Raw genomic sequence first — 56767 nt, 5'->3', positions numbered from 1 at the left:
GTCCACCGGCCGCTTGTCTTCCAGCGATCCGAACCTGCAGAACATTCCGGTGCGTACCGCAGAAGGCCGGCGCATCCGCCAGGCTTTCGTGGCGCCAAAAGGTTACAAACTGCTGGCGGCGGACTACTCGCAGATCGAACTGCGGATCATGGCGCACCTGTCCAAAGACGAAGGCCTGATGAACGCCTTCCGCAACAACCTCGACGTGCACACCGCTACCGCTGCCGAAGTGTTCAAGGTCGAACTCAACGAAGTGACCTCCGACCAGCGCCGTGGTGCCAAGGCGATCAACTTCGGTTTGATCTATGGCATGGGCGCGCAGAAGCTCGGCAAGGACATTGGCGTCGACACCAAGACCGCCAAGGCCTACATCGACACCTACTTTGCGCGCTATCCCGGCGTTCGCGAATACATGGATCGCACCCGCGCCCAGGCGGCGGATCAGGGGTATGTCGAGACGTTCTTCGGTCGTCGGCTGTACCTGCCGGAGATCAACTCGAACAAGCCGCAGGAGCGTGCAGCCGCCGAACGCACGGCGATCAACGCGCCGATGCAGGGCACGGCCGCCGACATCATCAAGAAAGCCATGGTCGCGGTGGATAACTGGCTGGCGACGTCCGGACTGGACGCGAAGGTCATCCTGCAAGTGCACGACGAACTGGTGCTGGAGGTGCGTGAGGATCTGGTCGAGCAGGTCAGCGCGGAGATTCGCGTGCACATGAGCGAGGCGGCGAAACTGGATGTGCCGCTGCTGGTCGAAGTGGGTGTGGGCAACAATTGGGATGAGGCTCACTAAGCCATTTACCGACGGTTTGCCGCGACACGACGTGGCGGCAAACCCGGCAAGTCCTGCTTATTTCGAAAAGCACTTGGGATTATTCCAAAGCTTTTCAAAAAAAATCTGAACTAATCTTGCAGCACACTACTCAGAGTTACTGAATGGCTGGTGAAGCCCTTCGATGCTCCTATGTTGTGTTAAGTGTTGGCAGATATCTGAACCCCGCCCTAGCGGTTCGGAACTTAAACCCCGGAATTTCTCCCTCCCCAATGAAATCCGGGGCTTTTTTTGCCCGAAAATTGGCTGCGGCACGCGCAGGCACCACAGCCAATTTTCCAATCCCTGGTTACTCAGCCGCCTCGGCGCCTTTGTCTGCCAGTTCCATCCAGCCCGCCAGAACAGTGTAGGCCTCTTCCAGGCCCATGCGTTTTGGCGCCGAGAACAGCTGGATCGTCACCAGATCGCCCCAACCCTTGCGAATTTCCGACTGCACCTTGAGCAGGGTGTTCTTGGCTGCGCCGTAGGTCAGCTTGTCGGCCTTGGTCAGCAGAATGTGCATCGGCATGCCGGCGGCAACGGCCCAATCGAGCATCAGCAGGTCGAAGTCGGTCATTGGATGACGGATGTCCATCATCAGAATCAAACCTTTCAAACTCTCCCGGCCACCGAGATAAGCCTCGAGGTGACGCTGCCAGTGTTGCTTGAGCGGGATCGGTACTTTTGCATAACCGTAGCCCGGCAGGTCGACCAGACGCCGATCATCGTCTAGCTTGAAGAAGTTCAACAGCTGTGTGCGCCCCGGGGTTTTCGAGGTGCGCGCCAGGCTGGCGTGAGTCAAAGTGTTCAGGGCGCTGGATTTGCCGGCGTTGGAGCGACCGGCGAAAGCCACTTCAAAGCCTTCGTCGTCCGGGCACTGGTCGACTTTGGCGGCACTGAGCATGAACGTGGACTGTTGGCACAGGCCGAGGATGGGATTCTTGAGTTGCATGGGATTTCCGATGTGGGCGGCGCCGGGATTGGGCGCGGAACGCGGTGTCGCTTCCGTTTCAGTGACGCCAGTATATAATGCCGCAGATTTTGTGTGTGCTTTGTCCCAGCGAAGGATGAAGTTCACGAGAGCGACAGACCTTGATTGCGCATTAGAACGCAGAACGCTCTCAACCCTGAAAAGGTCGTTTTATGACGAAATGGCTGCTGGCTGCCGGAGTCTTGATGCCGCTTTACAGCGCACAGGCTACACAGGATCCGGAAGCAGTGTACAACCGTGTTTGTGGTGCCTGTCATTCCGGCCAACTACCCATGGCGCCCGCAAGAGGCGATCAGGATGCTTGGACGCCGAGGTTGGCGAAAGGTATGGGGACGCTGGTGCAACACGTGACCCAGGGTTTCAAGGCGATGCCGCCGCGTGGTTTGTGCATGGACTGCAGTGCCGAGGATTACCAGGCCATCATCCTCTGGATGAGCGAGAGTAAACCCGGTCCATAACTCTTAACCCTTAGCCGTAGTTGGATTAGCTGATGAACAAATTGATCGTGAGTCTGCTGTTGACCGTGGGAATCTCCGGTATGGCCCATGCTGCGGGCGATGCCGCAGCAGGACAGGCGAAAGCCGCCGTATGTGGAGCCTGCCATGGCCCGGACGGGAACAGCATGGCGCCAAACTTTCCGAAACTGGCCGGCCAGGGTGAACGCTACCTGACCAAACAACTGCACGACATCAAGTCGGGCAAGCGCCAGGTTCTGGAAATGACCGGCCTGCTGACCAACCTGAACGACCAGGACCTGGCCGACATCGCGGCCTACTTCGCCAGCCAGAAAGGCAGCGTCGGCGCCGCCGATCCGAAGATCGTCGCGCGCGGTGAAGCCCTGTTCCGTGGCGGCAACCTGGAAAAAGGCCTGCCAGCCTGCACCGGCTGCCACTCGCCGAACGGCACCGGCAACGCGGCCGCCGGCTTCCCGCACCTGGGTGGCCAGCACGCTCAATACATCGCCAAGCAACTGACCGACTTCCGCAAGGAAGAAGGCGGTCGGGCCAACGACGGCGACGCCATGACCATGCGCACCATCGCCCGCAAACTGAGCGATGAAGACATCGCCGCAGTCGCCAGCTACATTCAGGGCCTGCACTAAGGGCCTCAAATCGAGCGTTGGCCGGGGCGGACATCTCCTGCAACGTTAACGCTCGATTAATCCGGCGCAGCAAGTATAAAAAGGGTGGCTTTGGCCGCCCTTTTTTGTGGCCGCTGCCGTTACACTACAGAACTCATGCCCGCCAGGATCTGTCTGAAAACAGGTCGCGCGAGGCGACCAAAATTGTCCAGGAGTAAAGCATGCGTAATCTGATCATCAGCGCCGCTCTCGTCGCTGCCAGCCTGTTTGGCGTGACCGCCCAGGCCGCCGAAGCCCCTGCCGCCCCTTACGTGGAACTGGCCAACCCGGTGCCGGTTGCAGAGCCTGGCAAGATCGAAGTGGTCGAGCTGTTCTGGTACGGCTGCCCACACTGCTACGCGTTTGAACCGGTGATCAACCCGTGGGTTGAAAAACTGCCGTCCGACGTCAACTTCGTGCGTATTCCAGCCATGTTCGGCGGCCCTTGGGACGCGCACGGCCAGATGTTCCTGACTCTCGAGGCCATGGGTGTCGAGCACAAGGTTCACGCGGCGGTTTTCAATGCCATCCAGAAAGAACACAAGAAACTGACCGACAAGAACGACATGGCTGACTTCCTCGCCACTCAAGGCGTGGACAAGGACAAGTTCCTCGCCACCTTCGACTCGTTCGCCATCAAGGGTCAGATCGTGAAAGCCCGTGAACTGGCCAAGAAATATGAAATCACTGGCGTGCCAACCATGATCGTCAACGGCAAATACCGTTTCGACATCGGCTCCGCCGGCGGTGCCGAACAAGCGCTGAAACTGGCTGATCAACTGGTCGCCAAAGAGCGAGCGGCAACCAAGGCTGCTGCCAACTAAGCGCGGCCATCGCCATGCGCCGCTGGAAGACCGAACGCATCGTTGGCCTGCATGACCCGCAGGTCAACGAGCATCACCTGGCATCCACGGGCCTGCCCGCAGACCAGCGTCTGCGCTTGCTCAGTTTCAACATCCAGGTCGGCATCAGCACCGAGCGTTATCGGCATTACCTGACCCGCAGCTGGCAGCACCTGCTGCCGCACACCGGACGCTCGGGCAATCTGCAGAAGATCGGTGACCTGCTGGGCGATTTCGATCTGGTCGCCCTGCAGGAAGCCGACGGCGGCAGCCTGCGGTCTGGCTACGTCAATCAGGTCGAACACCTGGCGCACCTCGGCGCCTTCCCCTACTGGTATCAACAACTCAATCGCAACCTCGGCCGACTGGCCCAGCACAGCAATGGCGTGCTCAGTCGACTGAAGCCGTGGGCGATCGAAGACCATCCGCTGCCCGGCCCGAAAGGTCGTGGCGCGATCCTGCTGCGTTTCGGCGAAGGCCCGGAAGCGCTGGTGGTGGTGATGATGCACCTGGCCCTCGGCGCGCGGGTGCGCAGCCTGCAACTGGCCTATATTCGTGATCTGATCGGTGGCTACAAACATCAAGTATTGATGGGTGACATGAACACCCATGCCAGCGATCTGCTACAACATTCACCGCTACGCGATCTCGGCCTGCTGGCCCCGCAGCTGGAAGCCACCTTCCCCAGCTGGCGCCCGCAGCGTTGCCTTGATCATATTTTGCTCAGCCCGACCCTGACCCTGGAAAAGGTCGAAGTGCTGGCCCAACCCATTTCCGATCACCTGCCGGTCGCGGTAGAGATTCGTCTGCCGGGTTCGCTCACGGCCGATGCATTGCCCGCGTTGAGTCCTGCCCCTCGCGGAACCCCTGAATGAGCGACGAAGCCCAGCGCTGGAAAGAGAAGTACCTCAAAAGCATCGAACAACAGGACAAACTCGAAAGACGCTGGGCCGCCCGGCTCGACTTGCTGCGTCGCGGTCTGGTGCGCAGCACGCTGGCAGCCGAAGGCACCGACAAAGTCGTTGATCAGTGCATGAAAGAGATGCGCGAAGTGGTCCGCACCGACGACATGGATGCCGGCCTTGCCGCCCTGTTGCCGCGCCTGGAAAAGGCCGTGCTCGATTCCGAGCAGCGCCGGGAAACCCGCATCGATCAGGTCAGCACCGCCCTCACCGCTCTGGTGACCCAATTGCAGTCTTTGCCGTTGCCACGGGAAGTCGCGCAGCCACTGAAGAAATTCGCCAAACAACTGGACAGTCGTGTCGGCCAGGCGCGAGAGATGCCGCTGCTGCTGAGCGAGCTGAGCGGTTTGCAGGGCAAGGCGCTGAGTCAGCTAGAGAACCCGGCCGAGCCCGGGCGCCCGGGATTGTTTCAGCGTCTGTTCGGCAGCCGCGACAGCGAAGAGGCGCCAGCACCAAGCGCAGAAGCCACTGCGCCGGTTCAGACGGCGCCTGCGGTGCAAGTACCCATCACCCCAGAACTCCCACCGGAACCGGTGCAAGCCGAATCCGTTGCTGTCAGTGAGCCGGCAACCAGCGCCCCCACGCTCGCCGCGCCAATGTCTGCGTCAGAGGCGGACACGCCCGCACCGCAAACCCGGCCGGAGCCCGAAGTGGTTGCCTTTGTGCCGCCCACTGTCGCCGTTGAAGAAACGCCTGTTGCGGTCAAGGTCGAGCCCGTCGCGTCCGGACCCGAAGTGCTGGTCGCGCCAGTCCCGGCCGCGACGTCGATCACCCCGATCACCTGCAACCCCGACGAACTGATCCACCCTGGCGATCCGGCACCGCTGAGCCTCGACAGCCTGCCCCTGCCCGAGCCCATCGCTCAAGCCCTGGCCGCGATTGACCCGGAACAATCCGAACACGACATTCTCTTCGCCCTGCCGGATTCTCCGGAGCCGTCCTATAGCTCCGTGGCCAGGCACATCGAAGAAACCCTGATCGGTCTGCTCGACGACCTGACCTTGCCCGAACGCCACCGGCCGCAAGCCGAAGCCATGCGCGAGCGGCTCAAACACGGGTTGAACTGGTACGAACTGATCCCGATCCTCGACGATCTGGCCACCTTGATGCTGGCAATCACCGACAGTGGCCAGCACGAATTCGAAGCCTATCTGCAGCAACTCAATGAACGCCTCGAAGCGTTCCAGAGCAACTTGCAGGCGGCCAGTGCAGGGCATGCCGACAACAGCTCCGCAGCTCGGGCCATGGACACGCAGATCCGCGAACAGGTCGACGGCTTGCAGACCAGCGTGCAGGAAGCGGCGGATCTGGATGACCTCAAGCAAGTGCTGGAGAACCATCTCGAAGGCCTGCTTGGCACGATGGATCAGCACCAGAAGCAGCGCGATGCTCGCGAGCAGGAAGTCGCGGCGCGCCTCAAAGGCCTGTCCGAACGCGTGGCGCACATGGAGCAGGAGGCCCAGGGTTTCCGTGAACACCTTGAGGAACAGCGCCAGAAAGCCCTGATCGACCCGCTCACCGGCCTGCCTAACCGCGCAGCCTGGAGCGAACGCCTCGAGCATGAGATCAAGCAGTGGCAGCAACATGGCAACACCTTGAGCCTGGCGATGCTCGACCTCGATCACTTCAAGCGGATCAACGACAACTACGGCCACCTCGCGGGCGACAAAGTGTTGAAGATCATCGCCACGGTGCTGCGCAAGCGCCTGCGTGGCCCCGACTTTATTGCCCGCTTCGGCGGCGAAGAGTTCGTCCTGCTGCTGCCGGCCACGCCGCCAGCGGTCGGCGCCAAGCTGCTGGAAAATCTGCGCGCGGCAATTGAAGCCTGCCCGTTCCACTTCAAGGGCGAGCGGGTAACCATCACGATCTCCATGGGGATGACCACGTTTCGCTCGGGCGAACACAGCGATCTGGTTCTGAAAAGAGCCGATCAGGCGCTATATCGGGCGAAAAACGCCGGGCGCAACCGAGTCGAGCTGGGCTAGGCAAATTGTTCCATTTTGTTTAAATCCGCCCGCTGACAGTCGAGAGACAGGGCAGTACGTTACACTGTTGCATTATTGTCTTGTGTGTACTGCCCTCTGCCATGAAATTCTTTGCCCTCATTGCGTCGTTACTGGTTTTGGCCGGCTGTGCCAGTGGCCCGCGCTACGACACCCGCCATTCTTCGGCCAATCACGACAGCCGCATCCAGTTCGTGATCGTCCATTACACCTCGACTTCGCTGGAGCGTTCGCTGCAACTGCTGACCCACGGTGAAGTCAGCAGCCATTACCTGATCGGCGACGACAAGGGCGGCACCATCTACAAGCTGATGGATGAAAACCTGCGCGCCTGGCACGCCGGGGAAAGCCAGTGGCAGGGGCGCACTTGGCTCAACTCCAGCTCGATCGGCATCGAAATCGTCAACCCGGGTTTCAAGGACACTCCGACCGGGCGCCAGTGGTATCCGTACAGCGAAGCGCAGATTCAGTCGTTGATCGTCCTGCTCAAGGACATCAGCAAGCGCCACGGCATCAGTGCGCAACACATCATCGGCCACAGCGACATCGCCCCCCTGCGCAAGCTCGATCCCGGGCCGCTGTTCCCGTGGAAGCGCCTCGCCGCCGAAGGCCTGGGTCAATGGCCGAATGAGCAAGCGGTGGCGCGCCAGCAAGCGCTGTTCGACAGCCGTGAACTGCCGGGCATTAGCTGGTTCCAGGCGCAGTTGGCGCATCTGGGTTACGACACACCGCAGACCGGTGAACTGGATGTCGCCACCCGCCATGTCCTCGCGGCATTCCAGATGCACTACCGCCCTTCTCGCTTCGACGGAACGCCCGATGCACAAACGGCTGCGCTGTTGCTGGTGCTGAACCAGACAAAATAATGACGCCCGCCCGACGGTCAGGGCAAAAACGCAATCAGCAGCTATAACTCATTGGTAATTCTTCGGATATTCCATGATGGCTGCTACCCGAGAGACGCTGCGTAGCTGGTTTTATCGCCCCTGGTTTTTGGCGACGATCGCGGCTGTCCTCAGTGCCAGCCTGTTGATCGCCGGCGGAATGTTCGTCGCCATGCATCAGATCAAGCAAAGCGAAAGCCAGGAAATGAATGCCCAGGGCGAACGCTTCCTTGCCCGCCTCGAACAATTGTTCGGCCAGTTGCGCGAAAGCCTTGACGACCTCCAAGCCCAGCCATTGCGCAGTTGCGATGACGAAATGATCGCCACGCTGCAACAGGTGACCTTCAATTATCGCTTCGTCTACGAAGCCGCCTACATGGATGCCTCACGCATCTGCTCCAACCGTCCGCGCCAGGAAGGCCTGTCGGTGGTGCGGGCGCCGGACATCAAGGGACCGACTTACAGCTATTGGCTGAACACCACCACCGAACCCGATGAAAACCGCGCCGCCCTGATGCTCGGGCGCGGTAATTTTCGCGTGGCCACGTCACGCGGACACCTGACCGACATGGTCGATCTGTCGCCCGGCAGCAGCCTGCTGGTGGTGCTCGACCATGGCAACCGGGCGATCCCGGTGCTCGGCGCGGCGCAGGCCTGGCCACCGAGCGAATCGTGGCCACCGAAGAGTCGCGAGGCCTTGCAGGTTACCCAGTCCCGGTTGATCTATCGCATGCCCACCAACAACCCGGAGTATCAACTGGTGTTGATCACGCCGAGAACCGCCATGCACATTCCTGCCATCTGGTGGTGGATGGTGCCGGCCTGCCTGCTGCTGGGCGCGTTCGTGGGGTTCTTCGTGTTTTTACTGGTGCGCCAGCGCCAGTCACTCGACGCCGAACTGCAAGGCGCCATCCGTCGTGGCGAGTTGCAGGTGCTGTACCAACCGATCTTCGACCTCGACAGCCGCAACTGCGTCGGCGCCGAAGCCCTGTTGCGCTGGCGCCGTCCGGACGGCACGCTGACCAGCCCGGACCTGTTCATTCCTCTGGCGGAAAACACCGGGCAGATCCGCCAGATGACCGACTTTGTCCTGCAGCGCCTGCTGGAACAATTGGGCCCGATATTGCGGGCCAATCCGCAACTGTATATCTCGGTCAACCTCGCTGCCTGCGACGTGATGGTGCCGCGTATCGGCCAGGTCATGGCGCGGCTGCTGACCCTGCACCGGGTGGCAGCGCGGCAAATAGCTTTTGAAGTGACCGAACGCGGCCTGATTGATGTGGTGGTGGCGCGGGAAAACCTGCAAGCACTGCGCGCTGTTGGTCATCAGGTGCTGATCGACGATTTCGGTACCGGCTATTGCAGCCTCGCCTACCTGCAAACCCTGCCGGTCGACTGCCTGAAAATCGACAAGGCGTTCATTGATGCGCTCGGTCACGATGCCGCCAGCAGTGGCGTCGCACCGCACATCATTCACATGGCGCAAGCGCTGGATCTGAAGGTGATTGCCGAAGGCATCGAGCTTGAATCGCAAGCGCAATTGCTCAGCAGTGAGGGCGTAAAGTTCGGTCAGGGCTGGCTGTTCGCCCATGCCTTGAGCGCAGTGCAGTTCATCGAACTGATCACCCGCGGACGCCGTCTCGCAGGTCGACGCCTGGACGACGAGGCCTAAACCGCCAGCGCCATGTAAAACTGCGTACCCTGCCCCGGTCTTGAGTAGACGCCCATGCGCCCGCCGTGCAACTGGACAATTTCCTTGCACAGCGCCAGGCCGAGCCCGGCTCCGCCCTTTTTGCGTCCAACCTGCACAAACGGTTCGAAGATTCGCCCTTGCTGACCGTAGGCAATGCCTTCGCCGTTGTCCTCGACGCTGATGATCACCCGCTCGCCATGTCGACGTGCCTGCAAGCGGATCTGACCGTCGCGGGCGGTATGACGCAAGGCGTTGTCGATCAGGTTATCGAGCACGCGGTCGAGCTGCGCCTGATCCGCCTGCAAGCGCGGCAGCGGGCTTTGCACTTCCACATTCAAGGCAATGCCCTTCTGCGCCGCCGACTCGGCGAAACGCAGCTGCGCCTGTTCCAGCAAGTCTTCGATGGAGCACGGCGCCAAAGTCAGCTTCTGCAAACCGTTCTGGTAGCGCGAGAAGTTGAGCAAGTCGTTGATCAACTGCATCAGGCGCTGCATCTCTTCGTTCACGGTATCGAGCAGATCGGCCTCACGCGATTCCGCCGGAAACTTCGCCCGCTCGCGGAACAGGCCGAAGGCCATGTGCATGCCGGTGACCGGCGTGCGCAACTCATGGGAGGCGCGCAAGACGAACTCGCTGCGCACCCGTTCGAAGGCGCGTTGCTCGGTAACGTCGTGCAAGACCATCACCGCACCGAGAATATGCCCCTGGGTGTGGCTGACCGGCGTCAGGCTGTAGGTCAGCAAACGGGATTCGCCGTCGACTTCGATACTCAAGTCCTCCGGCGCACGCTCGAGGGTGCCGCCACGCAGGACCAATTGCAGCTGTGCATCCAGCTCCGGCCGTTCAAGCGCCGAGCCCAGGCCTTGGCCGAGTCGATCATCGTCCCAGCCCAACTGCCGCTGAGCCACCGGGTTGAGGTGTTCCAGATGCCCCTCGCGGTCGATCATCAACAAGCCGTCGTCGATGCTGTCGAGCACCGCCTGCAGACGTTGCTGACCGGCCAGCAGTTCGTCGACGTTGGTCGCCTGATGCTCACGCAGCGCTTCGGCCATCAGCCCGAAACGACGGGACAACAAGTTGACCTCCATCGCCGATGAGATTGGCAGGGTCACCTCGTAATTGCCCTGGCCAATGTTATCGGCCGCTTTGGCCAGCACCTCGATGGGCCCGCCCAAACGCCGGGCGATGCCATGCGCAGTGACGAAGCCGATGATCAGCACCGCCAGCCCGACCAGCCCAAGCAGACCGGCAATCAGCAACGCCCGATTGCGTGCCTCTTGCTGGACGGCGTTGATGTTGTCGAGGGCCTGCTTGTGCTCGGCAATCAGCCCGTTGCGCAGAATGTTGAAACGCTCTCGGAAGTCGGCGTTGCCGCTCATCGCATTGGAGGGGTCGAGTGACTGCAGAAAATTCAGGTAGTCGGCCTTGGCCTGAGTGAAACCGTATTGCCGGCCATCACCCTCCCGCTCCCGCTCCCGGGCGATCCCCTCATCCAGCAACTGGAAGTAATGCTGTTTGGAAGTTTCAAACGCCGCGGGGTCAGGCTTTTCGGCGAGCATGATGATCAGTTGATCGCCCAGCGTCTTGCGCAGCTTGAGGCCCAGATCCAGGGTGACGAAGTTGTTGCGCACCAGCGCTTCCTGAGTACCGGCCATCTGCATCACGCTGACCAGCCCGAGCAACAACCCGAGCAGCGCGACGGTGATCAATGCGGAAATGCTCAGGAACAACCGCGTGCGCAACTTCATCGCCAGTTTCATCGTCGGGCGCTCACAGGTTGTACTGCTTGCGCTTGCGATACAGGGTCGAGGCGTCGATACCGAGGGTTTTTGCGGCCTGATCCAGTGTGCCAGCGGTGGCCAGTACCGCACCGATATGCGCCTTTTCCAGCTCATCGAGGCTCAGCGCTGCGCCAACGCGAGGTGCATTGTTGGCCGGTTGTTCGGCCATGCCGAGGTGGCTGATTTCCACACGTTCCTGCGGGCAGATAATGCTGGCGCGCTCAACCACGTTGCGCAGTTCGCGAATATTGCCTGGCCAGCGGTAGCCGAGCAGCGCTTCACGGGCCTCGTCACTGAACCCGCGCGCCGGACGCGCATACTCTTTGACGAAGCGGGCGAGGAAGCGGTCGGCGAGGGTCAGGATGTCCTCGGCACGCTCGCGCAGCGGCGGCAGATGCAGCGTGATGACGTTCAAGCGGTACAACAGGTCTTCACGGAAGCGACCGTCGCGCACCATGTCCTCGAGGTTGAGGTTGGTCGCGGCCAGAATCCGCACATCGGCGCGACGGGTCACCGGATCGCCGACCCGCTCATATTCCTTGTCCTGAATAAAACGCAGCAGTTTCGGCTGCAAAGTCAGGGGAAAGTCGCCGATCTCGTCGAGAAACAGCGTGCCGCCATCGGCCTGATTGACCCGGCCCAGCGTGCTTTCGCTGGCACCGGTAAAGGCCCCGCGACTGTGGCCGAACAGCTCGCTTTCCATCAATTCGGCAGTCAGCGACGGGCAGTTGATCGTGACGCAGGATTTCTTCTCGCGCTTGCTCCAGCCATGAATCGCCCGAGCCAATTCACCTTTACCGGTGCCTGATTCGCCGAGAATCAGAATGTTGGCGTCGGTGCTCGCCACCTGCCGCGCCGTTTCCAGTACGACTTTCATCGCCGGGCTGTGGGAGTCGAGGCCGTCCTTGGGTTTGCGGATTTCGCCTTCGAGGGCTTCAAGACGCGCCGAGAGCTGGCGCACTTCCAGTTGCTTGGCCGTGGCCAGGCGCAATTGATCGGGGCTGCAGGGTTTGACCAGATAGTCGCAGCAGCGCCGGCCTGGATCGCGTCGACCGCGGTATCCACAGCCGAGTGAGCGGTGACGATCACCACGCGCATCCACGGCGCCTGAATGCGCATCTGGGCCAGTACGTCGAGGCCGTTGTCTTCGCCCAGGCGCAAATCAAGGAAGCACAGGTCGAAAACCTGACGTTGCAGCAATGCCTCGGCCTGGGCCGCGCTGTTGGCCGTGGCCACCGTATAACCTTCGTCTTCGAGGCAATAACGGAAGGTTCGCAGGATGGCGGATTCATCGTCCACCAGCAGAATGCGGCCTTGATGCTCAGTGGCAGATTCCATTTTTCCTACGCTCCATAGTGATTGATCTTGGTTTAGTCCCGGAAAAATCGGGCAAGTTGCATGGTTGATTCTGAACGATGCCAGCCATAGGAGGGTAGCCCTCTCCTGCCGTTACGGCCAATACGTTGATTTCGTTGGTTTTTTAAACAATCACCGGTTTGCAGGACATTCCCTGCGTATCTTTCTGACATCCGTGTCGTGCTCTCAATTCCATAAGAATGAAATCTCCTACGAAATAATCGTGCATTCCGCACGACCTTGGATGACCCATCGTGCAGGATGCGTCGCCAAGGTTTTTCACCATACATATAACCTATTGATTTTATTGAATATTTTTCAATGAAAAAACTGGCACGCGGGCTGCAATACCTCATTCAGCCCGGGCAGAAACCAACTGCCCCAACCCAATAAGCGTGAGGAACCCAGGATGACTCGCCAACGTGCCGCCCAAGTGCGTATCTCGCCACTGCATATCCAGCAAGGCCTGTTTGGCGTGCTCGCGCTGTTGGTGACCCTGATCGCGTGCCAGCAATACCTGCGCTGGGAAAACAGCCAGCAGCCTGAGCCCTTGATCTCGATTCAACACAGCACGCAAACGCACTTCAGCGCCGTCAGCAGCAGCCAGGCCGAAAGCACTTCGATGCGCATGATGGATGTTGACCAGACGCAGCCGCTGGATCAGCTGCCACGGGAAGAGCGCTGGGTTTTCTGATTGAACCAATGAATTCAGGCGCGCAGCGCCGGAACACGCAATATCCCTAAATAGAAGTAAGGAGAATCACCATGTTGAGTTGGGCAATTACATTCTTGATCATTGCCATCATCGCCGCCGTCCTGGGCTTCGGTGGTATCGCGGGCACCGCCACGGGTATCGCCAAGATTCTCTTTGTCGTATTCCTGGTGATGTTCATCGCTTCCTTCTTCTTTGGCCGTCGCGGCCGAGGTTAACGATGAGCGTGTTAAAGACACTGGCAGCCGCCCTGCTTCTGGGCGGTAGTGCCATGGCGCTGGCGGCCAATGATGGCCAGACGCGGGTCAATGAGCTGCTCGGCTCCGACCCGCAATACAGGGAAACCTGGCAAGGCGTGGTGAAGAAGGAAGAACGCCTGCCGGAATGGGTGATGAACCTGTCCGGCACGCCGGATCAGCAGATGAACGCCGTGACTGAAGATGGCGATCAGTATCTGGTCGGACCGCTCTGCGAGTCGGCGGATAAATGCCTCAACCACCGCTTGATCGTCGCGTTCAGCTTCGACAAGAAAGATGCCTACGCCATGCTCGTCGATGTGCCCGAAGGATTGCCGGCCGACAAGTCGCCGACACGACATGCCACCTACCGCTTCCTCGGTAAACCCGACCAGGGCATGCAGGATCTGCTGATGGAAACCCTGAAGAAAGATCCGAACTGGTATTAAGTTTCGAACATAAGAGCAGCGCCCCGCTGCTCTTGATTGCGCCCACCCGATGAAGGCCGGCGCATGACCAGGGGGCCGGGACGTTCTGACTGCAACAGGGTCGGAGTGACCTACGGGTACAGGGAGTGCCTGCGCGAGGGCCGGGTCAGGGTAAAAGCTGCGCCGCAGGTTCGCCGAGCCTCAGTGGTTCGACGGACTTGCGCTGGGCTTTGCAACACGCAAAACATTGATCCAGAGCGCCCATCTCCTCCTTTTTATCGCTGACACTGCGCGCAAAAACATTACGCGGTGTTTCCTGGCGACCGTATATCGAGAAAGAGACCGTTTAAACAGTAGGACTTCTAGTCTTGCAATGTAGGCTTTTTCCTAAATTTTCCGCCGATTTTACTCGTTCAAAAAATAACCAATCTTCGCTGTGATGGCCGGTTCACGGCACTTATGCCGGCTGAAATGTCGCAATCGAACCGGTTGGGACGCCAGTTTCATTTAAAAAAGCTCATGCCGATTCGGCATAGGGTAGGCGTTTACGGCATTAGACGGCGCAACCTTGCATCGGAATAGTTGCGCCTTTTTTCGCCTGCCGAAGAGCCGTAAACACGCGCTTCGGGGCACCTTATACGGAGGCAGATGCACAGACTTTTCCGCTAAAGAGCGTTCCAGTTCCTGCATGTGCCTGAGTCAAACGCAAGTAAGGGTAAAGATAATGAAGAAGGCAAAACTCAGCCTCGCCTGGCAGATCCTCATCGGTCTGGTTTTAGGGATTGCAATTGGTGCGTTGCTCAACCACTTCAGTGCCGAAAAGGCCTGGTGGATCAGTAACGTCCTGCAACCGGCAGGCGATATCTTTATCCGTCTGATCAAGATGATCGTGATCCCGATCGTCATCTCGTCCCTGATCGTCGGCATCGCCGGCGTGGGCGACGCCAAGAAGCTTGGGCGCATCGGCCTGAAGACGATCATCTACTTCGAAATCGTCACCACCATCGCCATTCTCGTCGGTCTGGTGTTGGCTAACGTGTTCCACCCGGGCGCCGGCATCGACATGAGCACCCTGGGCACTGTGGACATCTCCAAGTACCAGGCGACCGCCGCCGAAGTGCAGCATGAACACGCGTTCATCGAGACCATCCTCAACCTGATCCCGTCGAACATCTTCGCGGCCATGGCCCGCGGCGAAATGCTGCCGATCATCTTCTTCTCCGTGCTGTTCGGTCTCGGTCTGTCGAGCCTGCAGTCGGACCTGCGCGAACCGCTGGTGAAGATGTTCCAGGGCGTTTCCGAGAGCATGTTCAAAGTCACCCACATGATCATGAACTACGCCCCGATCGGCGTATTCGCTCTGATCGCGGTGACCGTCGCCAACTTCGGCTTCGCCTCGCTGCTGCCGCTGGCCAAGCTGGTGATCCTGGTTTACGTCGCCATCGCCTTCTTCGCCTTCGTGGTGCTGGGCCTGATCGCCAAGTTGTTCGGCTTCTCGGTGATCAAGCTGATGCGCATCTTCAAGGATGAGCTGGTCCTGGCCTACTCCACCGCCTCCTCGGAAACCGTGCTGCCACGGGTGATCGAGAAGATGGAAGCCTACGGCGCACCGAAAGCCATCTGCAGCTTCGTGGTGCCGACCGGTTACTCGTTCAACCTCGACGGTTCGACCCTGTACCAGTCCATCGCCGCCATCTTCATTGCCCAGCTTTACGGCATCGACCTGTCGATCAGCCAGCAACTGCTGCTGGTCCTGACCCTGATGGTCACCTCCAAAGGCATCGCCGGTGTACCGGGCGTGTCCTTCGTGGTGCTGCTGGCAACGCTGGGCAGCGTCGGGATTCCGCTGGAAGGCCTGGCCTTCATCGCCGGTGTCGACCGCATCATGGACATGGCGCGTACCGCACTGAACGTGATCGGCAACGCCCTGGCGGTCCTGGTGATCGCTCGTTGGGAAGGCATGTACGACGACGCCAAGGGCCAGCGCTACTGGAACTCCCTGCCGCACTGGCGCAGCAAGGAAAAACTGCCGGCTGGCGAGATTTCCAAGAACTGATTGCTGAACCCTGGGGAGATTGGCTCCCACAGTGACCGAGCCAGCCTTACCAACAAACCCCGGAGAAATCCGGGGTTTGTCGTTTCTGGCGACCCCGCTATCATTCGCCGCATCTTCCGGGGGATTTTGACTGATGCTTAATGGCCTGTGGCTTGGCTTCTTCGTCGTGGCAACCATCTCTGCGCTGGTGCAGTGGCTGGTCGGCGGCAATGCCGGAATTTTCGCGGCGATGGTGGAAAGCATCTTTGCCATGGCCAAGCTCTCGGTCGAGGTGATGGTGCTGCTGTTCGGCACGTTGACCCTGTGGCTGGGCTTCCTGCGCATTGCCGAAAAGGCCGGGATCGTCGAATGGCTGGCCAAGGTCCTCGGGCCGCTGTTCCTGCGGCTGATGCCGGAAGTCCCGCCGGGTCACCCTGCCCTCGGCCTGATCACCCTGAACTTCGCTGCCAATGGCCTCGGGCTGGATAATGCGGCCACGCCGATCGGCCTCAAAGCCATGAAGGCGCTGCAGGAACTCAACCCCAGCGCCACCATCGCCAGCAACGCGCAGATCCTGTTCCTGGTGCTCAACGCGTCGTCCCTGACCCTGCTGCCGGTGACGATCTTCATGTACCGCGCCCAGCAAGGCGCGCCGGACCCGACCCTGGTGTTCCTGCCGATCCTGCTGGCGACCAGTTGCTCGACCATCGTCGGTTTTCTCTCGGTGGCGTTCATGCAGCGCCTGCGCATCTGGGACCCGGTGGTGCTGGCCTATCTGATTCCCGGCGCGCTGATCCTTGGCGCTTTCATGGCATTGCTGGCGACCCTGTCGGCCACGGCGCTGGCCGGGTTGTCGTCGATCCTCGGCAACCTGACGCTATTCGGGCTGATCATGTTGTTTCTGGTGATCGGCGCGTTACGCAAGGTGAAGGTCTACGAAGCGTTCGTCGAAGGTGCAAAAGAGGGCTTCGATGTCGCCAAGAACCTGCTGCCCTATCTGGTGGCGATGCTCTGCGCGGTCGGCGTACTGCGTGCTTCCGGGGCGCTGGACTTCGGTCTGGATGGTATCCGCCATCTGGTCGAGTGGGCCGGCTGGGACACGCGGTTTGTCGACGCGTTGCCGACGGCGATGGTCAAACCGTTTTCCGGTAGCGCCGCACGGGCGATGCTGATCGAGACCATGAAGACTTCAGGGGTCGACAGCTTCCCGGCGCTGGTAGCGGCGACGGTGCAGGGCAGTACCGAGACCACGTTCTATGTGCTGGCAGTGTATTTTGGCGCAGTGGGGATTCAGCGGGCGCGGCATGCGGTGGGGTGTGCGTTGCTGGCGGAGTTCGCTGGTGTGGTTGGCGCGATCGCCGTCTGCTACTGGTTCTTCGGCTAACCACTAATCCCATTGTGGGAGCGAGCTTGCTCGCGAATGCGTCCGGTCAGTCAACATCATCGCTGAATGACCCACCGCATTCGCGAGCAAGCTCGCTCCCACAGGGGTTGTATGTCGGGCTTAAGGTTTTGGGGGGGCGAGTTTCTCGGCCTTGGTCGACAGCCCAAGCGACGACTTTCGCGGTCAGCCGATCACTGGCCTGGCCAAACCCCGCAACCACCGCTGGCACTTGCACATCGCTCAGCGGCTGACGCTCTTCAAAGCGGCGACTGGCGAGAATCTTCTGGTCATAGCCACGCACCAGCAACGCATCGACCCGTACCACAGCGCTGGCCTGACGGCCCTGATACTCGGTCTGAAACGCCTGCAAACTGCCGCCCAGCTCCAGATCCGCCGCAAAGTTGCTGTCATCGGTACTCAGCAACGTCACCCGGCCATCACGCACAAAGCCATCGAGCAGTCGATTGCGCACCAGCACCGGTGCCGGATCGCTCCAGCGCGAGCCTTTGTAGCTGCTGATCACATCACCCTGCGGAATCACTGCAATGGTCGGCCGGTTCAACGCCTCGCTGGCCTGCAGCTTGTTCAGCCGCAGCGACCAGGGCTGAGCGGCGGCTGAGCTGGCCGAGGCGGGCGCCTGGGCCGATGGCAGGCGATACACGTCCGACGGATCGGCCTGCGGCAGGATCGAGCACGCGCCGAGCAGCGAGAAACCGGCGAGGAGGGCGAAGTGAGTCAGCTTCATGGCGTGAATTCCTTGTTCTTGTCACGGCCCAGCAAGTAACCGCTGGGGTTGGCTTCAAGGCGTTGGGAAATGGCGCGCAGCGAGGTCAGCGTCTCGCGCAGTTCGCGGATGGCCGGGGCCAGGCCATTGAGGCCCTGCATGCCGTTGTCGAGGGAATTTTCGTTCTTGCTCAGCAACGTGTTGATCGTTGCGCTGCTCTGTTCCAGCGACTTCATCGCCTGCTCGGCACTGCCCAGCGCCTGTTTGCCCTGATCGTTGAGCAGGCCATTGGCGTTGCGCATCAGAAGCGACGTCTGCTCGAGCATGTTGCCGGCCTGTTTGCCGACACTCGCCAGTTGCTGCATGGCCTGGCGCAGGTCGCCGCGCTGATCGTTGATCGAACCGGTGGTCTGCTCCAGATGGGCCAGGGTGTTGCTGACGCGCTCGACGTTCTCCGGGGAAAACATCTGATTGGCATTGCTCAGCAGCGCGGTGATGCCGCTCATCAAATCGTTACTGTCATTGAGCAGCCGCGAAATAGGCGAGGGCGACGCAACGATGGTCGGCAGGTTGCCGTCATGGCCACGCAGCTTCGGGCTCTCCGGTGTGCCGCCGCTGAGCTGGATGATCGACGTACCGGTGATCCCGGCCAGCGCCAGTTTGGCCTGGGTGTCCTCCTTGACCGGCGTGTCGCCGCCCAGACGAATCCGCGCCAGCACGCGCCGTGGATCTTTTGGATCAAGGCGCAGATTGATCACATCGCCGACCTTGATCCCGCTGTACTGCACCGGGCTGCCCTTGGACAGCCCGCTGACCGCCTCGCTGAAGACAATCTCGTAATCCTTGAACTCGGTGTCGACACTGGACTTGGCCAGGAACAGACCGAAGAGCAGGGCGCCAGCCACCACTATCACGGTGAACAGGCCGATCAACACATGATGGGCTCGGGTTTCCATGTCAGACCTCGTTGAGCAGTTTGGCGGCGTCCAGCGCCGAGCGGCCGCGCGGGCCGTGGAAGTATTCGTGAATCCACGCGTCGTCGGTTTCCGAGACGACGTCGATGGGGCCGGCGACCAGCACTTTCTTCTGCGCCAGCACCGCCACGCGGTCGGTGATGGTGTAGAGCGTGTCGAGGTCGTGAGTGACCAGAAACACGCTGAGGCCGAGCGCATCGCGCAGGGTCAGGATCAATTGATCGAATTGCGCCGCACCAATCGGATCAAGACCAGCGGTGGGTTCATCGAGAAACAGAATGTCCGGATCCAGCGCCAGCGCCCGGGCCAGCGCGGCGCGTTTGATCATGCCGCCGGACAGCGAGGCCGGGTATTTGTCCGCCGCCGACAGCGGCAGCCCGGCCAACGCCAGTTTCACCGCCGCCAGGTGTTCGGCATCGTCGCGGCTCAGGCCTGCATGTTCGATGAGGGGCAGGGCGACGTTCTCGGTGACGGTCAGCGAGGAAAACAACGCGCCTTTCTGGAACAGCACGCCAAACCGCCGTTCAACCAGCGAGCGCTCGTGTTCGGACAGGCTCGGCAAGTTCTGGCCGAACACTTTCACGTTGCCTTCGCTGGGTTGGCGCAAACCGACGATGCTGCGCAGCAACACCGACTTGCCACTCCCCGAGCCGCCAACCACGGCAAGGATTTCGCCCTTGTACAAATCCAGATCGAGGTGCTCGTGCACGCTTTGCGAACCGAAGCGATTGCCCAGGCCACGGACTTCGATCACCGCCTCCGAGGGCGCGCGGGGTAGACGACTCACCAGCCCATCTCCATGAAGAACAGTGCGGCCACCGCGTCGAGCACGATCACCACGAAAATCGACTGCACCACGCTGGACGTGGTGTGCGCGCCGACCGATTCGGCGCTGCCGCTGACCTTGAAACCTTCCAGGCAACCGATCGCCGCAATCAGGAAGGCGAAGATCGGTGCCTTCACCAAGCCGACCAGAAAGTGCTGGATGCCAATGTCGCTTTGCAGCAGCGAAAGGAACATCGCCGGCGAAATCCCCAACGACACCGCACACACCACGCCACCGCCGATGATCCCGCAGAGCATCGCCAGAAACGTCAGCATCGGCAGCGCCACCAGCATCGCCAGCACGCGCGGCACCACCAACAGTTCCATCGGGTCGAGGCCAAGGGTGCGAATCGCGTCGATTTCTTCGTTGGCCTTCATCGAGCCGATTTGCGCGGTGAAGGCACTGGCGGTGCGCCCGGCCATCAGGATCGCCGTGAGCAACACCCCGAACTCGCGCAGGAACGAGAATCCCACCAGGTCCACGGTGAAGATCGTCGCGCCGAAACTGGCCAGCACCGTCGCGCCGAGAAAGGCCACCACCGCACCGACCAGAAAGGTCAGCAGCGCCACGATCGGCGCAGCGTCGAGGCCGGTCTGTTCGATGTGCGCGATCATCGGCGTGATCCGCCAGCGTTTGGGCCGAAACAGGTTACGCACGATGGTTTCCAGAATCAGCCCGACGAAGCCGAGCAGTTGCAGGGTGTCCTGCCAGACCGTGTCCACGGCACGTCCGATGCGCGTGAGCAATTGCACGCTGACGCTGACTTCCGGCTCCTTGATCGGTACGCAGAAATCGGTCAGCGAGCAATACACGGTTTGCAGCAAGGCACGGTCGGCCGAGGACAAGGTGCAATCGGGATGTTCGGCGGACTTGCCCAGGCGCTCGGAACCGAGCAACTCCACCAGCAACGAGGCACCGGCGGTATCGAGGGTACCAAGGCCATTAAGGTCGATCGGAGTATTGGCGTCGTACTGGCCGCGCAGCGACTCGCTCAGGTGCTTGAGCTCGGCGTAATGGGCGAGCGTCCAGTCTCCGATGACCCGCAGGCGGGCAGGGCTGATCGACGTGTCCAGGTGGGCACTGCCGGTGATCGAACGGCTGGTCATAAGCTCCGTGCTTGTTCGTCTGTTGAGCGAACTAACGTAATAGCACGAACCGGATTACTTTTCTTTGGTCGCTGTGCTGTCTGTGACTTCGAAGCGCAATACGCCAATCACCTGGCCATCCTCGGTCAACACCCGCACCTGCCATTTGCCGGCCGGGTTGCCTGGGAAGTTCTGCTTGTGCGTCCACGCCCGGTAGCCTTCCTTGCGCCCGCCGTGGATATCGAGGGCAATCCGGTCGACTTCCTGGCCGTTGAACTGCCACACGTGATAGATCCGTTCATCCAGCCCGCGCGGCGCATTGATCGCGGTGTAGGCGTAGAGGCCGCCGTTGCGGATCTGCTCGGCGCTGACCTCGTCGAGGCTGGCGCCGGGGGTGCGGTCCTGCAACTGAGTGCTGATCGCCACGTCGGTCATCCACAGCGTCGCCGGCGGCACCCAAGAGCGCAGCGTCCAGCCGACCGCGCCGATGCCGAAAGTGATGCACAGAATGGCCAGCGCGTTGCGCACGGTGCGGATCGGGAAGATCGACGCCAGACTCGGGAACGACATCACCACCGCCGTGCCCAGCGCCCATTTGAAACTCTGCGCGGTGGTCAGGTGCATGATCACCGGCAGGGCGGTGAGCAGGGCAGCGAACAGGGTCAGGGTGTGCAGCGCGAGAAACGCCCAGCGTCGTGGCGCCAGCCATTTGTAATAGAGCGGATCGACAATCGAAATCAGCGCGGCGATGCACAGCAGGCCGGTGAAGATCAGTTGGCCGCTGTTCCAGGTGGTGGTGATGAAGAAGAACGGCAGGACGAAAAACAGGCTTTCCTGGTGGATCATCTGCGTTGCGTAGCGCAACAGCGGTTGCGGAATTTCCCGCTTGAAGATCCGCGTGAACAGCCCGGTCAGGGTGTTTTCCAGCATCAGCCAGATCCAGCTCAGCAGCATGATGATGGTGATCCAGCTCGCCAGCCCCTGCTGGCGATCGACCAGAATGAAACTGCCAACCCCGGAGATGAAACCGCCAAGCGCAATGACCCCGGGATAGCGCTTCATCAGTTCGAGAATGCGCTGGATCAGGTCGGGGATTTTTGGCATGTGGGCAGTTCACGGCTGGATAGGAAAAAACCCCGACAGAGTACCGTCCGCAGGCGTCTGTGGCGAGGTTGGTGGTCACCTGAACACAACTCATTCCCCTGTAGGCGTGAGCCTACAGGTTCAGTGTCCGGCGGATTTTCGGCGGTGCAGGCGCCAGCCAATCAGCACCAGCAACACCACGCCGAGACCGCCGGCAATCAGCCACAGCGCCTCATCATCACTGATCAACGGTTTCTCGATCCGCAGATACCCCGGCTGCAACAGCAATTCGCGCATGGCCTTGTTTGCCGTTTCCAGCGTCACGCCTTGCAGCTCGCGGGCGGGGTTGGCAAAGCGCCCGTCCTCGTAGTCGCCCAGCGCGCTCCAGTAATAATCAGCCATCGCGCTGTTGCCTTGCACGGCCCAGGCCTGATGGGCGATGGCGGCCTGTTTGATCCGGGCGAAGGTGTCCGGGTCGAGGCCGTTTTTCAGCAAGTCGGCCTTGAGGTCTTCCAGCACCTGTTGCGCTTCGGCGAGGTCATCGCGATCCACGTCGGCATTGAGGCTCATGAAACCGACCCCGCCAAACACCTCACGCTCGGCCCATGGCCCGTAGGACAAACCGTGGTTCAGGCGGATCTGCCGGTACAGCGCCCAGTCGAGGTAATCCTTGAGGATGTCGAAGGTTTCGTCGTACTGATCGTCGAGCACCGGCTCCGGCACCAGCCAGTGCAGCTTGGCACTGTCGCCGATGAAGCCACGGGTGAGCGTGCGTTCATGGGCCGCACTGGTGCGGATGTCCGGCAGCTCACGGTGCTCGGCCGGGTCCACGGCTTCGAGCGCGCCCCAGGGTGCGCTCCAGGTAGGCCGGCAGCAGTTTATCGAGCTCGCCGACGACGATCAGGGACATGTTGTTCGGCGCGTACCAGGTCTTGCGCACCTTCTCCAGTTGCGCCTGGGTCAGGTGACCGACTTCCGCACGTTGCGGGCATTTCAGGCCTAGCTCCACCGCCAGTTGATTGCTCGCGGTGTGGCCCAGATCCTGGCGGTCGAGAAAACGCTGCAGACGCGTGTAATGGCCGCCGTCCTCGCGCTCGACCACGCGTTTGGCGGCGTTGATCGCGTTGTCGTCAATGCGGGTCTGAGTCAGCAGGCCGAGCAGCAGGTCGAGCACCTTGCGCTGGTTCTTCGCCGGGGCTTCGATGACGAACGTGGTGTCGGCGTTGCTGGTGAATGCGTTCCACTCGCCGCCCAGCGCCTGCATGCGCTCTTCCAGCCCGCCTTCGCCAGTAGCGTCGACGCCACTGAACAGCAGGTGTTCCAGCAGGTGCGGCAGCTCTTTTTCATCGCAGTCGAAATCGTCGAGGCCGACGCCGACCACCAGGCGGATCGCCACATGCCCGCGTTCGGTGCCGGGCTTGAGCAACAGCTGCAAACCATTGGGCAGCGCATAGCCTTCGACCTGAAAGCGATCAACGGCGAAGGCGGGCAGGGAACCGAGCAACAGACAGGCGAACAACAGGCAACGCATAACAGGCTTCCGTACGGCTGATTTGGAGATCCGTGTCGTCAGTCAGGGCCCCATCGCTGGCAAGCCAGCTCCCACAAGGATTTGCGGCGTTCACAAAACCCTGCGGGAGCTGGCTTGCCAGCGAAGACGTCCTTGAGGCTGAACTCTGAGTTACTGACTGACCCCAGCCCCAGACGTTCAAGGCGAATGCGTAATGTCGGCAATATCATCCGCTTCCAGCGCCCCGGTATCCGTCGTTTCCAGCACCACGTAAGCACTGCTGCAAAACAGCGAATTCAAGCGCTTCATATCCGCAATCAGCTCCAGGTGCAATGAACTGGTTTCCAGACTCTGCACGATCTTACGTTGCAAACGGCTGACATGGGCATGGGCCAGACGCCGTTCCTGTGCACGAAAGCGACGTTTCTCGCGCAACAACTGGCGGGCGCTTTCCTTGTCGCTGCTGAGAAACACCGACAGGCCCAGGCGCAGGTTGGCGGTCAATTGCTGTTGCAGACCGGTCAGGTCCTCCAGCCCCTCTTCGGAAAACGAACGCCGCTGTGAGGTCTTCTGCTGCTGAATCTTGCGCAGCATGCGTTCGATCAGATCACTGGCCAGTTTCAGGTTGATCGCCAGTTCGATGATCTCGGCCCAGCGCCGGCTGTCCTGCTCACCAAGGTCTTCGCGGGGCATTTGCGCGAGATACAGTTTGATCGCGCTGTAAAGCGACTCGATGTCATCGCTCAACGAGCGGATTTCCTGAGTGACCGCCGTTTGCTTGCCGCGCAGCACGGCGAGAGTGGCGTCGAGCATGTTTTCCAGCAGATCGCCCATGCGCAGGGTTTCCCGCGCGGCATTGGCCAGGGCCAGACTCGGCGTCGACAACGCGGTGGCGTCGAGATGGCGTGGTCTGGCCGTGCCGTTGACCTCCGGCCGCTCAGGCAGCAGCCATGCGCAGAGTCGCGCCATTGGCGCCACCGACGGCAGCAGAATCAGGCACCGCGCGGTGTTGTAGAGCAGATGGAAGCCAATGACCATTTCCTGCGGGCTGAAATCCAGCCCGTCCATCCAGTGCACCAGCGGATCGAGCACCGGAATGATCAGCAGCAGGCCGATCAGTTTGTACAGCAGGCTGCCCAGCGCCACCTGCCGGCCGGCGGCGTTCTGCATGCTGGTGCTCATGAACGCCAGAATGCCGCTGCCGATGTTGGCACCGATCACCAGGCCGATCGCCACCGGCAGGCTGATCACGCTGGCGCCAGCAAGGGTTGCAGTCAGCAGCACGGCGGCGAGGCTGGAGTAGGAAATCATCGCGAACAAGGCGCCGACCAGGGCGTCGAGGAGGATGTCGCCGGTGAGCGAGGCGAAAATCACTTTCACCCCTTGGGCGTGGGTGATCGGTGCGGCGGCCTCGACGATCAGTTGCAGCGCGAGAATGATCAACCCCAGACCGATGCTGACCCGGCCCATCTGCCCGAGCCGCGTCTGTTTGCGCGAGAGGAAGAAAATCACCCCGAGAAAGATCAGCAGCGGCGACAGCCACGACAGATCGAACGTCAGCACCCGCGCCATCAGCGCGGTCCCGACGTCGGCGCCGAGCATGGTCGCCAGCGCCGGGGTCAGCGCCATCAGGCCCTGGCCAACGAAAGACGTTACGAGCATCGCGGTGGCGTTGCTGCTCTGCACCATCGCGGTGACGACGATGCCGGCGACAAAGGCGAGCCAGCGCCTGGACATGTTTTGACCAATGACGTGGCGCAGGTTGGTGCCGTACACCCGCAGGATGCCGGTCCGGACGATGTGCGTGCCCCAGATCAACAAGGCCACGGCGGAAAGCAGATTGAGCAGGGTGAGCATGCAGACCCCCTGTAGTCGCAGCGCCCCAGAGGGGCAAGTTGACGGTACCGCGCTGTTTCTACGTCTTGTACTTAAGCTGTAGTTGGCTAACGGTCTGGGCGCCAGCATTGCACAGCTAAAGTGCTGATTGAAACAAAAGTGTCATGAACAGCGCTTCATTCACTCCCATTTAAATCAACGCCGCCCCTGTGGGAGCTGGCTTGCCAGCGATGGCGTCGGCACAACCAACATTGATGTCGCCTGACATTCCGCTATCGCTGGCAAGCCAGCTCCCACAGGGTCCGCGGTGCCTGAATGCTGCACAAAAAAATGTGGGAGCGAGCCTACTCGCGAAAGCGGAGTGTCAGCCAACATGGTTGTCGACTGACACTCCGTTTTCGCGAGCAGGCTCGCTCCCACAGGGGTATTGCCTGCGTCTGTATTACCCGGTTACTGCCCCGGAATGTCCTTGCGCAGTTTCACTGGATCTTGCTGCTGTTTCTTCTTGGCCATCGCGCCGCGCAGCTTGATGTTGATCGCTTCAACGGCCAGCGAGAACGCCATGGCGAAGTAGACGTAGCCCTTCGGTACATGCACGTCGAACGACTCGGCGATCAGTACGGTACCCACCACCAGCAGGAACGACAGCGCGAGCATTTTCAGCGACGGGTGCTTGTCGATGAATTCGCTGATCTTGCCCGAGGCGGCCATCATCACCAGCACGGCGACGACGATCGCCGCGACCATCACCGGCACGTGGGACACCATGCCGACAGCGGTGATCACCGAGTCCAGCGAGAACACGATGTCGATGATTGCGATCTGAATGATGGTGTACAGGAAGTTGCCGCCCTTGCCACCGGGGGTTTCGTCGCTTTCGTCTTCGCCTTCCAGCGCGTGGTACATCTCTTGCGAGCTCTTCCACAAAAGGAACAGGCCACCGAAGAACAGGATCAGGTCGCGACCGGAAATGCCCTGGCCGAACACCACGAACAGGTCGGCGGTCAGGCGCATGACCCAGGTGATCGACAGCAGCAACAGGATCCGCGTGATCATCGCCAGGCCCAGGCCGAAGATGCGCGTGCGCTGCTGCATGTGCTTGGGCATGCGGCTGACCAGGATCGAAATCATGATGATGTTATCGATGCCCAGAACGATTTCGAGGGCGGTCAGGGTAAAGAAGGCAACCCAGATTTCGGGGTTGGTCAGCCAATCCATGTGTATTCCTTTGAGCGAGTGTTAAACCAGGACGCCAGCAAGCAGCTGGCGTCATGGTGAGTGAATGCCGTTACAACGTGCTGAACAGCGGGAACGTTCCCAGCAGCAAGGCGGCCACTAGTATGCACAGGCAGACCAGAACTGCCCACTTCAAGGTGAAGCGCTGGTGGTCACCGAATTCGATCCCGGCCAAAGCGACCAACAGATAAGTCGATGGCACCAACGGGCTCAACAAGTGGACGGGCTGACCGACGATCGAGGCACGGGCCATTTCCACGGCAGTGATGCCGTAATGGCTGGCCGCTTCGGAGAGCACCGGCAACACGCCGTAGTAGAACGCGTCGTTCGACATGAAGAACGTGAACGGCATGCTCACCAGCGCCGTGATCACCGCCAGGTACGGGCCGAGGAAATCCGGAATCACTGCCAGCAGGCTTTTCGACATGGCGTCGACCATTCCGGTTCCGGACAGGATACCGGTGAAGATCCCCGCCGCGAAAATCAGACTGACCACCGACAGCACACTGCCGGCGTGAGCCGCGACGCGGTCCTTCTGCATTTGCAGGCACGGGTAGTTGACGATCATCGCGATACTGAAGGCCACCATGAACAGCACCGGCAGCGGCAGCAGGCCGGCGATCAGGGTGCACATCAGCCCCAGGGTCAGCAGGCCGTTGAACCAGATCAGCTTCGGACGACGGGCATCCGGGAACTGCGACACACTGATTTCGCTGTGATCGATCTCGTCACCAATCAGGTGCAGCTCACCCAGACGCGCACGCTCACGTTTGCCGTAGAAGTAGGCAATGATCAGGATCGCCACCACGCCGGCGGCCATTGCCGGGATCATCGGCACGAAGATGTCCGACGGATCCACATGCAGCGCACTGGCGGCACGGGCAGTCGGGCCACCCCAAGGGGTCATGTTCATCACGCCACCGGCGAGGATGATCAGGCCGGCCATGATTCGCGGGCTCATGCCGATGCGGCTGTACAGTGGCAGCATGGCGGCCACGCAGATCATGTAAGTGGTCGCGCCGTCACCATCGAGGGAGACGACGAGCGCCAGTACGGCGGTTCCGACCGAAACTTTCAGCGGGTCGCCCTTGACCAGTTTGAGGATCTTGCGCACGGCCGGGTCGAACAGGCCGGAGTCGATCATCAGGGCGAAGTACAGAATGGCGAACATCAGCATCACGCCGGTCGGCGCAAGCTTGGTGATACCTTCGAGCATCATCGGACCGATCTTCGGCGCGAAACCGCCGAACAGAGCGAAGATGATCGGAATGATGATCAGGGCGATCAGCGCGGACAGGCGCTTGGTCATGATCAGGAACATGAACGTGATGACCATGGCGAAGCCAAGGAAAGTCAGCATGGGAATACTCCAGGCGTAGCGCGGCTAGTTGATTGAGCGGACCGGGCGGGATCAGCGCAGAACGGGAAGCACGAGACGTACGGGCGGAGTGACAGCGAAAAGGCGGGCTACAGAGGACATCAGAATCACCATTGTTGTTGTTAATTGGGCCGGGCGGGCGAGCAATCGCACACGGCAGCCAACCGGTCTGTTGCCGGTAGTGGCGGCGATCCTAATCGGGCAACCTTTCAGCTACCTTTCGCCGCAGAAAGCTTCGGGCGAACGGCCAACCGGCTGTCGGATACGACTGGAGTCAATCAATTCGGGGACGGGAGGGCACAGACATGAGCCAATTGCACAGCGGTGGCTGCCACTGCGGACATATCCGCTATCAGTTCAGCGGGCCGTTGCAGGACATCGCTCACTGCCACTGCTCGATCTGCCGCAAGGTCAGCGGCGGGATCGTCACCACATGGATCACGGTGCCAGCGGCCAACTTCCAGTGGCTGGCCGGGACACCTTCGCGCTACGACTCGTCGGGCAGTTGCGCGCGATATTTCTGCCCGCACTGCGGCGCGCAACTGGCGCTGGTGACGCAACTCAGCCCCGAGAGCATTGACCTGACCATCGCCACGCTGGACCACCCGGAGTCAGCGCCGGCCGAGCGGCATATCTGGACCGACAGCCAATTGCCCTGGCTGCATCTGGACGAGCAACTGCCGGGGGAGCCTGAAGAAACCTTGCAGGTTTAACTGCCTGATCAAAAAACAGACAAATCCAGCGGGCGGATTGCCCCCATCCAGATTGCATGCTCGGTGTGGTCGAGCAAGTCATCGCCCGTGTCGGGGTGCAGGAACACCACCAGTCCCTGTCGATTCAGTGCCAGCCACGGCAACACCTCGCCGATCAGCTCCGGACCGAACGCCAATTGGCAGCTCCAGTCCGGGTGCGGACCGACCGGCCGTTCGTGGACGCGGCCCATCGTCACTGCAAACAGCTGCGCCGCTTGCTCGCACAGGGCTCGCGCCTGGTCGATGGTATGGGCGTCGAAATAGACGTGGGCGTGGTAACCCTTGATGACTTGCATCTGAAACCCTCTGAATCGGTTCGAACCCTCGGCGTTTTCCACCGTCACACGCCATATAGGACAACAACAAGGAAAACAGCCATGAAAAATGCCGAAACCCCGACGGTGAAAGTGGTGCTCTATGGTGCCATGGCCAGCCTCGGCGGCGCGTTGATGGCTGAATTGCTGCGACGCCAGCACGAAGTCATCGCGATTCTCGACGATTTGAACGTACTCGCGCCACGTCCCGGGCTGCGCACCAAAAGCGGCGATCTGTTCGACGCCGAGCGGGTCACGCAAAGCGTAGCCGGCAGCTCGGCGGTGATCTGTCTGCTGGATGCACCGGGCCTGCCGTTCAGCAGCGACCATGTGGAAAGGTCCGTGGTGCTCGGCCCGGTGGAACAGGTGCTGGCGGTCGATGCGTTGGTCGACGGCCTGCAGGCGGCCAATGTTTCACGGCTGTTTCTGGTGGGGAATTTTGCCGTCCTCGACGAGCTGGAGCTGGACGACGGACTGCAACGCCACGCCGCCGAAGAAATCCGCGAAGCCCTGCAAAGCAGCCCGCTGCAGTGGACGCTGGTGAATGCTCCTCACGGCGTGGCGGGGCTGACTATCGAGCATTTCAGTCAGGTGGGCGGCAATCTTGAGCCGGGGCTGGCGGAGCCGCTGGAACGGCTGAACCGCGTGGCAGTGGGGATCGCCGATGAGCTGCGGTTGAAGCTGCATGTGGGTGAACATGTGAATTTTGTCGCCGCCACAGATACGTAAAAAGATCGCAGCCTTCGGCAGGAGCTGCCGCAGGCTGCGATCTTTTGATCTTCAAACCGCAATCGAAGGCAAGGCCATTCCCTTGAGGGATTCGGCGCTGCTGGCCTGCTCGGCCATCAACCAGTCGACAAACTGCTGAATCAACGCCCCGCGCCGTTTACGCTGGGGCAGCACCACGTAATAACCCAGCCGCGACAAGGTGGTTTCGGCGATCGGCCGACAGAGCAAACCCTGGCTCAGCAAGTTATCCACAAGGTGGCGCCAGCCGATCGCCACGCCTTGGCCGCCGATTGCCGCTTGAATCAACAGGGTGTAATTGTCGAAACGCACCTGCCCCGGTGCTGGCGGAGTGGTGATGCCCAGTTCACGGAACAGCCCGCTCCAGTCAAACCAGTTGCTGCTGTTTTCCCCGCGCAAGTGCAGCAGCGGAAACTCCAGCAAAGCCTGGGCGGGCAAGGGCAGGGCGCGCTCCTTGAGCAATTGCGGGCTGCACACCGGGAACACTTCCTCGCTGAACAGCCAATGGCTTTCGCCCTGCTTGAAACGCCCGTCGCCAAACAGGATCGCCACGTCGATGTCGGTGCGCAGCATGTTGTGGTTGCGCTCGCTGGTGACCAGGCTGACATCGACCTGCGGGTTGGCTTCATGAAAGCGGTGCAAACGTGGCATCAGCCAATACGCGGCGAAGGCGAAGTCGGTAGCGACCTGCAGCACTTCATGCTGCTGTTGCGTACTGATCGCACTCAATCCTGCGTCGATATTCTGCAAACCGAGCTGAACCTGCTCGAACAGGATCGTCCCGCCCTCGGTCAGTTCGATGCCGCGGTAGATCCGGTCAAACAGCCGCGCACCCAGCTGTTCTTCCAGACGCTTGATCTGCTGGCTGATCGCTGGCTGCGTGGTGCCCAGCTCCACCGCAGCGGCGGTAAAACTGTGATGACGCGCCGCCGCTTCGAAGGCGCGCAACAGGTCGAGGGACAGGTTGCCGAGGGCTTCATACATAAGCTGTGCTTATCCTAGTCATTGTCCGGCGCGGGCTTTACCGGGCAGGGCATGGACTCCATGCTCGATCGCAGCAATGTCGCATAAATATTCACTATGGAATGCCGCGATCACATGAAGCGCAAGAACATTCTTTTCATCATGGCCGATCAAATGGCCGCGCCAATGTTGCCAATCTACGGCCCGTCGCCGATCAAATTGCCGAACCTTTCGCGCCTCGCCGCTCAAGGCGTGGTGTTCGATGCCGCGTACTGCAACAGTCCGTTGTGCGCTCCGTCGCGCTTCACCCTGGTCAGCGGCCAGTTGCCGAGCAAGATCGGCGCCTACGACAACGCTGCCGATTTCCCCGCCGACATTCCGACCTACGCCCACTATCTGCGCCGCCTCGGCTATCGCACCGCGCTGTCGGGCAAGATGCATTTCTGCGGCCCGGATCAATTGCACGGCTATGAAGAACGCCTGACCAGCGACATCTACCCGGCCGACTACGGCTGGGCGGTGAACTGGGACGAGCCGGATGTACGTCCGAGCTGGTATCACAACATGTCATCGGTACTGCAGGCAGGGCCGTGCGTGCGCACCAATCAGCTCGACTTCGATGAAGAGGTGGTGTTCAAGGCCCAGCAATACCTGTTCGACCACATTCGCGAGGACGGCGACCAGCCGTTCTGCCTGACCGTGTCGATGACACATCCACACGACCCGTACACAATTCCCAAGGCGTTCTGGGATTTGTACGACGACAGTGACATCCCGTTGCCGACCACCCCGGATCAACACGCCCTCGATCCGCATTCGCAGCGCCTGCTCAAGGTCTACGACCTGTGGGACAAGCCGCTGCCTGTGGATAAGATTCGCGACGCGCGCCGTGCCTACTTCGGTGCCTGCAGCTATATCGACGCCAACGTCGGCAAACTCCTGCAAACCCTGGAAGATACCGGGCTGATCGACGACACCATCATCGTCTTCTCCGGCGACCACGGCGACATGCTTGGCGAGAAGGGGCTCTGGTACAAAATGCACTGGTTCGAAATGGCCGCACGGGTGCCGCTGCTGATCAGCGCTCCGGGGCAATTCGCTGCCGGCCGGGTCAGCGCCGCGGTGTCCACCGCCGACCTGTTGCCGACCTTCGTCGAACTGGCCGGCGGTAGCCTGGAGCCGAACTTGCCGCTGGACGGCCGCTCGCTGCTGGCGCATCTGCAAGGGCAGGGCGGGCATGACGAAGTGTTCGGCGAATACATGGCTGAAGGCACGGTCAGCCCGCTGATGATGATCCGTCGCGGTGCGTACAAATTTATCTACAGTGAAAGCGACCCGTGCCTACTCTTCGACGTACACAACGATCCGCATGAACTCGAAGAACTCAGCCAGTCGCCGCAACATCGCCCGCTTTTCGACGATTTTCTCGCCGAAGCGCGGGCCAAGTGGGACATTCCGGCGATTCACCGCGCTGTACTCGCCAGCCAGCGCCGCCGTCGTTTTGTTGCCGATGCCCTGACCATCGGCAAACTGAAGAGCTGGGATCACCAGCCGCTGGTGGACGCCAGTCAGCAGTACATGCGCAACCACATCGACCTCGATGACCTGGAGCGCAAGGCCCGTTATCCACAACCCTGCCAAAACCAATAATGTAAGGGGAATTCCATGCGCAAGTTATCCACAGTAGTGACGGTCGGCCTGATAGCGCTGAGCAGCGCATCGGCATTCGCCGAACAAAGCTGCGACACAGTGAAAATGGCCGACCCGGGCTGGAGCGACATTGCCGCCACCAACGCCATCACCGGGTTTCTACTGGATGGCATGGGCTACAAGGCCAAGGTCGATACCCTCGCGGTACCGATCACCTTCGGTGGGTTGAAGGACGGTCAGGTCGATGTGTTTCTCGGCAACTGGATGCCGGCGCAACAGGCCTTTTACGACAAATTCGTCGCCCCTGGCGATGTCACGCAACTGGCGAAGAACCTCGACGGTACGGAATTTACCCTGGCGGTACCGGATTACGTGTGGGACGCCGGTGTGCATAACTTTGCCGACCTGAATAAATACGCCGACAAGTTCGATCGCAAGATCTACGGCATCGGCTCGGGCGCCCCGGCGAACATTTCACTGCAGGAAATCATCAAGAAAAACGATTTCGACATGGGCCAGTGGAAGCTGATTGAATCCAGCGAACAGGCGATGCTCGCCGAAGTGTCGCGCGCAGTGAAGAAACAGAAATTCGTCACCTTCCTCGGCTGGACACCGCACCCGATGAACGTGCAGTTGAAAATGCATTATCTGAAGGGCGGCGAAAAATACTTTGGCGATACCGGCAGCGTGTACACACTGACGCGCAAGGGTTACGCCGACGCATGTCCGAACGTGGGTAAATTGCTGAGCAATCTGTCGTTCACTCAGGAGATGGAGAACAGCATCATGGCTGAGGTGGTGAACAAGAAGGTCAGCAATGCCGACGCCGCCAAGGCCTGGATCAAGGCCAATCCGGCGGTGCTGGATAAATGGCTGGAGGGGGTGAAGACCGTCGATGGGAAGGACGCGTTGGCGGCGGTCAAGGCAAAGCTTTGATTGTGGGACTGTTGGAATTGTGCCCGGCGTGAGATTTTTACCCCGTCACCCCAGCCCTCTCCCCCAGGGGGGCGAGGGGGAAGGGAGCCGATATCTGTTGGATTCAAAACTTGCGTTCAACTCTGAAATCGCAGGTCGGTGAATCTCTGACAAACACCGCGCTCAGTGCCCTCTCCCTCAGGGCGAGGGGCCTTTCCCCTGACACCCTGATAACCTTGAACAAAACCCCAACCGCGAGGCTCCATGGCCGTCCCCAGCCGCCACTCTCTCTTCCCCTTCCTCACCTGGTTGCCGCGACAAACCCGCGCCAGCGTCGGACGGGATCTGATCGTCGGCCTCAGCGGAGCGATTCTCGCGTTACCCCAGTCGATCGCCTACGCGCTGATTGCCGGCCTGCCGCCGGAGTACGGTCTCTACGCCGCGATCATCCCGGTGATGATCGCCTGCCTGTGGGGTTCGTCGTGGCATCTGATCTGTGGCCCGACGGCAGCGATTTCGATTGTGTTGTATGCCAGTGTCAGTCCACTGGCCGTCCCCGCGTCGCAGGACTACATCACGCTGATCCTGTTGCTGACCTTTCTTGCCGGCATCTTCCAGTGGCTGCTGGGCTTGCTGCGCTTCGGCGCTTTGGTGAATTTCGTGTCGCATTCCGTGGTGCTGGGGTTCACCCTCGGCGCGGCGGTAGTGATTGCGATCGGCCAATTGCCCAACCTGCTCGGGCTGGACCTGCCGGCGAAAGCCACGGCACTGGCCAGCCTGATGGACCTGCTGCAACACCTGCGGGCTGTGGATAAACCCTCATTGGCATTGGGCGTGGCGACGGTGCTGGTCGGTTTCGTGCTCAAACAACTGCTGCCGCGCTGGCCGACCCTGTTGATAACTTTGGTGCTGGGCAGTGCAGTCGTGTGGCTGTGGCCGTCGATGTTCGGCCATGTGCATCTGGTCAGCACCTTTGTCGGACGCTTGCCGCCGTTCAGTGGGTTACCGCTGGATCTGGATCTGATTCTGCGCTTGCTGCCGAGTGCGGTGGCAGTGGGCATGCTCGCACTGGTCACCAGTCTGTCGATCGCCCGCTCAATTGCTGCACGTTCGCAGCAACTGCTCGATGCCAATCAGGAAGTGCGTGCGCAGGGTTTATCGAATATCGTCGGCGCGTTCTTTTCCGGATCGTTGTCCGCCGGCTCCTTCACCCGTTCCGGCCTGAGTTACGAGGCGGGCGCCTGCTCACCGCTGGCCGGGGTATTTTCGGCAATCTGGGTAGCGTTGTTCGCGATTTTCGGCGCCGGACTGATTTCGCACATTCCGATTCCCGCCATGGCCGGGAGCATTCTGTTGATCGCCTGGGGGCTGGTGGATCATCGTGGCATCCGCTCGTTGCTGCGGGTCAGCCACGCCGAGTTCGTGGTCATGGCGCTGACCTGCCTCGCGACCTTGCTGCTGGAATTGCAGACAGCGATCTACGCCGGGGTGCTGGCGTCGCTGTTCTTCTACCTCAAGCGCACCTCGCAACCGCGGGTCCAGCATTGGCGCGACGGTGAAGACGATGTGCTACGGGTCGGTGGCTCGATCTTCTTCGGCGCCAGCCATTACCTGCAAGTGCGCCTGCAAAGGCTGCACGGCACGCGGGTGGTGATTGATGCGCAGCACATCAACTTCATCGACTATTCCGGCGTGGAGATGCTGCATCAGGAAGCGCGGCGCCTGCTGCACCAGAATCGCAGCCTGACCCTGCGCCGGGCTCGGCCACAGGTGGTGGAGGAGTTGCGCAAGCTGGAAGGGGCGGAGAAATGCCCGATCCGGTTTGAGGACTGATCCAACAAACACCGCATGCCCCTGCTGGAGTGAGCCTGCAAGGCTTATTGCGCTAGCTGACGGCGTAGTTCGGCCAGCACCGGCGCCGTATCCGGGCGCACGCCGCGCCACAGGTAAAACGCCTCGGCTGCTTGCTCAGCCAGCATCCCCAGACCATCCATCGACACCGCCGCACCATGCTCGCTGGCCCAACGGCAGAACGCAGTCGGTTCCTTGCCGTACATCATGTCGTAGCACAGGGTCTGGCCCGGTTCGATCAGGCTCGGCGCTATCGGCGGCACCTCGCCGGTCAGGCTGGCGGAGGTGGCGTTGATGATCACGTCCACCGGTTCCTGCAACCAGTCGAAACCACTGGCCGACACCGGCCCCAGATCACAGAACAACTCGGCCAGCAGCTCGGCCTTGTCCACCGTGCGGTTGGCGATGATCACCGACGCCGGTTTTTCCGCCAGCAACGGCTCCAGCGCGCCACGCACTGCGCCACCAGCACCGAGCAGGAGGATGCGTTTGCCGGTCAGGCTGAAACCGGCGTTCACCGTCAGGTCGCGCACCAGGCCGGCGCCGTCGGTGTTGTCGCCCAGCAATGAACCATCGGCCAGTTTGCTCAAGGTGTTTACCGCACCAGCCCGTTGCGCACGAGCAGTCAGGCTGTTCGCCAGACGATAGGCCTCTTCCTTGAACGGCACAGTGACGTTGGCGCCGCGACCTTCCTGAAAGAACGCCGTGGCGCAACCACTAAAGTCGTCGAGTGGCGCCAGCAGGGTGCTGTAGTCGAGGCGTTGCCCGGTCTGCTCGGCAAACAGTTTGTGGATCATCGGCGATTTGCTGTGGCCGATCGGGTTACCGAAAACGACGTAACGATCCATCAGCAGTCCTCAGCGAGCCAGTCGCGGTCTTGCAGGAAGTAGTCGGTCAGGCGCGCTTCTTCGCTGCCGGGCTCGGCTTTGAAATCGTAGGCCCAGCGCACTTGCGGCGGCAGCGACATGAGGATCGACTCGGTACGCCCCCCCGATTGCAGGCCGAACAGGGTGCCACGGTCATACACCAGGTTGAACTCGACATAGCGGCCACGGCGAAATTCCTGGAATTCACGCTGTTTGGCGGTGAACGCATCATGTTTGCGGCGCTGCACGATCGGCAAGTAAGCGTCGATGTAGGCGTCGCCGATGGCACGCATGAAGGCGAAACTGGTATCGAAGTCCCACTCGTTCAGGTCATCGAAGAACAGGCCGCCGATGCCGCGTGGTTCGTGGCGGTGCTTGATGTGGAAGTAGGTGTCGCACCAGGCCTTGTAACGCGGGTAGACGTCTGCACCGAACGGCGCACAGGCCTGCTCGGCAACGCGGTGCCAGTGGATGCAGTCTTGTTCGTTGCCGTAATACGGGGTCAGGTCGAAGCCGCCACCGAACCACCAGACCGGCTCTTCACCTTCCTTTTCGGCGATGAAAAAGCGCACGTTGGCGTGGGACGTCGGCACATGCGGGTTGTGCGGGTGAATCACCAGCGACACGCCGAGGGCTTCGAAACCGCGCCCCGCCAGTTCCGGACGATGAGCGCTGGCCGATGGCGGCAAGCCGCTGCCAAACACGTGGGAGAAGTTGACGCCGCCCTTTTCGATCACCGTGCCGTTTTCGATCACACGAGTACGACCGCCACCGCCAGCGGGCCGGGTCCAGGCGTCTTCGACGAAGCGAGTGCCGCCGTCCTCGTTTTCGAGTGCAGCGCAGATGCGGTCTTGCAGGTCGAGCAGATAGGCCTTTACGGCGTCGGTGCGGGTCGTCATGGCTTCACCTTGAATCGGGGCATCACTACGCGGCGCCCCGCAGGCGGGGGTCGACGCAAATGGGCGCGTAGCATACCACCGCAGGCAAGCGCACCGCAGTTGACGAAGATCAAGCAGGAGAGTTGGATAGGGGGCTCACGAAAGACCCAAGGAGAGCAGGCAGATGGCAAAGCGTATCCAGTTCCGCGCCCACGGCGGTCCCGAAGTGCTCGAATATGTTGACTACGAACCCGCCACGCCCGGCCCGAATCAAGTGCGCGTAGCCAACAAGGCAATCGGCCTGAACTTCATCGACACCTATTTCCGCAGTGGCCTCTATGCACCGCCAGCCTTGCCGTCAGGCCTGGGCGCGGAAGGTGCCGGCGTCGTTGACGCGGTCGGCAGTGACGTCACCCGCTTCAAGGTCGGTGATCGTGTGGCGTACGGCAGCGGCCCGTTGGGTGCCTACAGCCAGTTGCACGTATTGCCCCAGGACAACCTGGTGAAACTGCCGGACGAAATCAGTTTTGAAACCGCTGCCGGCGTGATGCTCAAGGGCTTGACCGTGCAGTACCTGCTGCGCCAGACCTATGAACTCAAGGGCGGCGAAACCATTTTGTTCCACGCCGCCGCCGGTGGTGTCGGTTCGCTGGCCTGCCAATGGGCCAAGGCACTGGGCGTGAAGCTGATCGGCACCGTCAGCTCGAAAGCAAAAGCCGAACTGGCCAAGGCCAACGGCGCCTGGGCGACCATTGATTACAGCCATGAAAACGTTGCCCAGCGCGTGCTGGAGCTGACCGACGGCAAGAAAGTCCCGGTGGTCTATGACGGCGTCGGCAAGGACACCTGGCTGACCTCGCTCGACAGCGTGTCACCCCGCGGCCTGGTAGTGAGTTTCGGCAATGCGTCCGGTGCCGTGGACGGGGTGAATCTGGGGATACTTGCGGCCAAGGGCTCGCTGTACGTGACCCGGCCGACCCTGGCGACCTACGCCAACAACGCCGAGAACCTGCAACGCATGGCCGATGAACTGTTCGAGATGATCATCAGCGGCAAGCTCAAGGTCGAAATCAGCCAGCGTTACCCACTGGCCGATGCGGCGAAGGCGCAGACCGAGCTGTCGGCTCGGCGCACGACCGGCTCGACCATCCTGCTGCCCTGATAAAACCTTCGGCGTCTTGCCAGTCAGGGTGTCAGAACCCGGCTGGCAAGGCAGTTTGAACGCCTTCACAACTGCAGCGGATGACACGCCAATGGTTTTTGCACGAGGTGGCCAACCGTCGCGTGACCAGGTTGTTGAAGCGCCGCGAGGATTTGCCGCCACTGCGCAGATAGCACCCAGTAATCGCCGCGTGCGCGCTGTTCGATGTGCAAGGCATTGGAAGCGATCGGCATCAGGCCGAAACGCTGATAAAAGCGCAGCTGTTGCGACCTGCACAGGGCGGTGACGCCCTGGTAACCGCTTTTTATCGCCCACTCGGTAGCCGCCGCCAGCAGACCGTTGACCGCCACCGGTAGCGGGTTGGTCGAGTACGTGATCAAACGGCTGAATTCGACATGGCGTGACAACGCCACCGTCGGAGAAACATGTTGCTGCGCCAGCGACACCCATTCGAACGGTGCCGGAGTCGCCCTCAGCACCGCCAGCGGCTGGTCGTGCCGGTACAGCAGAAAATGCGTACTGCGCGACCTTATCGCCAGTTTCTCTTCGAACATCCGGGCCCTCGACGTCAGCATGTAATGCTGCAGCCGAAGCCGAAATTGCCGATCAATGAACCGGTCGAACTCCTGAGTATCCGACCCCGCTTCAAGCCTCACGATACGGCAACCCTCATGATGACTCTTCAACGTCACCTGAAGCGCCTGCAGGTAATCCGTGAGTTGCAAATCCGTAGTGTCCATTCTTTCTCCGCAGACCTTAACTTATCGAAGTATTTCGAGTGCAGGGAAAGGATGGTTGCTTTTGGCAAATCCGCCACGCAACGAGGTCTGATAATCCAGTCGGAAAAATCAATGAATCCAGATAGTTGGCGAATTTTCAGACAAGAAAAGCAGCCGCATTGCAGGATAAATCGCAGACACGCGTAGTACTCCTCGCCATCAAACCGAGGAGTACTGACCTTACAAAGGTATGGGCCGAATCAGTCGGGGCGAATGACCTTGCCAGTCGCCAGATCACGGATCACGCTGGGGTTCTTGCGCCCGCCCAATTGTCCGCCGAGGATCAGATCGAGCTGCCCGCGGAAATACTGCTCGACCCGTAACCGCGTGCGCGCTGCCGGCCGGCCTTGCGGGTTGGCCGAGGTGGAGATCAGGGGCCCGACCATGGAACACAAATCGCGCACCTGTGGATGATCACTGACCCGCAGCGCCACGGTGTCATGCACGCCCGTCACCCACTCGGGCAACAGGTTCTGATGCGGCACCAGCCAGGTATTCGGCCCCGGCCAGGTGCTGGCCATGCGGTCGATCCACTCCTGCGGGAAGTCTTCGAACAGGAAGTCGAACTGGCGAATGTTGTCGGCAACCAGAATCAGGCCTTTGTCGACCGAACGATTCTTGATCGCCAGCAGCCGATCCACCGCTTCTTCGTTCCACGGGTCGCAACCCAGGCCCCAGACGGCTTCGGTTGGATAGGCAATCACCGCCCCGGCGCGAATCTCTCGTGCGGCTTGTTGCACACGCCAACTGTTAACCATGAAAAAATCTCCGCAAACAGGTTTCGCGCAGTTTACCGATCTTCCCCGTAAAACCTAGCTCACGCGCGCAAACCAGCGGCCATTTTCACTCACCGCCCGGCCCTCCATTTCCAGCTCCGTGAGGGCGGCCAACACCTTGGGCAGTGTCCAGCCGCTGCTGTGGGCCAAGGCTTCACTGGTGTGCGGCGCAGCATGGAGCAGGCATAACAAGGGATGATCGGCACTCGGCGTGTCTGTGGGCAGGGCTGGATGTTGCCAGCCTCGCAGGGCTTCGAGGATATGCTCGATGGTTTCCACCAGCACCGCGCCGTCGCGGATCAACTGGTGACAGCCCCGGGCGCCGGGGTGATGGATCGAGCCGGGAATCGCATACACCTCGCGCCCCTGTTCCGCCGCCAGCCGTGCGGTGATCAGCGAACCACTGGCGACACTCGCCTCGACCACCAGTACGCCGAGGGATAAACCGCTGATGATCCGGTTACGTCGCGGAAAGTTGCTGGCGCTGGGTCCGGCATCCAGCGGAAACTCCGAAAGCACGGCGCTGCCAGACGCGATCATCGCCTCGGCCAGTCGCTGATTGCGCTGTGGATAAAAATTTTCCAGTCCAGTGCCCAACACCCCGACGGTCAGCCCGCCAACGTCCAGTGCAGCTTGATGCGCGGCAGCATCAATGCCCAAGGCCAGGCCACTGGTGATGACAAAACCGGCCCCGGCCAGGCTGCGCGAAAACGCCGCTGCGGTGTCCATCCCCGGGCGCGAGGCGCGGCGACTGCCCACCATCGCCAGTTGCGGTTTTTCCAGAATATGCGGATCGCCCGCGACGAACAGCAACGGTGGGGGATCGGGAATCTGCGCCAGCAGTGCCGGGTAATCCGCTTGATCCCACATCAGCAAATGCTGCCCGGGCTGCTCTAGCCAGCGCATCGCATGGCTGGCGCCGTCGCGCACTTCAGGGCTGCGCCGGGCCTCGGCACTCGCCGCCGGCATACCCAGTGAGCGCCAGGCTGTGGCCGGAGCGCTGAGCGCCTTGGATGCCGAGCCAAAGGCTTCAAGCAACCTGGCAAAACGTTTCGGGCCGATTTCCGGCAAACGGTGCAGGCGCAAACGCGCTTCCAGTTCCGCAGGGGAAACCGGCGTACAGACAGACAGCGGCATGGATCATCCTTGATCGTTATAAGCCCCGAACCATTCGGAACAAGCTGTGGATAACTCTGTTGGTAACTTGTTGAGCCTGCTAAGGGTTTCGCACCTTGTCGAGCACCGCCAGTGAGCGCGATGCGTTGAGGACGAGGCCGTAGCTGAGCTTTTCGTAAGTGCGGAACACCATCAGCAAACCAGCCCGCTCATCGGGAATTTTCAGCGGCTGGCCGGTAATCCGGTCGCGCACGGTCTCACCGGTTTTCATCACCACCAGCACATTCCCTTCGGCGAGGCCGTCGCGTTTGCCCTTGTTCAGGGTCACCACGTCCATCACGCCGATCTGTGTGACACCGCGCGGCACGTCGATAATCACGCCGTTGATATGGGTGGCGGGCGCGCTGGGCATGAACGTCGAGTTGATCGAACGCTCTTCGCCACTGAACAAGCGGTCACCCAGACGCACCTCCTGCGTGGTGCGTTGCAGGGCAAGGGTGGCGACGTCACCTTCGGTGGCGACGATTTCACCGCCGCCGATGTCGTCGGCGTTGATCCCGAGAAACTCCTTGGTCTGTGGGTCGGTGTAGACCTTGCCTTGACGAAAGATGCCGTACACCGGCTGGTTCGGGTCGAAATGGCCGCGGGCGAAAATCCGGTCGCCGGTGCCGCTGAGCACCCGTTCGGCGTCGCCGGCGACGATGTACGGCGCCTTGTCGAAGTCCTCGACCTTGTCGACGATGCGGTTGCTCAGGAGAAAACTGTTGATCGACTTGAGTGGAATGCTCGGAATCGCCTCGGCCACCGGACTGGTGCGGATGCGCGGCGACAGTTTGATCGTGCCCCGTGACTCGCCTCGATTGAGGGTCAGTTGCGGCTGGCCGTTGACGTAGCTGAGCGTCAGGGTGTCGCCGGGATAAATCAGGTTTGGGTTTTCGATCTGCGGGTTGGCCCGCCACAGCTGCGGCCATTGCCAGGGCTCGCGCAGGTATTTGCCGGAGATATCCCAGAGGGTATCCCCCGAAACCACCGTGTATTGCTGTGGAAAACCATCCCTGAGTTGCACTTGCCCTTGCGCCACGCCGGCCGAAGCCAGAAGCAGCAGGGCGAGTAGTGTTTTCCTCATGCAGCGAATCCCTTTATCATGTGCGTTCGCGTGAACCGTCAGAGCCCCCGTGGCTCGCTACTGCAAACTGCATTAGCTACGCTTCACAACGGTAGCCTGCATCTTCGGACCTGCCAGGCCATCGACCCGACTTTACTCAACATGTGCAGCAATCAGCCTATGGCCATTTTAAACATCCTCGAATTCCCGGACCCGCGTCTGCGCACTATCGCCAAGCCTGTGGCCGTAGTGGACGACGAAGTGCGTCAGTTGGTCGATGATATGTTTGAAACAATGTATGAAGCGCCGGGCATCGGCCTCGCCGCGACCCAGGTCAACGTGCACAAACGTATTGTCGTGATGGACCTTTCCGAAGACCGCACCGAGCCACGGGTGTTCATCAACCCTGAGTTCGAATCGCTGACCGACGAGATGGATCAGTACCAGGAAGGCTGCCTCTCGGTACCGGGCTTCTACGAAAACGTCGACCGCCCGCAGAAGGTCAAAATCAAGGCACTGGACCGCGACGGCCAACCTTACGAACTGATCGCCGAAGGCCTGCTTGCGGTGTGCATTCAGCACGAATGCGACCACCTCAACGGCAAGTTGTTCGTCGATTACCTGTCCACGCTCAAACGCGACCGGATCAAGAAGAAACTGGAAAAGCTCCACCGCCAGAACGCTTGATGCCCCTCTTCAAAGGCTTGCTGCGGCAAGCCTTTTTCTTTTTATGAGACGCCTTCCATGACTGAGCCACTGCGCATCGTTTTTGCCGGTACCCCGGAATTTGCCGCCGAACACCTCAAGGCCCTGCTGAACAGCCCTTACGAGATCGTTGCGGTCTACACCCAGCCGGATCGTCCGGCCGGTCGAGGGCAAAAACTGATGCCGAGCCCGGTCAAACAACTCGCCCTGGAAAACAATATCCAGGTGTTGCAGCCACCGACCCTGCGCAACGCGGATGCTCAGGCAGAGCTTGCCGCATTGAAGCCGGACTTGATGGTGGTGGTCGCCTACGGCCTGATTCTGCCGCAAGCGGTGCTGGATATTCCGCGCCTGGGTTGCATCAACAGTCATGCTTCGCTGCTGCCACGCTGGCGCGGTGCGGCGCCGATCCAGCGCGCCGTGGAACACGGTGATGCCGAAAGCGGCGTGACCGTGATGCGCATGGAAGCCGGCCTCGATACCGGGCCGATGCTGCTCAAGGTCGTCACCCCGATCAGCGCCGACGACACCGGCGGCACGCTGCACGACCGTCTCGCCGAGATGGGCCCGCCAGCGGTGGTGCAGGCGATTGCCGGCCTGGCCGCAGGCACGCTCGAAGGCGAAGTGCAGAACGACGCGCTCGCCACCTACGCGCACAAACTGAACAAGGACGAAGCACGCATCGACTGGAGCCGTCCGGCAGTCGAGCTGGAACGTCTGGTGCGCGCCTTCAACCCGTGGCCGATCACCCACAGCACGCTCAACGGGGAAGCGCTGAAAGTACTGGCGGCAACACTTGCGGAAGGCAAGGGCGCGCCAGGCGAAGTGCTCAGCGCCAGCAAGGACGGTTTGATCGTCGCTTGCGGCGAGCAGGCGCTGTGCCTGACCCGCCTGCAATTGCCCGGCGGCAAGGCGCTGAACTTCAGCGACTTGTTCAACAGCCGTCGTGAGAAATTCGCCGTCGGAACCGTGCTCGGCGCCGTGGTGGACGCGCAATGAACCCGCGTCTGGCCGCCGCCAAGGCACTCGCCGCCGTGCTCAGCGGCAAGGCTTCGCTGAACAGTTCGCTGCCGACACAACTGGACAAGGTCGAAGACCGCGATCGCGGTTTCACCCAGGATCTGGCGTTCGGCACCGCGCGCTGGCAACCACGCCTGTCGGCGCTGGCCGAAAAGCTGCTGCAAAAGCCGTTCAAAGCTGCGGATGCCGATGTCGAGGCGCTGCTGCTGGTCGGTCTCTATCAATTGCTCTACACCCGCGTGCCGGCCCACGCCGCCATCGGCGAAACCGTGGGTTGCGCCGACAAGCTGAAAAAGCCTTGGGCCAAAGGCCTGCTCAACGCCGTGCTGCGCAATGCCCAGCGCGAAAGCGAGACGATTTTCGCCGAACTGGAGCGCGACCCGGTGGTGCGCACGGCTCATCCGCGCTGGCTGCAAAAATCCCTGAAGGCCTTCTGGCCGGAGCAGTGGGAAGCCATCTGCGCGGCGAACAACGCGCATCCACCGATGATTTTGCGGGTCAATCGCCGCCATCACAGCCGCGACGCCTATCTCGGTTTGCTGACGGACGCTGGCATTGCTGCGACGCCATGCGTCTACAGTCGCGACGGCATCGTCCTCGAATCCGCTGCCGATGTACGCAGCCTGCCGGGCTTCGCCGAGGGCTGGATCAGCGTGCAGGACGAGGCCGCACAACTGGCCGCCGATCTGCTTGATCTGGCGCCGGGCCAGCGCGTGCTCGACGCCTGCTGCGCGCCCGGTGGCAAGACTTGCCACATCCTCGAAGCCGAACCGGCGCTGACCGGCGTGGTCGCGGTGGACCTGGAAGCCAAGCGTCTGGTGCGCGTTAAGGAAAACCTTGAACGCCTCGGTCTAAACGCCGAACTGATCGCCGCCGACGGCCGCGATACGGCGAAATGGTGGGACGGCAAGCCGTTCCAGCGCATTCTGCTCGACGCACCATGCTCGGCGACCGGGGTGATCCGCCGCCACCCGGACATCAAGCTGACCCGTCAGCCAGATGACATCGTCGCCCTCGCGCAACTGCAAGGCGAACTGCTCGACGCGATGTGGAAAACCCTCGAAGTCGGCGGCATCCTGCTGTACGCCACCTGCTCGACCTTGCCGACCGAGAACACCGAAGTCATCGCTGCGTTCCTCGAGCGCACGCCCGGTGCCCGCGAACTGGATCTGGCCACCTCGGCCGGGATCAAACAGCCCCATGGTCGCCAATTGCTGGCCCAACAGGGTGGGCATGACGGGTTCTACTACGCCAAGCTGATCAAGATCGCTGCCGCGCGCGGCTAAACGGATTCAACGGAGTGACTGGATGAAAATCATCATCCTCGGTGCGGGACAGGTCGGCGGTTCGCTGGCCGAGCATTTGGCCAGCGAGGCCAACGACATCACGGTGGTCGACACTGACGGCGAGCGCCTGCGCGACCTCGGCGACCGCCTCGACATCCGCACCGTGCAGGGCCGGGGCTCGCTGCCGTCGGTGCTGCGTCAGGCCGGCGCCGACGATGCCGACATGCTGGTGGCGGTGACCAACAGCGACGAGACCAACATGGTCGCCTGCCAGGTTGCCCACACGTTGTTCCACACCCCGACCAAGATCGCCCGGGTGCGCGAAGCGTCCTACCTCAATCGCGAGGAGCAGTTGTTCCAGAACGAAGCGATCCCGGTCGACGTGCTGATCAGCCCCGAGCAAGTGGTGACCAACTACATCAAGCGCCTGATCCAGCACCCCGGTGCGTTACAGGTGATCGACTTCGCCGAAGGCGCGGCGCAACTGGTGGCAGTGCGCGCCTATTACGGCGGGCCGTTGGTGGGTCAGCAACTGCGGCAGTTGCGCGAGCACATGCCAAATGTCGAGACTCGCGTGGCAGCGATTTTCCGCCGTGACCGACCGATCCTGCCGCAAGGCGACACGGTGATCGAAGCGGATGATGAAGTCTTCTTCATCGCCGCCCGTGAGAATATTCGCGCGGTCATGAGCGAAATGCGCCGCCTCGACGAAACCTACAAACGCATTGTCATTGCTGGCGGCGGGCAGATTGGCGAACGCCTGGCCGAGGCCATCGAAAGCCGTTATCAGGTGAAGATCATCGAGATGAGCCCGGCACGTTGCCGCTATCTCTCCGACACCCTCGACAGCACCGTGGTGTTGCAGGGCAGCGCTTCCGACCGCGACCTGCTGCTGGAAGAGAACATCGCCGACGCCGACATTTTCCTCGCGCTGACCAACGATGACGAAGCCAACATCATGTCGTCGTTGCTGGCCAAACGGCTGGGGGCGAAGAAGGTGATGACGATCATCAACAACCCGGCTTACGTCGACCTGATCCAGGGCGGCGACATCGACATCGCCATCAGCCCGCAGCTTGCGACCATCGGCACCTTGCTGGCGCACGTGCGCCGCGGCGATATCGTCAGTGTGCACTCACTGCGTCGCGGTGCTGCGGAAGCCATCGAGGCGATTGCCCACGGTGATGCGAAGTCGAGCAAGGTAATTGGCAAACCGATCGAGAAGATCGGCCTGCCACCGGGCACCACCATCGGCGCGGTCATCCGCAACGAACAGGTGATCATCGCCCACGATGACACGGTGATCGAAGCGGGCGACCATGTGATCCTGTTCCTTGTGGATAAAAAGCATATTCGCGATGTGGAGAAGCTGTTTCATGTGGGGTTGAGCTTCTTCTGATCCGGAATGAGCGTTGCCTTCATTGGCCCCATCGCTGGCAAGCCAGCTCCCACAGGTTTTGTGGTTGTTCATAAATGTGATGTGCACCCGAGAACCCTGTGGGAGCTGGCTTGCCAGCGATGACAGCGCCACAGATCTTCCCTGACACAGCAGAAAAGGAATCCACCGATGCTCGAATCCCTGGAAAAAATGCTCGCCAAGGGTGTGGATAACTCCTTGCTGCGCTTCGGCCTGGGCAAGGGCTATCTGGATCTTGGGGAAAATGCCAAGGCTGCCGAGCACTTTGAGCGCTGTGTCGGCTTCGATCCAAAGTACTCGGCGGCCTGGAAACTGTTGGGCAAGGCACACCTGGCGCTGGGCGATCACGCCGCTGCGCGGCAGGCGTGGGAACAAGGTCTGGAAGCAGCTCGCGTTCATGGCGACAAGCAGGCCGAGAAGGAAATGGCGGTGTTTTTGAAAAAGCTCGATCGTCAGGCGCAATAAATCAGAGGTAGCGAAGACCGATACCCTCGGCATCCACCGTGACCACTTCCATGCGCACCCGTGGCGCACCTGTGGGTAAACCCTGCACCTGTCCGTAAACCACTGCGCCTTTGGGCAACGACGCCAGCCGCGGATGCTGCACATACACGCCGGTAGGCGTGAGGTTGCGCGTCTGGCCGAGGCATTCGCCGAAGCTGTCGTGAGTGATCTTGATGCGAAACGACTTACGGTGTTCGGACATCTTGTTGCGCCCTTTGATGAACGGTTGTGGATAACCTCGGCAATGAGGTTATCCACAGAACATGCCAATCAGCTCAATACCAGCGCTCTTCGCCCGGCGGACGTTTCTTGAAGCGCTTCATGCTCCACATGTACTGGCTCGGGTACGCCGCCACGTAACGCTCGACGACTTTACTCATCGCTGCGCAAGACTCGGCGGTATCGGTGCTGTACATGGCTTCGGGCGCGGCTTCGAGGATCACTTTGTAGCCAGAGCCGTCAGGCAGGCGCAGCGCATGCAGGAACACACCCACGGCCTTGCCGCCCGCCAGCATGTTCGGCACGAACTTGCTGGTCAGCGCCTGCGTGGCGAAGAACGGCACGAAGATCCCGGCGGATTCGGCCGGTTCCGGGTCAGCCGGAATGCCCACTGCACCACCTTTGCGCACTTCCTTGATCACACTGAGGATGCCTTCCTTGGTGGAGGCGGCGACTTTGTTGCCCAGTTGCACGCGCTGTTTGCGCAATAACTCATCCACAGCCTTGAGCTTCGGTGGACGATAAAAAATGATCGGTTTGCACTGGCTGCAATAGAAGTGGTTGAGCACTTCCCAGTTGCCCAGGTGGCTGGTGATGCCGACTACGCCTTTGCCCGAGGCCAATGCGTCCTTGAGAATGTCGAGGCCTTCGACTTCGCGCACCAGATCAATGGAGCGCTGTGCCGGCCAGATCCACGCGCAGGCGCTTTCGGTCAGCGACTTGCCGATGTCTTTCAGACTCTGGCCGACCAGACGCTCACGTTCGGTCGGGTCCATCTGTGGAAAACATTTGGCGAGGTTGATCCGCACCACGTCGCGAGAACGGTTAGGGGTTTTCCACATGACCCAGCCGATAGCCGAACCAACGGCCTGCACGGCCCGCCATGGCAGCAGGGCAAACAGCCGCAGAGCGCCTACCAGCAAGGCGCCTTTAAACTTTTCCACAGGTCACTCCTGATCTTGTGCGGTGCGCGAGGCGGCCATTCTAACCGCCGTTGGCGAGCTGCGCGTAGCGGTCGCAATCCTGAGTGTGATCCATGACCATGCCCGAGGCCTGCATCAACGCGTAGCAAATGGTCGGGCCGACGAACGTGAACCCGGCCTTTTTCAGGCCTTTGCTCATCGCCAGCGCTTCGGGGGTGATCGCCGGAACTTCGCTGCGATCCTTGAAGTGATTGATGATCGGCTGGCCGCCAACGAACGACCAGAGAAACACCACCGGGTCCTCCAGCGCCAGCCAGGCCTGGGCATTGCGCCGGGCGGCATTGAGCTTGAGGCGGTTGCGGATGATCCCGGGGTCGAGCATCAATTCGTCGATTTCGGCGTCGCTCATCTGCGCCACGCGTTGTACGTCAAAGCCGAACAACACTTCGCGATAACGCTCGCGCTTGCGCAGCACGGTGATCCAGGACAGCCCGGCCTGGAACCCTTCGAGCAAAAGCAACTCGAACAAACCCTGCGCATCGCGAAGCGGCGTGCCCCACTCCTGGTCGTGATAAGCCATGTACAACGGATCTTCGGTACACCAAAAGCAGCGTGGCATAAGGCTCCAGGGGGCGTGCGCAGCAATGAATCGGGTATACTCCCGCTCTTTAAATCGCAGCCCAAGAAACAGGTGAATTTCGTGAGCCAGCCTACGCCAGCCGTGCGTACCTTCCAAGACTTGATCCTCGCGCTCCAGCAATACTGGGCCGAGCAAGGTTGCGTGGTACTTCAGCCCTACGATATGGAAGTAGGCGCCGGCACTTTCCACACCGCGACCTTCCTCCGCGCCATCGGCCCGGAAACCTGGAACGCCGCTTACGTGCAGCCAAGCCGCCGTCCAACTGACGGCCGTTACGGCGAAAACCCGAACCGTCTGCAGCACTACTACCAGTTCCAGGTAGTCCTGAAGCCGAACCCGGACAACTTCCAGGAACTGTACCTGGGCTCCCTCAAGCATGTCGGCCTGGACCCGCTGGTCCACGACATCCGCTTCGTCGAAGACAACTGGGAATCGCCGACCCTCGGCGCCTGGGGTCTGGGCTGGGAAGTCTGGCTCAACGGCATGGAAGTGACTCAGTTCACTTACTTCCAGCAAGCGGGCGGCATCGAGTGCTACCCGGTGACCGGCGAGATCACTTACGGTCTCGAGCGTCTGGCCATGTACCTGCAAGGCGTGGATTCGGTCTACGACCTGGTCTGGGCTGACGGTCCGTTCGGCAAAGTGACCTACGGCGACGTGTTCCACCAGAACGAAGTGGAGCAGTCCACCTACAACTTCGAACACGCCAACGTCGACAAACTGTTCGAACTGTTCGACTTCTATGAAAGCGAAGCCAAGCGCCTGATCGAGCTCGACCAGCCGCTGCCGTTGCCAAGCTACGAAATGGTCCTGAAGGCGTCGCACACCTTCAACCTGCTGGATGCGCGCCGGGCGATCTCGGTGACTGCGCGTCAGCAATACATTCTGCGCGTGCGCACCCTGGCGCGTTCCGTTGCGCAAGCCTACCTGCTGGCACGCGCCAAGCTGGGCTTCCCGATGGCGACCCCGGACCTGCGTGACGAAGTACTGGCCAAGCTGGAGGCTGCACAATGAGTGCGCAAGATTTTCTGGTTGAACTGGGCACCGAAGAACTACCACCGAAAGCCCTGAACACCTTGGCTGAAGCGTTCCTCGCCGGTATCGACAAGGGCCTGCAAGCCGCTGGCCTGAGCTACGAAAGCAAAACTGTCTACGCCGCACCACGTCGTCTGGCTGTATTGATCACTGCGCTGGCGACCCAGCAACCGGATCGCAGCATCAACCTCGACGGCCCGCCGCGTCAGGCCGCGTTCGACGCAGAAGGCAATCCGACTCAGGCAGCCCTGGGCTTCGCCAAGAAGTGCGGCGTCGATCTGAGCGAAATCGATCAGAGCGGCCCGAAACTGCGTTACAGCCAGAGCATCGCCGGCAAGCCGACCGCGAGCCTGCTGCCGACCATCGTCGAAGATTCGCTGAACGACCTGCCGATCCCGAAACGCATGCGTTGGGGTGCGCGCAAGGAAGAGTTCGTGCGTCCGACCCAATGGCTGGTGATGCTGCTCGGTGACCAGGTCATCGACTGCACCATCCTCGCGCAAAAGGCTGGCCGTGATTCCCGTGGTCACCGTTTCCATCATCCGGAAAGCGTGCGCATCGGTTCGCCGTCGAGCTATCTCGCTGACCTGCGTGCCGCTTATGTATTGGCCGACGCCAACGAGCGTCGCGAAATCATCAGCAAGCGCACCGAAGAACTGGCCACCCGTCAGGAAGGCACGGCAATCGTTCCGCCGGCACTGCTCGACGAAGTGACCGCGCTGGTTGAATGGCCGGTGCCGCTGGTGTGCTCGTTCGAGGAACGCTTCCTCGACGTGCCGCAAGAAGCCCTGATCACCACCATGCAGGACAACCAGAAGTACTTCTGCCTGCTGGATGCCGACGGCAAGTTGCTGCCACGTTTCATCACTGTGGCCAACATCGAAAGCAAAGACCCGCAGCAGATCATCGCCGGTAACGAGAAAGTGGTTCGCCCACGTCTGACCGACGCCGAGTTCTTCTTCAAGCAAGACAAGAAGCAGAAGCTCGAAGCCTTCAATGATCGCCTGAAGAACGTGGTGTTCCAGGAAAAACTCGGCAGCGTCTACGACAAGGCCGAGCGCGTTTCCAAACTGGCTGCGTACATCGCCGCGCGCATTGGCGGCAACGCTTCGTGGGCCGCTCGTGCGGGTCTGCTGTCGAAGTGCGACCTGGCCACCGAAATGGTCGGCGAGTTCCCGGAGATGCAAGGTGTCGCTGGTTACTACTACGCACTGAACGACAACGAGCCGGAAGACGTCGCGCTGGCCCTCAACGAGCAATACATGCCACGTGGTGCCGGTGCTGAACTGCCGGCAACCCTGACCGGTGCCGCCGTTGCGATCGCTGACAAGCTCGACACCCTGGTCGGTATCTTCGGTATCGGCATGCTGCCGACCGGCAGCAAAGACCCGTATGCCCTGCGTCGTGCGGCATTGGGTGTGCTGCGTATCCTGATCGAGAAAAAACTCGATCTGGACCTGAACGACGCCGTGGCTTTCGCCGTGACTGCGTTCGGTGCCAAGGTCAAGGCTGCCGGCCTCAACGAAGCCGTGCTGGAGTTCATCTTCGACCGTCTGCGTGCGCGTTACGAAGACGAAGGCGTGGATGTCGCGACCTACCTGTCGGTGCGTGCCCTGAAGCCGGGTTCGGCGCTGGACTTCGACCAGCGTGTGCAAGCGGTGCAGGCCTTCCGCAAACTGCCGGAAGCGGCAGCGCTGGCGGCGGTGAACAAGCGTGTGTCGAACCTGTTGAGCAAAGTCGAAGGCTCGGTGCCGACCGTGGTCGAAGCCAAGTATTTCGACAACGCCAACGAGTTCTCGCTGTACTCGGCGATCCAGCAAGCGGATCAGGCGGTGCAGCCAATGGCCGCCGCGCGTCAGTACAACGAATCGCTGGCTCGCCTGGCCGCCCTGCGCGAGCCGGTGGATGCGTTCTTCGACGCCGTCATGGTCAATGCCGAAGACGCCAAGGTCCGGGCCAACCGCTATGCGCTGCTGGCGCGTCTGCGTGGCTTGTTCCTGGGTGTTGCCGACATTTCGCTGCTGGGTTGAGGGACTGCTGTTGAAACTGCTGATTCTCGATCGGGACGGAGTGATCAATTACGACTCCGACGCTTACATCAAGTCGGTAGAGGAGTGGATTCCGCTGCCCGGCTCGATCGAGGCGATTGCGCAGTTGAGCAAGGCTGGCTGGACGGTGGCGGTGGCCACCAACCAGTCGGGCATTGCTCGCGGCTACTACGACCTCACCACCCTCGACGCCATGCACGCGCGCCTGCGTACGCTCGTGGCGGAGCAGGGCGGTGAAGTCGGTTTGATCGTGTATTGCCCGCATGGGCCGGACGAAGGTTGCGATTGTCGCAAGCCGAAACCGGGGATGTTGAAAACCATCGCGGCGCATTACAACGTCGAGCTGGCCAATGTCTGGTTCGTCGGCGACAGCCTTGGTGACCTGGAGGCCGCCAAAGCCGTCGATTCACAGCCAGTTTTGGTAAAGACCGGAAAAGGCGCAAAGACTCAGGGCAAAACCCTGCCGGTTGGCACTCTGATTTTTGACGATCTGGCGGCGATTGCCGCAGAACTTATCCACAACTAGAGTACTTCTGAATTCCTGACCAGGGATTGATCGGGAGTGCGCTTGAACACTCGGGCATTGCCCCGTAACGGTAAACGTCACTATGTCGATACTGCGGGCCATCAGAATTTTTCTCTTTTACCTGCTGCTGGGCACCACCTCCCTGCTGTGGTGCAGCTTGAGTTTTTTTATCGCGCCGTTTTTGCCATTCAAGGCGCGTTATCGTTTTATCAACGTGTACTGGTGTCGCTGCGCCTTGTGGTTGACCAAGGTGTTTCTCGGGATCCGTTACGAAATCAAAGGCGCGGAAAACGTGCCTGAGCGGCCCTGCGTGATTCAGTCGAACCACCAGAGCACCTGGGAGACGTTCTTTCTCTCCGCTTATTTCTCGCCGTTGAGCCAGGTGCTCAAACGCGAATTGCTGTACGTGCCGTTCTTCGGCTGGGCCATGGCCATGCTGCGACCGATCGCGATTGATCGCGACAACCCGAAAGCCGCGCTCAAGCAAGTGGCGGCGAAGGGTGACGAGTTGCTCAAGGACAACGTTTGGGTGCTGATCTTCCCGGAAGGGACCCGCGTGCCCTACGGCACTGTCGGCAAGTTCTCCCGCAGTGGTAGCGCACTGGCCGTCAATGCGGCGCTTCCGGTGCTGCCGATTGCACACAATGCCGGCAAATTCTGGCCGAAAGTCGGCTGGGGGAAGATGTCCGGCGTGATCACCGTGGTCATCGGCGAGCCGATGTATGCCGAAGGCACTGGCCCGCGCGCCATCGCCGATCTGAACGACCGGGTGCAAGCCTGGAACGAACAGGCGCAACGGGACATGGGCTCGCTGCCACCGGCGCCACAGGCCTCGGCCGGAAGCGATCAGGTGGCTGTCTGAATTTTGTGGATAACCTGTGTACGGTTTTGTTGAAAAAGCCAGAATATTGAAATCAAGTAATTGATTTATATACATATTTCTCAAGCTAATAAAACACCGAAAAACGTGCATAAGTTTTTTTTGGATGTAAAAAAACCGGCTGATATAGCCGGTTTTTTTGTGCCTGTCATTCGTGGATAAGCGGCAGCTCAAGCAGAAAGGTTGTGCCTTGATCGACGACGCTTTGACAGTCGATCCGGCCGCCATGATGGTCGACCACAGCTTTGACCATCGACAAGCCGAGGCCGACGCCATCAATGCCTTGCGCAGAGGAAAACCGCCGGTACTGGCTGAACAGGTCAGGCAACTCCTCGGCGGCGATGCCTTTGCCCTGATCCGTCAGTTCGCAGCGCAACCATTGTGCGTGGCAACTGACACGCAATTGAATGGTGGTGTCGGCAGGACTGTACTTGATCGCATTTTCCAGCAGGTTGAATAACGCCCGGGTCAGCAGGGCCTGATCGGCCATGACCAGCCGCTCCTGGGATGGCTCATCCATGTCATGCAGCAGCTCGATGCGTTTCTGCTGGGCGATGGGCAATGCTTGATCCAGTACATCCAGCACCAGCATGGCGAACAGACTCGGCTGAAAGTGATAGGACTCGGACTCGGCGCGTGCCAGCAGCACGAAACCATCGGTCAGATCCAGCGCGCGGCGTACCTGGCGCTCGATCTGCTCGAACAGTGGCGAGTCTGCACCCGCCTGATGACGATGCACATCGAGCAGAGCGAGGATCGCCGAATGCGGCGCGCGCAGGTCATGAGACAAGAAGCGCAGCAGAACCCCGCGTTGTTCCTCGGCAGCGCGCTCGGCACTGAGGTCGGTCAGGCTCAACAACCAGCCGATCGGCGTGTCCCCGTCGACGGGCAGCAACGCGGCGCGCTCCAGACGCAGGCTACGTTCCTTGTGATCGCGAAATTCCAGCAGGGGCAGGGAGGACAACGAGGGGCGCGGCTCTGTGGATAACTCGGGATAGCCAAGCAGTGCCAGTTGACCGAGCACATCGTCGCCCACCAGATTGTTATCAAACAAGCTCCGCGCCTTGCGATTGCCCAAAAGGATCTGCCCTTTGGGATCGCTGATCAGGGTCGCCACCGGCAGATACTCCAGGCCATCGGCGATAAAACGCCGAGTGTCGCGGGTGCGGCTCATGGCTTGCTCAAGCGCCATGATCTGGCCCTGCAAGTGATCAGCCCCGGTGAATTGTGTGCGGCGGCGTTCAGGGAACACTTTCGGCTCACTGTCCAGCCTCGCCAATTCCCATCCGAAATAGGTCAGCACCACGCTCAGACGCCGCCAGTTCCAGATCAGATAACCAAACAGCATGCCCAGCACCGCAGGCGTCGGTGACCACCAATGGCGGATTTCAGCCAGGCCCGCGCTGGTTATCAACACACCCGCCATGCCAACCAGCGTTATCCAGAGCGCCCAGCGCGGTCGCCACAACAGCAATCCAAGCACACCCGCCACGAGGCCTACGGATAGCAAAGCGCCCATACCCGGCGAGGTGTCATGCAAGTTGACCTGTGCCCGATACGACAACAGCGCAGTCAGCGGTAACAGCACTAGACTTATCCACAACCACTCACGCACCAGTTGGCGAAACAGGCGCTGCACTTGACTGGGTTCACGGCTTTCACGCCGGCGCGGGCTGGTCATGGACAAAAAGAGCAGGGCAGTGTGAATGGTTTCATGGGGCACAGGTCTGAGACGTAGACCCGAAGAATCATAGCGGACGTCGACCAACGGCGGGCCGCTTACTTTCATGGCATCGGCCGAGCGACTATGGTTCACGGCCAACAGCCCAAGCATCAAGGAATCACCGCGTATGCGCGTTGCGATACTGGACGATGAACCGGCCGAACTGCGGCGGGTCGAGCAAACCCTGCAGCAAATGGCCAGCGCCGGCGAGCAGCCCTGGTCACTGCACAGTTTCGAGCGCGGGGAAGACTTGCTGCGCCAACTGCGCCGGGAAACCTTCGACCTGCTTATCCTCGACTGGCAACTGCCCGACCTCACCGGGCTGGCCCTGCTGCGCTGGACCCGCGAACACATGGAAGCCCCGCCGGCGGCGATCATGCTCACCAGTCGCGATGGCGAGAGCGATATCGTCCAGGCACTGAATGCCGGTGCTGACGATTACGTCAGTAAACCGTTCAGACCCAATGAGTTGAAAGCACGGGTGGCCGCAGTACTGCGCCGGCACAGCCAGCAGCGCACGGCTGCAACGGAAGTGCTGAGCTTCAATGACCTGACCTTTGATGATGCCGAACTGACCGTCACCCGCGAGGGCAAACCGATCGTCATGACCGAGCGCGAGTATCGCCTGGCCCGCTGCCTGTTCAGCAATCTTGGCCGGCCGTTATCACGGGATTATCTGTATGAACGGTTTTGGCCACATGAAGAGATGGCGTCGTCTCGGCCACTGGATACGCATATCTATCGACTGCGCAACAAGCTGGGACTGACGGCGGATCGCGGGTGGCAGTTGTTGACGATTTATGGGTATGGGTACCGGTTGGAGAGTGTGGCGGCGGGGTCCGAATAGAAAGTAAAAGATCGCAACCGTTGGCAGCGCCTACTGGGCTGCGATCTTTTGCTCTGCCAATAAAAAGGCCAACGCATCTGCGTTGGCCTTTTGTTTGACGCCGACCGGAATCAGAAGTCCAGGTTGGATACCGCCAGAGCATTGCTCTCGATGAAGTCACGGCGAGGTTCGACCGCATCACCCATCAGGGTGTTGAAGATCTGGTCTGCGCCGATGGCGTCTTCGATGGTGACTTTCAGCATGCGGCGCACGCTTGGGTCCATGGTGGTTTCCCACAGCTGATCCGGGTTCATTTCGCCCAGACCTTTGTATCGCTGGATGGTGTGGCGCTTGGTGCTTTCGGCCATCAGCCAGTCGAGGGCTTCCTTGAACTCGGTGACCGCTTTCTTGCGCTCGCCACGCTGGATGTACGCGCCCTCGTCGAGCAGGGTGCTCAGTTGAGCACCGAGAGTGACGACGGTCTTGTAGTCGTTGCTGCCGAAGAAGTCGCGGTTGAAGGTGACGTAGTTCGACAGGCCGTGGGAGATCAGTTCGACCTCTGGCAGCCACACACCACGTTCACGGTCTTCACGCAGGCTGGCCTTGTAGACCAGACCCGACTTCTCGACGGTGCGCAGACGCACTTCGTACTGGGCCAGCCAGTCTTGCATCTTGGCGTGGTCGCCAAGCATTTCCAGGCTGACAGCCGGCAGGTAGATGAAGTGCTCGGTCAGCTCCTGCGGGTACAGGCGCGACAGACGCTTGAGGGTCTTCATCACCATGCGGAAGTCGTTAACCAGACGCTCCAGCGCTTCACCGGAAATACCCGGGGCTTCTTCGTTCAGGTGCAGGCTCGCATCTTCCAGGGCCGACTGCGTCATGTACTCTTCCATGGCGTCGTCGTCTTTGATGTATTGCTCTTGCTTGCCTTTCTTGACCTTGTACAGCGGCGGCTGGGCGATGTAGATGTAGCCACGCTCGATCAGCTCCGGCAACTGACGGAAGAAGAAGGTCAGCAGCAGGGTACGGATGTGCGAACCGTCGACGTCAGCATCGGTCATGATGATGATGTTGTGATAACGCAGTTTGTCGATGTTGTACTCTTCGCGACCGATGCCGCAGCCCAGCGCGGTGATCAGCGTGCCCACTTCCTGAGACGAGATCATCTTGTCGAAGCGTGCTTTCTCGACGTTGAGGATCTTGCCCTTCAACGGCAGGATCGCCTGGGTCTTGCGGTTACGTCCCTGC

52 protein-coding genes and 2 pseudogenes (2 of these 54 running past the window's edge) are annotated in these 56767 nt (G+C 60.8%); 29 read left to right on the top strand and 25 right to left on the bottom strand.

Annotated elements, in window-relative coordinates:
• Positions 1–796, top strand: the final stretch of a protein-coding gene (gene polA / locus ACXX9E_RS05915; protein ID WP_128615033.1) for a DNA polymerase I. The gene continues 2009 nt to the left of window position 1, outside the view; 796 of the gene's 2805 nt are visible here — the last part of the coding sequence; the start codon falls outside the window, past its left edge; its stop codon occupies positions 794–796.
• A 328-nt stretch (positions 797–1124) separates the two neighbouring features.
• Here polA and yihA read toward each other — a convergent pair whose 3' ends face one another.
• A complete protein-coding gene (yihA, locus tag ACXX9E_RS05910) occupies positions 1125–1766 on the bottom strand; it encodes a ribosome biogenesis GTP-binding protein YihA/YsxC (protein WP_123470193.1) in 642 nt (213 codons plus the stop codon).
• A gap of 191 nt (positions 1767–1957) precedes the next feature.
• On the opposite strand from yihA, the gene ACXX9E_RS05905 reads away from it, so the two are divergent.
• From ACXX9E_RS05905 to ACXX9E_RS05875, 7 genes are all read left to right on the top strand, one after another.
• Positions 1958–2263: a c-type cytochrome gene (locus tag ACXX9E_RS05905; RefSeq protein ID WP_123470191.1), complete on the top strand. Its 306-nt coding sequence runs from the start codon at positions 1958–1960 to the stop codon at positions 2261–2263.
• Positions 2264–2295: 32 nt separating this feature from the next.
• Positions 2296–2907: a c-type cytochrome gene (locus ACXX9E_RS05900; protein WP_123470189.1), complete on the top strand. Its 612-nt coding sequence runs from the start codon at positions 2296–2298 to the stop codon at positions 2905–2907.
• 200 nt (positions 2908–3107) lie between these two features.
• The gene (locus ACXX9E_RS05895) at positions 3108–3749 is read left to right on the top strand and encodes a thiol:disulfide interchange protein DsbA/DsbL (RefSeq protein ID WP_123470185.1); all 642 of its coding nucleotides are present in this window, start codon (positions 3108–3110) and stop codon (positions 3747–3749) included.
• Positions 3750–3763: 14 nt separating this feature from the next.
• A complete protein-coding gene (locus ACXX9E_RS05890; protein WP_128615031.1) occupies positions 3764–4642 on the top strand; it encodes an endonuclease/exonuclease/phosphatase family protein in 879 nt (292 codons plus the stop codon).
• A complete protein-coding gene (locus ACXX9E_RS05885; protein WP_458555152.1) occupies positions 4639–6714 on the top strand; it encodes a diguanylate cyclase in 2076 nt (691 codons plus the stop codon). The genes ACXX9E_RS05890 and ACXX9E_RS05885 overlap by 4 nt, the downstream gene beginning before the upstream one ends.
• Positions 6715–6815: 101 nt before the next feature.
• Positions 6816–7598 (top strand): N-acetylmuramoyl-L-alanine amidase, encoded by a 783-nt coding sequence (locus tag ACXX9E_RS05880; protein ID WP_457236493.1) that lies wholly within the window; start codon positions 6816–6818, stop codon positions 7596–7598.
• Positions 7599–7674: 76 nt separating this feature from the next.
• Positions 7675–9288 (top strand): EAL domain-containing protein, encoded by a 1614-nt coding sequence (locus ACXX9E_RS05875; RefSeq protein ID WP_177490545.1) that lies wholly within the window; start codon positions 7675–7677, stop codon positions 9286–9288.
• Here ACXX9E_RS05875 and ACXX9E_RS05870 read toward each other — a convergent pair.
• Together ACXX9E_RS05870 and algB are read right to left on the bottom strand one after the other, a co-directional pair.
• Positions 9285–11069, bottom strand: coding sequence for an ATP-binding protein (locus ACXX9E_RS05870; RefSeq protein ID WP_458555151.1), 1785 nt, complete (start codon positions 11067–11069; stop codon positions 9285–9287). The genes ACXX9E_RS05875 and ACXX9E_RS05870 overlap by 4 nt on opposite strands.
• A gap of 10 nt (positions 11070–11079) precedes the next feature.
• Positions 11080–12428: pseudogene (gene algB / locus ACXX9E_RS05865) on the bottom strand (sigma-54-dependent response regulator transcription factor AlgB).
• A 427-nt stretch (positions 12429–12855) separates the two neighbouring features.
• Between algB and ACXX9E_RS05860 the strand changes: the two are divergent.
• The 5 genes from ACXX9E_RS05860 to ACXX9E_RS05840 all read left to right on the top strand — a co-directional run bounded on the left by ACXX9E_RS05860 (position 12856) and on the right by ACXX9E_RS05840 (position 17241).
• Positions 12856–13140, top strand: coding sequence for a hypothetical protein (locus ACXX9E_RS05860; RefSeq protein ID WP_123470173.1), 285 nt, complete (start codon positions 12856–12858; stop codon positions 13138–13140).
• Between the two features lie 71 nt (positions 13141–13211).
• Positions 13212–13376 (top strand): DUF1328 domain-containing protein, encoded by a 165-nt coding sequence (locus ACXX9E_RS05855; protein WP_003177151.1) that lies wholly within the window; start codon positions 13212–13214, stop codon positions 13374–13376.
• A gap of 2 nt (positions 13377–13378) precedes the next feature.
• Positions 13379–13843: an inhibitor of vertebrate lysozyme family protein gene (locus ACXX9E_RS05850; RefSeq protein WP_128615027.1), complete on the top strand. Its 465-nt coding sequence runs from the start codon at positions 13379–13381 to the stop codon at positions 13841–13843.
• A 703-nt stretch (positions 13844–14546) separates the two neighbouring features.
• Positions 14547–15878 carry a glutamate/aspartate:proton symporter GltP gene (gene gltP / locus ACXX9E_RS05845; RefSeq protein WP_128615026.1) on the top strand — a complete coding sequence of 444 codons (1332 nt, stop codon included), beginning with the start codon at positions 14547–14549 and terminating at the stop codon, positions 15876–15878.
• A 133-nt stretch (positions 15879–16011) separates the two neighbouring features.
• Positions 16012–17241, top strand: a complete 1230-nt coding sequence (locus ACXX9E_RS05840) for a spore maturation protein (protein WP_458555150.1) — start codon at positions 16012–16014, stop codon at positions 17239–17241.
• A 46-nt stretch (positions 17242–17287) separates the two neighbouring features.
• Here ACXX9E_RS05840 and ACXX9E_RS05835 read toward each other — a convergent pair whose 3' ends face one another.
• The 9 genes and pseudogenes from ACXX9E_RS05835 to ACXX9E_RS05795 all read right to left on the bottom strand — a co-directional run bounded on the left by ACXX9E_RS05835 (position 17288) and on the right by ACXX9E_RS05795 (position 27875).
• Complete coding sequence (locus tag ACXX9E_RS05835) at positions 17288–17986, bottom strand: ABC-type transport auxiliary lipoprotein family protein (protein ID WP_458555149.1); 699 nt, start codon at positions 17984–17986, stop codon at positions 17288–17290.
• On the bottom strand, positions 17983–18921 hold the full coding sequence (locus ACXX9E_RS05830; protein WP_123470163.1) for an MlaD family protein: 939 nt from the start codon (positions 18919–18921) through the stop codon (positions 17983–17985). Before ACXX9E_RS05830 ends, ACXX9E_RS05835 begins: the two co-directional genes overlap by 4 nt.
• 1 nt (position 18922) lies before the next feature.
• The gene (locus tag ACXX9E_RS05825; RefSeq protein WP_186746970.1) at positions 18923–19726 is read right to left on the bottom strand and encodes an ABC transporter ATP-binding protein; all 804 of its coding nucleotides are present in this window, start codon (positions 19724–19726) and stop codon (positions 18923–18925) included.
• Positions 19723–20871, bottom strand: coding sequence for an ABC transporter permease (locus tag ACXX9E_RS05820; protein WP_458555148.1), 1149 nt, complete (start codon positions 20869–20871; stop codon positions 19723–19725). Before ACXX9E_RS05820 ends, ACXX9E_RS05825 begins: the two co-directional genes overlap by 4 nt.
• A 54-nt stretch (positions 20872–20925) precedes the next feature.
• On the bottom strand, positions 20926–21954 hold the full coding sequence (locus ACXX9E_RS05815) for a DUF5924 family protein (protein WP_447807094.1): 1029 nt from the start codon (positions 21952–21954) through the stop codon (positions 20926–20928).
• A 120-nt stretch (positions 21955–22074) separates the two neighbouring features.
• Positions 22075–23464: pseudogene (locus tag ACXX9E_RS05810) on the bottom strand (M16 family metallopeptidase).
• A 177-nt stretch (positions 23465–23641) separates the two neighbouring features.
• On the bottom strand, positions 23642–25300 hold the full coding sequence (locus ACXX9E_RS05805; RefSeq protein WP_322375279.1) for a Na/Pi cotransporter family protein: 1659 nt from the start codon (positions 25298–25300) through the stop codon (positions 23642–23644).
• 429 nt (positions 25301–25729) lie between these two features.
• Positions 25730–26497, bottom strand: a complete 768-nt coding sequence (locus ACXX9E_RS05800) for a TerC family protein (protein WP_123470149.1) — start codon at positions 26495–26497, stop codon at positions 25730–25732.
• 70 nt (positions 26498–26567) lie between these two features.
• Positions 26568–27875: a CitMHS family transporter gene (locus ACXX9E_RS05795; RefSeq protein WP_123470147.1), complete on the bottom strand. Its 1308-nt coding sequence runs from the start codon at positions 27873–27875 to the stop codon at positions 26568–26570.
• A 323-nt stretch (positions 27876–28198) separates the two neighbouring features.
• On the opposite strand from ACXX9E_RS05795, the gene ACXX9E_RS05790 reads away from it, so the two are divergent.
• Complete coding sequence (locus tag ACXX9E_RS05790; protein ID WP_123470145.1) at positions 28199–28606, top strand: GFA family protein; 408 nt, start codon at positions 28199–28201, stop codon at positions 28604–28606.
• 8 nt (positions 28607–28614) lie between these two features.
• Here the strand turns inward: ACXX9E_RS05790 and ACXX9E_RS05785 are convergent, their stop codons facing one another.
• Complete coding sequence (locus ACXX9E_RS05785) at positions 28615–28941, bottom strand: DOPA 4,5-dioxygenase family protein (protein WP_123470143.1); 327 nt, start codon at positions 28939–28941, stop codon at positions 28615–28617.
• A gap of 81 nt (positions 28942–29022) precedes the next feature.
• Here ACXX9E_RS05785 and ACXX9E_RS05780 point away from each other — a divergent pair, with 81 nt between their 5' ends.
• Positions 29023–29688 (top strand): NAD(P)-dependent oxidoreductase, encoded by a 666-nt coding sequence (locus ACXX9E_RS05780; protein WP_128615018.1) that lies wholly within the window; start codon positions 29023–29025, stop codon positions 29686–29688.
• Between the two features lie 51 nt (positions 29689–29739).
• Here the strand turns inward: ACXX9E_RS05780 and ACXX9E_RS05775 are convergent, their stop codons facing one another.
• On the bottom strand, positions 29740–30690 hold the full coding sequence (locus tag ACXX9E_RS05775; RefSeq protein ID WP_123470139.1) for a choline sulfate utilization transcriptional regulator: 951 nt from the start codon (positions 30688–30690) through the stop codon (positions 29740–29742).
• 114 nt (positions 30691–30804) lie between these two features.
• On the opposite strand from ACXX9E_RS05775, the gene betC reads away from it, so the two are divergent.
• The 3 genes from betC (at position 30805) to ACXX9E_RS05760 (ending at position 35067) form a co-directional block, all read left to right on the top strand.
• Positions 30805–32319, top strand: coding sequence for a choline-sulfatase (gene betC / locus ACXX9E_RS05770; RefSeq protein ID WP_422495603.1), 1515 nt, complete (start codon positions 30805–30807; stop codon positions 32317–32319).
• Positions 32320–32334: 15 nt separating this feature from the next.
• Positions 32335–33255, top strand: a complete 921-nt coding sequence (gene choX, locus ACXX9E_RS05765) for a choline ABC transporter substrate-binding protein (RefSeq protein ID WP_458555147.1) — start codon at positions 32335–32337, stop codon at positions 33253–33255.
• Positions 33256–33498: 243 nt separating this feature from the next.
• Positions 33499–35067: a SulP family inorganic anion transporter gene (locus ACXX9E_RS05760; protein ID WP_458555146.1), complete on the top strand. Its 1569-nt coding sequence runs from the start codon at positions 33499–33501 to the stop codon at positions 35065–35067.
• A 44-nt stretch (positions 35068–35111) separates the two neighbouring features.
• Here ACXX9E_RS05760 and aroE read toward each other — a convergent pair whose 3' ends face one another.
• Positions 35112–35933, bottom strand: a complete 822-nt coding sequence (aroE, locus tag ACXX9E_RS05755; protein ID WP_123470132.1) for a shikimate dehydrogenase — start codon at positions 35931–35933, stop codon at positions 35112–35114.
• Entirely contained in the window at positions 35933–36850 is a 918-nt protein-coding gene (gene hemF / locus ACXX9E_RS05750; RefSeq protein ID WP_123470131.1) for an oxygen-dependent coproporphyrinogen oxidase, read from the bottom strand. The genes aroE and hemF overlap by 1 nt, the downstream gene beginning before the upstream one ends.
• A gap of 163 nt (positions 36851–37013) precedes the next feature.
• Between hemF and ACXX9E_RS05745 the strand changes: the two genes are divergently transcribed.
• Positions 37014–37991, top strand: coding sequence for a quinone oxidoreductase family protein (locus ACXX9E_RS05745; RefSeq protein WP_186746956.1), 978 nt, complete (start codon positions 37014–37016; stop codon positions 37989–37991).
• 65 nt (positions 37992–38056) lie between these two features.
• Here ACXX9E_RS05745 and ACXX9E_RS05740 read toward each other — a convergent pair whose 3' ends face one another.
• The 4 genes from ACXX9E_RS05740 to ACXX9E_RS05725 all read right to left on the bottom strand — a co-directional run bounded on the left by ACXX9E_RS05740 (position 38057) and on the right by ACXX9E_RS05725 (position 41788).
• Positions 38057–38731 (bottom strand): GNAT family N-acetyltransferase, encoded by a 675-nt coding sequence (locus ACXX9E_RS05740; protein WP_458555145.1) that lies wholly within the window; start codon positions 38729–38731, stop codon positions 38057–38059.
• Positions 38732–38970: 239 nt separating this feature from the next.
• Positions 38971–39528, bottom strand: a complete 558-nt coding sequence (tsaC, locus tag ACXX9E_RS05735; RefSeq protein ID WP_123470125.1) for an L-threonylcarbamoyladenylate synthase type 1 TsaC — start codon at positions 39526–39528, stop codon at positions 38971–38973.
• Between the two features lie 54 nt (positions 39529–39582).
• Positions 39583–40683, bottom strand: coding sequence for a DNA-processing protein DprA (dprA, locus tag ACXX9E_RS05730; RefSeq protein ID WP_458555144.1), 1101 nt, complete (start codon positions 40681–40683; stop codon positions 39583–39585).
• 79 nt (positions 40684–40762) lie between these two features.
• The gene (locus ACXX9E_RS05725; protein ID WP_128615011.1) at positions 40763–41788 is read right to left on the bottom strand and encodes a LysM peptidoglycan-binding domain-containing protein; all 1026 of its coding nucleotides are present in this window, start codon (positions 41786–41788) and stop codon (positions 40763–40765) included.
• Positions 41789–41947: 159 nt separating this feature from the next.
• On the opposite strand from ACXX9E_RS05725, the gene def reads away from it, so the two are divergent.
• The 5 genes from def (at position 41948) to ACXX9E_RS05700 (ending at position 46660) form a co-directional block, all read left to right on the top strand.
• Positions 41948–42454, top strand: coding sequence for a peptide deformylase (gene def, locus ACXX9E_RS05720; RefSeq protein WP_027610272.1), 507 nt, complete (start codon positions 41948–41950; stop codon positions 42452–42454).
• Positions 42455–42511: 57 nt separating this feature from the next.
• Positions 42512–43471, top strand: a complete 960-nt coding sequence (gene fmt, locus ACXX9E_RS05715) for a methionyl-tRNA formyltransferase (protein WP_128615010.1) — start codon at positions 42512–42514, stop codon at positions 43469–43471.
• Positions 43468–44778 carry a 16S rRNA (cytosine(967)-C(5))-methyltransferase RsmB gene (gene rsmB / locus ACXX9E_RS05710; protein ID WP_458555143.1) on the top strand — a complete coding sequence of 437 codons (1311 nt, stop codon included), beginning with the start codon at positions 43468–43470 and terminating at the stop codon, positions 44776–44778. The genes fmt and rsmB overlap by 4 nt, the downstream gene beginning before the upstream one ends.
• 22 nt (positions 44779–44800) lie before the next feature.
• Entirely contained in the window at positions 44801–46177 is a 1377-nt protein-coding gene (trkA, locus tag ACXX9E_RS05705) for a Trk system potassium transporter TrkA (protein ID WP_007911861.1), read from the top strand.
• A gap of 168 nt (positions 46178–46345) precedes the next feature.
• Positions 46346–46660, top strand: coding sequence for a tetratricopeptide repeat protein (locus tag ACXX9E_RS05700; protein WP_123470116.1), 315 nt, complete (start codon positions 46346–46348; stop codon positions 46658–46660).
• 1 nt (position 46661) lies between these two features.
• On the opposite strand, the gene ACXX9E_RS05695 is transcribed toward ACXX9E_RS05700, so the two are convergent.
• The 3 genes from ACXX9E_RS05695 to ACXX9E_RS05685 form a co-directional block, all read right to left on the bottom strand.
• Positions 46662–46901: a PilZ domain-containing protein gene (locus ACXX9E_RS05695; protein WP_123470115.1), complete on the bottom strand. Its 240-nt coding sequence runs from the start codon at positions 46899–46901 to the stop codon at positions 46662–46664.
• Positions 46902–46974: 73 nt separating this feature from the next.
• Entirely contained in the window at positions 46975–47862 is an 888-nt protein-coding gene (locus tag ACXX9E_RS05690; protein ID WP_457236481.1) for a lysophospholipid acyltransferase, read from the bottom strand.
• A gap of 40 nt (positions 47863–47902) precedes the next feature.
• Positions 47903–48460 carry a DNA-3-methyladenine glycosylase I gene (locus ACXX9E_RS05685; protein WP_123470112.1) on the bottom strand — a complete coding sequence of 186 codons (558 nt, stop codon included), beginning with the start codon at positions 48458–48460 and terminating at the stop codon, positions 47903–47905.
• Positions 48461–48541: 81 nt separating this feature from the next.
• Here ACXX9E_RS05685 and glyQ point away from each other — a divergent pair, with 81 nt between their 5' ends.
• The 4 genes from glyQ (at position 48542) to ACXX9E_RS05665 (ending at position 52952) form a co-directional block, all read left to right on the top strand.
• A complete protein-coding gene (glyQ, locus tag ACXX9E_RS05680) occupies positions 48542–49495 on the top strand; it encodes a glycine--tRNA ligase subunit alpha (RefSeq protein WP_003187265.1) in 954 nt (317 codons plus the stop codon).
• The gene (gene glyS, locus ACXX9E_RS05675) at positions 49492–51546 is read left to right on the top strand and encodes a glycine--tRNA ligase subunit beta (protein ID WP_458555142.1); all 2055 of its coding nucleotides are present in this window, start codon (positions 49492–49494) and stop codon (positions 51544–51546) included. Before glyQ ends, glyS begins: the two co-directional genes overlap by 4 nt.
• A gap of 4 nt (positions 51547–51550) precedes the next feature.
• Positions 51551–52090, top strand: coding sequence for a D-glycero-beta-D-manno-heptose 1,7-bisphosphate 7-phosphatase (gmhB, locus tag ACXX9E_RS05670; RefSeq protein WP_177490547.1), 540 nt, complete (start codon positions 51551–51553; stop codon positions 52088–52090).
• Between the two features lie 82 nt (positions 52091–52172).
• A complete protein-coding gene (locus ACXX9E_RS05665; RefSeq protein WP_222833987.1) occupies positions 52173–52952 on the top strand; it encodes a lysophospholipid acyltransferase family protein in 780 nt (259 codons plus the stop codon).
• Between the two features lie 166 nt (positions 52953–53118).
• Here the strand turns inward: ACXX9E_RS05665 and ACXX9E_RS05660 are convergent, their stop codons facing one another.
• Positions 53119–54651: a sensor histidine kinase gene (locus ACXX9E_RS05660; protein WP_128615004.1), complete on the bottom strand. Its 1533-nt coding sequence runs from the start codon at positions 54649–54651 to the stop codon at positions 53119–53121.
• A gap of 169 nt (positions 54652–54820) precedes the next feature.
• Here ACXX9E_RS05660 and ACXX9E_RS05655 point away from each other — a divergent pair, with 169 nt between their 5' ends.
• Positions 54821–55540 carry a response regulator transcription factor gene (locus ACXX9E_RS05655; RefSeq protein ID WP_123470106.1) on the top strand — a complete coding sequence of 240 codons (720 nt, stop codon included), beginning with the start codon at positions 54821–54823 and terminating at the stop codon, positions 55538–55540.
• 110 nt (positions 55541–55650) lie between these two features.
• Here the strand turns inward: ACXX9E_RS05655 and gyrB are convergent, their stop codons facing one another.
• Positions 55651–56767, bottom strand: partial view of a DNA topoisomerase (ATP-hydrolyzing) subunit B gene (gyrB, locus tag ACXX9E_RS05650; RefSeq protein WP_007960764.1) — the 3' end only. Its footprint extends 1301 nt past the window's final position; 1117 of the gene's 2418 nt are visible here — the last part of the coding sequence; its start codon lies beyond the right edge, outside the window; its stop codon occupies positions 55651–55653.

Source organism: Pseudomonas sp. GNP014 (assembly GCF_054344005.1).
This window is presented reverse-complemented; position numbering and strand designations above follow the sequence as displayed.

Bases quoted from the DNA above. Each gene is read 5' to 3' on its own strand.
- yihA (WP_123470193.1), bottom strand. From the start codon at position 1,766: ATGCAACTCAAGAATCCCATCCTCGGCCTGTGCCAACAGTCCACGTTC.
- ACXX9E_RS05905 (WP_123470191.1), top strand. From the start codon at position 1,958: ATGACGAAATGGCTGCTGGCTGCCGGAGTCTTGATGCCGCTTTACAGC.
- ACXX9E_RS05900 (WP_123470189.1), top strand. From the start codon at position 2,296: ATGAACAAATTGATCGTGAGTCTGCTGTTGACCGTGGGAATCTCCGGT.
- ACXX9E_RS05895 (WP_123470185.1), top strand. From the start codon at position 3,108: ATGCGTAATCTGATCATCAGCGCCGCTCTCGTCGCTGCCAGCCTGTTT.
- ACXX9E_RS05890 (WP_128615031.1), top strand. From the start codon at position 3,764: ATGCGCCGCTGGAAGACCGAACGCATCGTTGGCCTGCATGACCCGCAG.
- ACXX9E_RS05885 (WP_458555152.1), top strand. From the start codon at position 4,639: ATGAGCGACGAAGCCCAGCGCTGGAAAGAGAAGTACCTCAAAAGCATC.
- ACXX9E_RS05880 (WP_457236493.1), top strand. From the start codon at position 6,816: ATGAAATTCTTTGCCCTCATTGCGTCGTTACTGGTTTTGGCCGGCTGT.
- ACXX9E_RS05875 (WP_177490545.1), top strand. From the start codon at position 7,675: ATGGCTGCTACCCGAGAGACGCTGCGTAGCTGGTTTTATCGCCCCTGG.
- ACXX9E_RS05870 (WP_458555151.1), bottom strand. From the start codon at position 11,069: ATGAAACTGGCGATGAAGTTGCGCACGCGGTTGTTCCTGAGCATTTCC.
- ACXX9E_RS05860 (WP_123470173.1), top strand. From the start codon at position 12,856: ATGACTCGCCAACGTGCCGCCCAAGTGCGTATCTCGCCACTGCATATC.
- ACXX9E_RS05855 (WP_003177151.1), top strand. From the start codon at position 13,212: ATGTTGAGTTGGGCAATTACATTCTTGATCATTGCCATCATCGCCGCC.
- ACXX9E_RS05850 (WP_128615027.1), top strand. From the start codon at position 13,379: ATGAGCGTGTTAAAGACACTGGCAGCCGCCCTGCTTCTGGGCGGTAGT.
- gltP (WP_128615026.1), top strand. From the start codon at position 14,547: ATGAAGAAGGCAAAACTCAGCCTCGCCTGGCAGATCCTCATCGGTCTG.
- ACXX9E_RS05840 (WP_458555150.1), top strand. From the start codon at position 16,012: ATGCTTAATGGCCTGTGGCTTGGCTTCTTCGTCGTGGCAACCATCTCT.
- ACXX9E_RS05835 (WP_458555149.1), bottom strand. From the start codon at position 17,986: ATGAAGCTGACTCACTTCGCCCTCCTCGCCGGTTTCTCGCTGCTCGGC.
- ACXX9E_RS05830 (WP_123470163.1), bottom strand. From the start codon at position 18,921: ATGGAAACCCGAGCCCATCATGTGTTGATCGGCCTGTTCACCGTGATA.
- ACXX9E_RS05820 (WP_458555148.1), bottom strand. From the start codon at position 20,871: ATGACCAGCCGTTCGATCACCGGCAGTGCCCACCTGGACACGTCGATC.
- ACXX9E_RS05815 (WP_447807094.1), bottom strand. From the start codon at position 21,954: ATGCCAAAAATCCCCGACCTGATCCAGCGCATTCTCGAACTGATGAAG.
- ACXX9E_RS05805 (WP_322375279.1), bottom strand. From the start codon at position 25,300: ATGCTCACCCTGCTCAATCTGCTTTCCGCCGTGGCCTTGTTGATCTGG.
- ACXX9E_RS05800 (WP_123470149.1), bottom strand. From the start codon at position 26,497: ATGGATTGGCTGACCAACCCCGAAATCTGGGTTGCCTTCTTTACCCTG.
- ACXX9E_RS05795 (WP_123470147.1), bottom strand. From the start codon at position 27,875: ATGCTGACTTTCCTTGGCTTCGCCATGGTCATCACGTTCATGTTCCTG.
- ACXX9E_RS05790 (WP_123470145.1), top strand. From the start codon at position 28,199: ATGAGCCAATTGCACAGCGGTGGCTGCCACTGCGGACATATCCGCTAT.
- ACXX9E_RS05785 (WP_123470143.1), bottom strand. From the start codon at position 28,941: ATGCAAGTCATCAAGGGTTACCACGCCCACGTCTATTTCGACGCCCAT.
- ACXX9E_RS05780 (WP_128615018.1), top strand. From the start codon at position 29,023: ATGAAAAATGCCGAAACCCCGACGGTGAAAGTGGTGCTCTATGGTGCC.
- ACXX9E_RS05775 (WP_123470139.1), bottom strand. From the start codon at position 30,690: ATGTATGAAGCCCTCGGCAACCTGTCCCTCGACCTGTTGCGCGCCTTC.
- betC (WP_422495603.1), top strand. From the start codon at position 30,805: ATGAAGCGCAAGAACATTCTTTTCATCATGGCCGATCAAATGGCCGCG.
- choX (WP_458555147.1), top strand. From the start codon at position 32,335: ATGCGCAAGTTATCCACAGTAGTGACGGTCGGCCTGATAGCGCTGAGC.
- ACXX9E_RS05760 (WP_458555146.1), top strand. From the start codon at position 33,499: ATGGCCGTCCCCAGCCGCCACTCTCTCTTCCCCTTCCTCACCTGGTTG.
- aroE (WP_123470132.1), bottom strand. From the start codon at position 35,933: ATGGATCGTTACGTCGTTTTCGGTAACCCGATCGGCCACAGCAAATCG.
- hemF (WP_123470131.1), bottom strand. From the start codon at position 36,850: ATGACGACCCGCACCGACGCCGTAAAGGCCTATCTGCTCGACCTGCAA.
- ACXX9E_RS05745 (WP_186746956.1), top strand. From the start codon at position 37,014: ATGGCAAAGCGTATCCAGTTCCGCGCCCACGGCGGTCCCGAAGTGCTC.
- ACXX9E_RS05740 (WP_458555145.1), bottom strand. From the start codon at position 38,731: ATGGACACTACGGATTTGCAACTCACGGATTACCTGCAGGCGCTTCAG.
- tsaC (WP_123470125.1), bottom strand. From the start codon at position 39,528: ATGGTTAACAGTTGGCGTGTGCAACAAGCCGCACGAGAGATTCGCGCC.
- dprA (WP_458555144.1), bottom strand. From the start codon at position 40,683: ATGCCGCTGTCTGTCTGTACGCCGGTTTCCCCTGCGGAACTGGAAGCG.
- ACXX9E_RS05725 (WP_128615011.1), bottom strand. From the start codon at position 41,788: ATGAGGAAAACACTACTCGCCCTGCTGCTTCTGGCTTCGGCCGGCGTG.
- def (WP_027610272.1), top strand. From the start codon at position 41,948: ATGGCCATTTTAAACATCCTCGAATTCCCGGACCCGCGTCTGCGCACT.
- fmt (WP_128615010.1), top strand. From the start codon at position 42,512: ATGACTGAGCCACTGCGCATCGTTTTTGCCGGTACCCCGGAATTTGCC.
- rsmB (WP_458555143.1), top strand. From the start codon at position 43,468: ATGAACCCGCGTCTGGCCGCCGCCAAGGCACTCGCCGCCGTGCTCAGC.
- trkA (WP_007911861.1), top strand. From the start codon at position 44,801: ATGAAAATCATCATCCTCGGTGCGGGACAGGTCGGCGGTTCGCTGGCC.
- ACXX9E_RS05700 (WP_123470116.1), top strand. From the start codon at position 46,346: ATGCTCGAATCCCTGGAAAAAATGCTCGCCAAGGGTGTGGATAACTCC.
- ACXX9E_RS05695 (WP_123470115.1), bottom strand. From the start codon at position 46,901: ATGTCCGAACACCGTAAGTCGTTTCGCATCAAGATCACTCACGACAGC.
- ACXX9E_RS05685 (WP_123470112.1), bottom strand. From the start codon at position 48,460: ATGCCACGCTGCTTTTGGTGTACCGAAGATCCGTTGTACATGGCTTAT.
- glyS (WP_458555142.1), top strand. From the start codon at position 49,492: ATGAGTGCGCAAGATTTTCTGGTTGAACTGGGCACCGAAGAACTACCA.
- ACXX9E_RS05665 (WP_222833987.1), top strand. From the start codon at position 52,173: ATGTCGATACTGCGGGCCATCAGAATTTTTCTCTTTTACCTGCTGCTG.
- ACXX9E_RS05660 (WP_128615004.1), bottom strand. From the start codon at position 54,651: ATGACCAGCCCGCGCCGGCGTGAAAGCCGTGAACCCAGTCAAGTGCAG.
- ACXX9E_RS05655 (WP_123470106.1), top strand. From the start codon at position 54,821: ATGCGCGTTGCGATACTGGACGATGAACCGGCCGAACTGCGGCGGGTC.